Annotated in this window: 46 protein-coding genes, 7 pseudogenes and 1 other annotated feature (2 of these 54 cut by a window edge); of the genes and pseudogenes, 22 read left to right on the top strand and 31 right to left on the bottom strand. The window is 56.8% G+C overall.

Going from position 1 to position 57,671, the window contains the following annotated elements; genetic code table 11:
• The 4 genes and pseudogenes from ACWPW1_RS21585 to glnQ all read right to left on the bottom strand — a co-directional run.
• Positions 1 to 480 (bottom strand): annotated as a pseudogene (locus ACWPW1_RS21585) (PAS domain-containing protein); its annotated part reaches 297 nt to the left of the window's first position; the annotation flags it as partial.
• Positions 481 to 760: 280 nt separating this feature from the next.
• Positions 761 to 1,983 (bottom strand): IS3 family transposase gene (locus tag ACWPW1_RS21590; protein WP_454254000.1). Its coding sequence is split into 2 segments (ribosomal slippage): positions 761 to 1,698 and positions 1,698 to 1,983, totalling 1,224 coding nucleotides; the frame shifts between segments, so codons are not numbered across the junction.
• Positions 1,589 to 1,705, bottom strand: a sequence feature (AL1L pseudoknot). Its footprint overlaps the gene before it by 117 nt.
• 47 nt (positions 1,984 to 2,030) lie before the next feature.
• Positions 2,031 to 3,313: pseudogene (locus ACWPW1_RS21595) on the bottom strand (NAD(P)/FAD-dependent oxidoreductase).
• Positions 3,313 to 3,638: pseudogene (gene glnQ / locus ACWPW1_RS21600) on the bottom strand (glutamine ABC transporter ATP-binding protein GlnQ); the annotation flags it as partial. The pseudogenes glnQ and ACWPW1_RS21595, both read right to left, overlap by 1 nt.
• On the opposite strand from glnQ, the pseudogene ACWPW1_RS21605 reads away from it, so the two are divergent.
• The 6 genes and pseudogenes from ACWPW1_RS21605 to ACWPW1_RS21630 all read left to right on the top strand — a co-directional run.
• Positions 3,634 to 3,849 (top strand): annotated as a pseudogene (locus ACWPW1_RS21605) (IS3 family transposase); the annotation flags it as partial. The pseudogenes glnQ and ACWPW1_RS21605 overlap by 5 nt on opposite strands.
• Positions 3,850 to 3,889: 40 nt before the next feature.
• Entirely contained in the window at positions 3,890 to 5,437 is a 1,548-nt protein-coding gene (locus tag ACWPW1_RS21610; protein ID WP_132833156.1) for a hypothetical protein, read from the top strand.
• Positions 5,438 to 5,845: 408 nt separating this feature from the next.
• On the top strand, positions 5,846 to 6,376 hold the full coding sequence (locus ACWPW1_RS21615) for a hypothetical protein (RefSeq protein WP_017641163.1): 531 nt from the start codon (positions 5,846 to 5,848) through the stop codon (positions 6,374 to 6,376).
• A complete protein-coding gene (traF, locus tag ACWPW1_RS21620; RefSeq protein ID WP_454254001.1) occupies positions 6,373 to 7,434 on the top strand; it encodes a conjugal transfer protein TraF in 1,062 nt (353 codons plus the stop codon). The genes ACWPW1_RS21615 and traF overlap by 4 nt, the downstream gene beginning before the upstream one ends.
• On the top strand, positions 7,418 to 8,848 hold the full coding sequence (locus tag ACWPW1_RS21625; protein WP_074585328.1) for a conjugal transfer protein TraH: 1,431 nt from the start codon (positions 7,418 to 7,420) through the stop codon (positions 8,846 to 8,848). Before traF ends, ACWPW1_RS21625 begins: the two co-directional genes overlap by 17 nt.
• Positions 8,848 to 11,937 (top strand): conjugal transfer protein TraG N-terminal domain-containing protein, encoded by a 3,090-nt coding sequence (locus ACWPW1_RS21630; RefSeq protein ID WP_454254002.1) that lies wholly within the window; start codon positions 8,848 to 8,850, stop codon positions 11,935 to 11,937. The genes ACWPW1_RS21625 and ACWPW1_RS21630 overlap by 1 nt, the downstream gene beginning before the upstream one ends.
• Before the next feature lie 27 nt (positions 11,938 to 11,964).
• On the opposite strand, the gene ACWPW1_RS21635 is transcribed toward ACWPW1_RS21630, so the two are convergent.
• Together ACWPW1_RS21635 and ACWPW1_RS21640 are read right to left on the bottom strand one after the other, a co-directional pair.
• Complete coding sequence (locus ACWPW1_RS21635; protein WP_143075323.1) at positions 11,965 to 12,744, bottom strand: hypothetical protein; 780 nt, start codon at positions 12,742 to 12,744, stop codon at positions 11,965 to 11,967.
• A gap of 114 nt (positions 12,745 to 12,858) precedes the next feature.
• A complete protein-coding gene (locus ACWPW1_RS21640) occupies positions 12,859 to 13,155 on the bottom strand; it encodes a hypothetical protein (RefSeq protein WP_454254003.1) in 297 nt (98 codons plus the stop codon).
• A gap of 319 nt (positions 13,156 to 13,474) precedes the next feature.
• Between ACWPW1_RS21640 and ACWPW1_RS21645 the strand changes: the two genes are divergently transcribed.
• Complete coding sequence (locus ACWPW1_RS21645) at positions 13,475 to 13,777, top strand: hypothetical protein (RefSeq protein ID WP_037064001.1); 303 nt, start codon at positions 13,475 to 13,477, stop codon at positions 13,775 to 13,777.
• 226 nt (positions 13,778 to 14,003) lie between these two features.
• Here ACWPW1_RS21645 and ACWPW1_RS21650 read toward each other — a convergent pair whose 3' ends face one another.
• Positions 14,004 to 14,684, bottom strand: coding sequence for a heavy metal response regulator transcription factor (locus ACWPW1_RS21650; protein WP_181126124.1), 681 nt, complete (start codon positions 14,682 to 14,684; stop codon positions 14,004 to 14,006).
• Between the two features lie 372 nt (positions 14,685 to 15,056).
• Here ACWPW1_RS21650 and ACWPW1_RS21655 point away from each other — a divergent pair, with 372 nt between their 5' ends.
• A complete protein-coding gene (locus ACWPW1_RS21655; protein ID WP_081594590.1) occupies positions 15,057 to 15,266 on the top strand; it encodes a co-regulatory protein PtrA N-terminal domain-containing protein in 210 nt (69 codons plus the stop codon).
• A 260-nt stretch (positions 15,267 to 15,526) separates the two neighbouring features.
• Here the strand turns inward: ACWPW1_RS21655 and ACWPW1_RS21660 are convergent.
• A protein-coding gene (locus ACWPW1_RS21660; RefSeq protein ID WP_454254004.1) for an IS3 family transposase occupies positions 15,527 to 16,677 on the bottom strand; the annotation gives its coding sequence in 2 pieces (ribosomal slippage) (positions 15,527 to 16,440 and positions 16,440 to 16,677; 1,152 coding nt in all).
• Between the two features lie 63 nt (positions 16,678 to 16,740).
• Between ACWPW1_RS21660 and flgB the strand changes: the two are divergent.
• Positions 16,741 to 16,857, top strand: a pseudogene (gene flgB, locus ACWPW1_RS21665) (flagellar basal body rod protein FlgB); the annotation flags it as partial.
• Between the two features lie 62 nt (positions 16,858 to 16,919).
• Here the strand turns inward: flgB and ACWPW1_RS21670 are convergent.
• Positions 16,920 to 18,587, bottom strand: coding sequence for a hypothetical protein (locus ACWPW1_RS21670; RefSeq protein WP_454254005.1), 1,668 nt, complete (start codon positions 18,585 to 18,587; stop codon positions 16,920 to 16,922).
• Between the two features lie 177 nt (positions 18,588 to 18,764).
• On the opposite strand from ACWPW1_RS21670, the gene ACWPW1_RS21675 reads away from it, so the two are divergent.
• Positions 18,765 to 19,745: an IS5-like element IS1384 family transposase gene (locus ACWPW1_RS21675; RefSeq protein ID WP_093256993.1), complete on the top strand. Its 981-nt coding sequence runs from the start codon at positions 18,765 to 18,767 to the stop codon at positions 19,743 to 19,745.
• A 127-nt stretch (positions 19,746 to 19,872) separates the two neighbouring features.
• On the opposite strand, the gene ACWPW1_RS21680 is transcribed toward ACWPW1_RS21675, so the two are convergent.
• From ACWPW1_RS21680 to ACWPW1_RS21715, 8 genes are all read right to left on the bottom strand, one after another.
• Positions 19,873 to 21,258: a heavy metal sensor histidine kinase gene (locus ACWPW1_RS21680; RefSeq protein WP_454254043.1), complete on the bottom strand. Its 1,386-nt coding sequence runs from the start codon at positions 21,256 to 21,258 to the stop codon at positions 19,873 to 19,875.
• 90 nt (positions 21,259 to 21,348) lie between these two features.
• Complete coding sequence (locus tag ACWPW1_RS21685) at positions 21,349 to 21,579, bottom strand: hypothetical protein (protein ID WP_003292646.1); 231 nt, start codon at positions 21,577 to 21,579, stop codon at positions 21,349 to 21,351.
• Positions 21,580 to 21,602: 23 nt separating this feature from the next.
• A complete protein-coding gene (locus tag ACWPW1_RS21690) occupies positions 21,603 to 21,860 on the bottom strand; it encodes a DUF2933 domain-containing protein (protein ID WP_017642860.1) in 258 nt (85 codons plus the stop codon).
• Positions 21,861 to 21,892: 32 nt separating this feature from the next.
• Positions 21,893 to 22,210: a co-regulatory protein PtrA N-terminal domain-containing protein gene (locus ACWPW1_RS21695; protein WP_003292648.1), complete on the bottom strand. Its 318-nt coding sequence runs from the start codon at positions 22,208 to 22,210 to the stop codon at positions 21,893 to 21,895.
• Positions 22,211 to 22,352: 142 nt separating this feature from the next.
• Positions 22,353 to 22,709 carry a copper-binding protein gene (locus ACWPW1_RS21700; RefSeq protein WP_003298789.1) on the bottom strand — a complete coding sequence of 119 codons (357 nt, stop codon included), beginning with the start codon at positions 22,707 to 22,709 and terminating at the stop codon, positions 22,353 to 22,355.
• The gene (locus ACWPW1_RS21705) at positions 22,706 to 25,864 is read right to left on the bottom strand and encodes an efflux RND transporter permease subunit (RefSeq protein ID WP_181126032.1); all 3,159 of its coding nucleotides are present in this window, start codon (positions 25,862 to 25,864) and stop codon (positions 22,706 to 22,708) included. The genes ACWPW1_RS21700 and ACWPW1_RS21705 overlap by 4 nt, the downstream gene beginning before the upstream one ends.
• The gene (locus ACWPW1_RS21710; protein ID WP_093256982.1) at positions 25,861 to 27,312 is read right to left on the bottom strand and encodes an efflux RND transporter periplasmic adaptor subunit; all 1,452 of its coding nucleotides are present in this window, start codon (positions 27,310 to 27,312) and stop codon (positions 25,861 to 25,863) included. Before ACWPW1_RS21710 ends, ACWPW1_RS21705 begins: the two co-directional genes overlap by 4 nt.
• A complete protein-coding gene (locus ACWPW1_RS21715) occupies positions 27,309 to 28,562 on the bottom strand; it encodes a TolC family protein (protein ID WP_454254006.1) in 1,254 nt (417 codons plus the stop codon). The genes ACWPW1_RS21710 and ACWPW1_RS21715 overlap by 4 nt, the downstream gene beginning before the upstream one ends.
• 263 nt (positions 28,563 to 28,825) lie before the next feature.
• Here ACWPW1_RS21715 and ACWPW1_RS21720 point away from each other — a divergent pair, with 263 nt between their 5' ends.
• A complete protein-coding gene (locus tag ACWPW1_RS21720; RefSeq protein WP_454254007.1) occupies positions 28,826 to 28,999 on the top strand; it encodes a hypothetical protein in 174 nt (57 codons plus the stop codon).
• Positions 29,000 to 29,031: 32 nt separating this feature from the next.
• Here ACWPW1_RS21720 and ACWPW1_RS21725 read toward each other — a convergent pair.
• From ACWPW1_RS21725 to ACWPW1_RS21740, 4 genes are all read right to left on the bottom strand, one after another.
• Positions 29,032 to 30,194, bottom strand: a protein-coding gene (locus tag ACWPW1_RS21725; RefSeq protein ID WP_085982656.1) for an IS3 family transposase whose coding sequence is annotated in 2 segments (ribosomal slippage) — positions 29,032 to 29,939 and positions 29,939 to 30,194 — 1,164 coding nt in all. Because the reading frame shifts where the segments join, the coding sequence is not laid out codon by codon here.
• 166 nt (positions 30,195 to 30,360) lie between these two features.
• Positions 30,361 to 32,724 carry a heavy metal translocating P-type ATPase gene (locus tag ACWPW1_RS21730; RefSeq protein WP_181126035.1) on the bottom strand — a complete coding sequence of 788 codons (2,364 nt, stop codon included), beginning with the start codon at positions 32,722 to 32,724 and terminating at the stop codon, positions 30,361 to 30,363.
• A gap of 226 nt (positions 32,725 to 32,950) precedes the next feature.
• The gene (tnpC, locus tag ACWPW1_RS21735; RefSeq protein WP_017638586.1) at positions 32,951 to 33,304 is read right to left on the bottom strand and encodes a Tn3 family transposase post-transcriptional regulator TnpC; all 354 of its coding nucleotides are present in this window, start codon (positions 33,302 to 33,304) and stop codon (positions 32,951 to 32,953) included.
• Positions 33,301 to 36,315 carry a Tn3 family transposase gene (locus ACWPW1_RS21740; RefSeq protein WP_454254008.1) on the bottom strand — a complete coding sequence of 1,005 codons (3,015 nt, stop codon included), beginning with the start codon at positions 36,313 to 36,315 and terminating at the stop codon, positions 33,301 to 33,303. The genes tnpC and ACWPW1_RS21740 overlap by 4 nt, the downstream gene beginning before the upstream one ends.
• Positions 36,316 to 36,700: 385 nt before the next feature.
• On the opposite strand from ACWPW1_RS21740, the gene ACWPW1_RS21745 reads away from it, so the two are divergent.
• The gene (locus ACWPW1_RS21745; RefSeq protein WP_181126037.1) at positions 36,701 to 36,964 is read left to right on the top strand and encodes a hypothetical protein; all 264 of its coding nucleotides are present in this window, start codon (positions 36,701 to 36,703) and stop codon (positions 36,962 to 36,964) included.
• A gap of 142 nt (positions 36,965 to 37,106) precedes the next feature.
• Here the strand turns inward: ACWPW1_RS21745 and ACWPW1_RS21750 are convergent, their stop codons facing one another.
• Both ACWPW1_RS21750 and ACWPW1_RS21755 read right to left on the bottom strand, forming a co-directional pair.
• Entirely contained in the window at positions 37,107 to 37,352 is a 246-nt protein-coding gene (locus ACWPW1_RS21750; RefSeq protein ID WP_231893093.1) for a hypothetical protein, read from the bottom strand.
• 211 nt (positions 37,353 to 37,563) lie between these two features.
• Positions 37,564 to 38,568 carry a GlxA family transcriptional regulator gene (locus ACWPW1_RS21755; protein WP_017638594.1) on the bottom strand — a complete coding sequence of 335 codons (1,005 nt, stop codon included), beginning with the start codon at positions 38,566 to 38,568 and terminating at the stop codon, positions 37,564 to 37,566.
• 119 nt (positions 38,569 to 38,687) lie between these two features.
• On the opposite strand from ACWPW1_RS21755, the gene ACWPW1_RS21760 reads away from it, so the two are divergent.
• Genes ACWPW1_RS21760 through ACWPW1_RS21770 form a run of 3 tightly spaced genes read left to right on the top strand, consistent with a single transcriptional unit; the run spans position 38,688 to position 40,543 of the window.
• On the top strand, positions 38,688 to 39,554 hold the full coding sequence (locus tag ACWPW1_RS21760) for an alpha/beta hydrolase (RefSeq protein ID WP_051226121.1): 867 nt from the start codon (positions 38,688 to 38,690) through the stop codon (positions 39,552 to 39,554).
• Positions 39,555 to 39,564: 10 nt separating this feature from the next.
• Complete coding sequence (locus ACWPW1_RS21765) at positions 39,565 to 40,191, top strand: FMN-dependent NADH-azoreductase (protein WP_017638596.1); 627 nt, start codon at positions 39,565 to 39,567, stop codon at positions 40,189 to 40,191.
• A gap of 28 nt (positions 40,192 to 40,219) precedes the next feature.
• Positions 40,220 to 40,543, top strand: a complete 324-nt coding sequence (locus ACWPW1_RS21770) for a YciI family protein (RefSeq protein ID WP_017638597.1) — start codon at positions 40,220 to 40,222, stop codon at positions 40,541 to 40,543.
• 141 nt (positions 40,544 to 40,684) lie between these two features.
• On the opposite strand, the gene ACWPW1_RS21775 is transcribed toward ACWPW1_RS21770, so the two are convergent.
• Together ACWPW1_RS21775 and ACWPW1_RS21780 are read right to left on the bottom strand one after the other, a co-directional pair.
• Positions 40,685 to 41,653: a DNA replication terminus site-binding protein gene (locus tag ACWPW1_RS21775; protein ID WP_454254009.1), complete on the bottom strand. Its 969-nt coding sequence runs from the start codon at positions 41,651 to 41,653 to the stop codon at positions 40,685 to 40,687.
• 399 nt (positions 41,654 to 42,052) lie between these two features.
• Positions 42,053 to 42,766 (bottom strand): LysR substrate-binding domain-containing protein, encoded by a 714-nt coding sequence (locus tag ACWPW1_RS21780; RefSeq protein WP_074585321.1) that lies wholly within the window; start codon positions 42,764 to 42,766, stop codon positions 42,053 to 42,055.
• A gap of 242 nt (positions 42,767 to 43,008) precedes the next feature.
• On the opposite strand from ACWPW1_RS21780, the pseudogene ACWPW1_RS21785 reads away from it, so the two are divergent.
• Both ACWPW1_RS21785 and ACWPW1_RS21790 read left to right on the top strand, forming a co-directional pair.
• Positions 43,009 to 43,658: pseudogene (locus tag ACWPW1_RS21785) on the top strand (tyrosine-type recombinase/integrase); the annotation flags it as partial.
• 104 nt (positions 43,659 to 43,762) lie between these two features.
• Positions 43,763 to 44,014: a hypothetical protein gene (locus ACWPW1_RS21790; protein WP_017638774.1), complete on the top strand. Its 252-nt coding sequence runs from the start codon at positions 43,763 to 43,765 to the stop codon at positions 44,012 to 44,014.
• A 51-nt stretch (positions 44,015 to 44,065) separates the two neighbouring features.
• On the opposite strand, the gene ACWPW1_RS21795 is transcribed toward ACWPW1_RS21790, so the two are convergent.
• Positions 44,066 to 44,842: a cation diffusion facilitator family transporter gene (locus tag ACWPW1_RS21795; RefSeq protein ID WP_017638775.1), complete on the bottom strand. Its 777-nt coding sequence runs from the start codon at positions 44,840 to 44,842 to the stop codon at positions 44,066 to 44,068.
• Positions 44,843 to 44,910: 68 nt separating this feature from the next.
• On the opposite strand from ACWPW1_RS21795, the gene ACWPW1_RS21800 reads away from it, so the two are divergent.
• From ACWPW1_RS21800 to ACWPW1_RS21810, 3 genes are all read left to right on the top strand, one after another.
• Positions 44,911 to 45,342, top strand: a complete 432-nt coding sequence (locus tag ACWPW1_RS21800) for a MerR family transcriptional regulator (protein WP_017638776.1) — start codon at positions 44,911 to 44,913, stop codon at positions 45,340 to 45,342.
• Between the two features lie 360 nt (positions 45,343 to 45,702).
• The gene (locus ACWPW1_RS21805; RefSeq protein ID WP_143008583.1) at positions 45,703 to 47,109 is read left to right on the top strand and encodes an AAA family ATPase; all 1,407 of its coding nucleotides are present in this window, start codon (positions 45,703 to 45,705) and stop codon (positions 47,107 to 47,109) included.
• On the top strand, positions 47,093 to 47,749 hold the full coding sequence (locus tag ACWPW1_RS21810; RefSeq protein WP_074585320.1) for an HNH endonuclease: 657 nt from the start codon (positions 47,093 to 47,095) through the stop codon (positions 47,747 to 47,749). The genes ACWPW1_RS21805 and ACWPW1_RS21810 overlap by 17 nt, the downstream gene beginning before the upstream one ends.
• A 325-nt stretch (positions 47,750 to 48,074) precedes the next feature.
• Here ACWPW1_RS21810 and ACWPW1_RS21815 read toward each other — a convergent pair whose 3' ends face one another.
• A complete protein-coding gene (locus ACWPW1_RS21815; protein WP_081348011.1) occupies positions 48,075 to 48,263 on the bottom strand; it encodes a LysR family transcriptional regulator in 189 nt (62 codons plus the stop codon).
• A 1,170-nt stretch (positions 48,264 to 49,433) separates the two neighbouring features.
• On the opposite strand from ACWPW1_RS21815, the gene ACWPW1_RS21820 reads away from it, so the two are divergent.
• Positions 49,434 to 50,729: an OprD family porin gene (locus ACWPW1_RS21820; protein WP_231357420.1), complete on the top strand. Its 1,296-nt coding sequence runs from the start codon at positions 49,434 to 49,436 to the stop codon at positions 50,727 to 50,729.
• A gap of 196 nt (positions 50,730 to 50,925) precedes the next feature.
• Positions 50,926 to 52,074, top strand: a pseudogene (locus ACWPW1_RS21825) (IS3 family transposase).
• A gap of 516 nt (positions 52,075 to 52,590) precedes the next feature.
• Here the strand turns inward: ACWPW1_RS21825 and ACWPW1_RS21830 are convergent.
• The 4 genes from ACWPW1_RS21830 to ACWPW1_RS21845 form a co-directional block, all read right to left on the bottom strand.
• On the bottom strand, positions 52,591 to 52,800 hold the full coding sequence (locus ACWPW1_RS21830; RefSeq protein ID WP_017638791.1) for a hypothetical protein: 210 nt from the start codon (positions 52,798 to 52,800) through the stop codon (positions 52,591 to 52,593).
• A 91-nt stretch (positions 52,801 to 52,891) separates the two neighbouring features.
• On the bottom strand, positions 52,892 to 56,029 hold the full coding sequence (locus tag ACWPW1_RS21835) for a CusA/CzcA family heavy metal efflux RND transporter (protein ID WP_017638792.1): 3,138 nt from the start codon (positions 56,027 to 56,029) through the stop codon (positions 52,892 to 52,894).
• A gap of 9 nt (positions 56,030 to 56,038) precedes the next feature.
• Positions 56,039 to 57,313, bottom strand: coding sequence for an efflux RND transporter periplasmic adaptor subunit (locus ACWPW1_RS21840; RefSeq protein WP_017638793.1), 1,275 nt, complete (start codon positions 57,311 to 57,313; stop codon positions 56,039 to 56,041).
• 41 nt (positions 57,314 to 57,354) lie between these two features.
• Positions 57,355 to 57,671 carry the final stretch of a TolC family protein gene (locus tag ACWPW1_RS21845; RefSeq protein WP_231357402.1) on the bottom strand. It continues 931 nt past the right edge of the window, so only the last 317 of its 1,248 coding nucleotides appear in the window; its start codon lies beyond the right edge, outside the window; the stop codon is at positions 57,355 to 57,357.

The raw sequence follows: 57,671 nt of genomic DNA on the forward strand, positions 1-57,671 counted from the left end.
GAGGTTGAACTCGATCACCGCCGTGGAGCGGCGCAGCGCTTTGAGCAGGCTTTCATGCTCACGCGAGGTTTCGATGGTTCTCGTCAGGTTGTTGCAGAACAGTCGGAAGCGCGTCACCTGGCCCTGGCTGTCATGGAAGGGGTGCAGGATGCCGCGCAACCAGGCTTCCTGACCGTCGCCACGCAAGAGATGCAGGGCACCGCTATAGGGCTCGCCGCGACTCAGCGCCTGCTGCAGTCGGCGGCTGTATTCCTGGTTGCGGACGTGCGCCGGAAGGAGGTCCGCCAGGGGGCGTCCCAGCAAATCCGCGGCGCGCACGCTTATCTCCTTTTCGAAGTTGGCGTTCACCGCGGAGATGCAGCCGCGGCCATCCAGTTCCAGGCCCAGCATTTCCACGTCGAGCTCGGCCTTCAGCCGCTTGAAGGAGTCCACCTGCTCGCGGAGGCGCTGCAGTTCTTGTTTTAGGCCTTTGTTGAACATGACGCGCCCCTACCTGGAAGAGTGAATGAGCGATGTATCGGTGAAATCAGGCGAATCTAAATCCGCGAGATAGGAAGATTGACCAAGCGGTCTTATTTTTAAGACAAGCGGTTATGTATGGCCATTATATGACCCATGGCTCGTAGGTCATGCGGGCTTAGCAGGACCAAAGACACAAACGCAATAATCGGTGCTGGGCGATTGGAATTAGGAGCCCTCTCGTGAAGCACAAGCCTAACATTGAATCACCCCGGGTTTCGTGGAGGCCGTTTCGTTTAAGTCAGGCCGCCACGGCCTGATCTGTTTGCTGCTGGTGGAAGTTTGCCTCAGCCTCCGCAGGCGGGATATAGCCGATTGAGCTCAGCAGGCGTTGGTGGTTGTACCAGTGCACCCATTTCAAGGTCGCCATTTCGACGGCTTCGCGGCTCTTCCATGACTGACGGTAAATCAGCTCGGCCTTGTACAGCCCGTTGATGGTTTCGGCCGGGGCGTTATCGTAGCTGTCTCCCTTGCTACCCACCGAGGGCTCTATACCGGCCTCTGCCAATCGCTCAGTGTAGCGAATGGAGACGTACTGACTGCCACGGTCGCTGTGATGGATCAGCCCACCTGTGCAATGCGGCTGACGGGCATACAGGGCTTGCTCCAGGGCATCCAGTACGAAGTCTGTCTTCATGCTAGTACTGACTCGCCAGCCGACGATCCGGCGTGCAAAGACGTCGATCACGAACGCCACGTACAGCCAGCCCTGCCAGGTCGATACATAGGTGAAGTCCGACACCCACAACTGGTTCGGGCGGTCGGCATGGAACTGGCGTTGGACGCGATCCAGCGGGCAAAGAGCCTTGTCGCCAGCCACCGTTGTGCGCACGACCTGGCCACGCCTTATGCCCTGTAATCCAGCACGACGCATCAATCGCTCTACCGTGCACCTGGCAGCTGCGATGCCTTCTCGCCGTAACTGCTTCCAGACCTTCACTGCGCCATAGCACTGCATGTTGGTGTCCCATACGCGCTGGATTTCCATGATCAATGCGTCATCGCGTCGAGCGCGGCAGCAACGTAATTCGGGGTTGCGCTGCTGGGCCGCATGCCTACGGTAACCGGACGGGGCGATCTGTAAGACGCGGCAGATCGACTCGACCCCAAGACGGTCACGGTACTGACCGATAAAAGCCCTCAGGACTTGGTGCGGCGGTCGAGCTCCGCCTGGGCAAAATACGCACTGGCCAGACGCAGAATTTCATTGGCTTTGCGCAGTTCGCGGTTCTCCCGCTCCAACGCCTTGATGCGTTCGCGCTCTTCGGTTGTCGGGCCTGGACGCTGACCTGCGTCGGTCTGATGACGGCGAATCCAGCCATGCAACGCCTGCGCTGCACAGCCAATCTTCGGCGCGATGGCTTCAATGGCGGCCCACTCGGAGGGATAGTCGTTCAAATGCTCCAGAACCATGCGCACGGCACGTTCACGGACTTCAGGGGAGTAGGTCGTAGTCTTTTTCATGGCCTCATCTTCTCAAGAGTTGAGGCCTCCACGAAACCCGGGGTGATTCAGTACCAGGCAACTCCGGCGCCTATGTAAAAACGCTGCAAGCGGTGCAGCGGGATGGGGCTCAAGGGGCTGAGCGGATAGGGGAAGTCCGCTCCGGTGTCCGTCAGGCGGTTCGCCAGATTGGCGTCCGAGGCTGGTGCACAGGGCGATGCCACGGCCATTGCAACCAAGGGCCAGGGTGACCCCCGGCGCCGGTTCGTGCAGGTGCGGCAAGAAATCACGAGTGATGGCGATGCGTCCTGCCCAGCGATGGCCGTAGCGCGGCTTGCCGAGTTGAGGAAAAAGCAATTCCAGGGAACGCTCCAGATGGGCGAAATCACCCGCGCCTTGGGGATCGTCGAAATGGCCACGACCGCCCATCAATAGCCGACCCTCGGCATCGCGGCGCAGGTAGAGCAGCAAGCGTTGAGCGGTGGACGCGGTTTCGCCGCCGGGCAGGATGCTCGCCGCTGCCTCGCCGGTCACGGGTTCGGTGGCGACGATGAAGCTGTTGGCGGCGAGGATGGTCCGCTCCAGGCCCGGCCAGAGCGCGCCAGTGTAGCCTTTGGTGGCGATCACCACCTGCTCGGCGCTGACCGAGGAACCGTCCGCCAGGCTGGCCTGCCAGCGTCCATCCCGAGAATGGAGGCCAGTGACCGGGCTGCGCTCGTGCAGGCGCGCGCCCGCCGCCTCAGCCGCCCAGGCCAGGCCAGGCCACGCAGATAGGACAGCGGCTGGATGCCGCCGGCCCGGCCATCGCGCCAGCCGCCGGCGAAGGCCGTGGTGCCCATGCGGCTTTGCAGCGCCTCGGCGTCCAGGCAATCCGCGGGCACGCCACGGGTCTGCCACTTGCGGGCCCGGGCATGCGGCCCCGGCACGCCCTTGGCGGAGTAGGACACCTGCAGTCAGCCCTGGCGTACCGAGGTGCAGTGCATGCCATGGCGGGCGATGAGGTCGAAGACCAGGTCCGCGGCACCCGAGATGGCCGCGATCAGGGGCTTCGCTCGGGACGGGCCGAACAGCCGTTCCAGTTCATCGGATCGTACTTGAGGGTCGGATTGACCTGGCCACCGTTGCGCCCCGAAGCGCCCCAGCCCAGTTGGTGAGCCTCCAGCAGGCAGACATCGACACCGGCCTCGGCCAGATGCAGGGCTGTGGAAAGACCTGTATAGCCGCCGCCGATCACCAGGACGTCGGTGCGTTGGGTACCCTGGAGCGGCTGCAGGGGTGGGCCAGGGATGGCGGTAGCGGCCCACAACGAGGGCGGCAGCGGTTGTCCTGGGGAGAGACGGGCAGCATCCATCAGCGCGCACCCCCGCTGGGTGTCAGGACCCGGCGCAGGACGTCCTGGGTGCGAGGATGCTCGGGCGCACCGAGCACCTGCTCTGCCGGGCCGCTCTCGACGATGCGACCGCCGTGCAGGAAGCAGACGCGGTCTGCCACCTCGCGGGCGAAGCCCATCCCGTGGGTCACTCGTGGGTCACCACCACCATGGTCATGCCATCGGCGGCCAGGTCGCGCATCACCTGGAGCACCTCGCCCACCAATTCGGGATCGAGCGCCGAGGTGGGTTCGTCGAACAGCATGGCGGCCGGCTTCATGGCCAGGGCGCGGGCGATGGCTAACTGTCACGACAACGCGGTCGCGGAAAGCTTTTTCCAGTTGCTGAAGCGGGAACGCATCCGACGGAAAACCTACGGAACCCGCGAAGAAGCCCGCAGTGATGTGTTCGATTACATCGAGATGTTCTATAACCCAAAGCGCCGGCACAGCAGCGCTATGCAGCTATCGCCAGTGGAGTTTGAAAAACGCTATTTCCAGAACTTGGAGAGTGTCTAGGAAAGCTGGAGCGATTCAGCTCAACGAGTTGTGGACGAAGGTGGCAATCGTCCTGGCCAAGACTAATGATGAGTTTAGGGAGAATTTATTAGGCCTTGCTGACCGCCATTTTGCAGAGTCTGAAGCTGGTTTGACCAAAAAGTCTGGGGGTGATTCAATACGCCCATTCTCTCTCGAAGATATATGGCACGGGCATCTTCGTGAGGCGAGAGTCGATGATTCTAGTTGGCCTTGGGTGGAAATATTAGCTGAGCTGGATTTCGACAAGCTTTTTGGCTGGCTGGATCAGGCGAAAAATCTCTTATTAATAAATCGAGTACTCGATAGTCCAGAGCTTTATCACAACTACGATTTGTGGGAGCGGCTTACTCTTCAAGCTTCTCAAAGCTTTAAAGACGATGGGTCGTGGAGCGGGGCGCTATTGCTACCTAGCTTAGTGAGATACGGAAGCGCAACGATCATTAATATCGCCGATAGTCGTGAGTATCCACCTGAGGTGTTGAAGGCTCATGCACAATCATTGCTTAGCCGTTTCGTAGATGTCCTTTCAAGCAGGGCAGATTTTTTGGGATTGTTCAAGCGTTGGGGCATTTGGCTAACTCGGCAACATCTGAGGTTTCCTGACAAGAGCGTGCATCAAGAGCGAAGGTTGGAGGGTCAAGATATATTTTGGGCATTGGCTGACAAAGTCCGCTCTCCTTACTGTCCCGCTTTCTCCGATCAGTTGGATAGTTCTTGGGAACCGTGGGTTTACCAGTCCATGCAGGCTTTGCTACATTCAAGAGACCCTGAAAAGGTTCCGCCGCCTGATGTCAGTAGCTTTATCGAAGAGTGGAGTTTGACGCCGACCGAGTGGGAATCAGCGAAAGGGGATATGCTGAGGGCGCATATTCGTGAATATAATGAAAGTCTTCCAAACAGCTATGCATGCCGAGTGCTAGGATATTCTGTTGCGTTACGCAGCCAGTTTGCCACTGACTGGATCAATATGTGGGATTCAAGTTCGAGTGTTAGAGAGATTCTCGAGTTTCGCCCAACGTATAGGATTTCCGAGAAGTGGCGGCCTTCAGATGTTTCAGATCTGATGGGTACTCTAGTCGACGTAGGCCTCGGAATTTTAGACTGTAACGCGAATGAGCAGGAGCCGACCGATCCAGTTGCTCTCAAACAGTCCGCTGCGCTCTATAACGCGTTGTGGGAGGCTACTAATGAGATGATGAGTATCGATTTCTACGGAGAGGAGTTCTGGCAGGTTATGCAGCAGCATCTTGTCATTCGTCGTCTCCAATGGGCACTCGAGGCAGAAAGTGAAAATGGTGAAGATTACGCTAAATGGCTAAATGACACCGCTTATCCGACCGCACACGGGGCGCTTGCCCTGTTATCAACTAATTCGTCTTCCTTTATTTCTGTGCTTCCGTTGCTTCTGCAGAATAACATCCCGAAAAAAGACTTAAAGGAACTGATTAGGAAGGCGGGCATCGATTTAAATCCTATTGCCGATAGCGCAGCTAGATTTCGTGATGGCCCTGAGAGGAAGCTCAAGATTAACTCCGGACACGTCCGTTTGATCAACGACCTAGCTTAGTCAGGAATGATCTCAAGTTTTGGGCTTTTTCGAACAGTCCGGCGAGCTTCCGAGGGAAGCTCGCGTTCTTAGTGGCTCTCCTTCCGTGCTGGACCTCGTCGCTCCAAGTGCCCGTGGTTAGCGATGCTGATTTTACAGCGGGTGTCGCATATGGCGCCCACCTGTTCCTGTTGCTCTATTGCCGTGAAGAAGCTCTTTCACGAGGGCTTTTTTGGGCTCGCTGGTCGGGCGTCGCTACCCCGCGGTGATGCATTACCCGGCTTTGGTGGCCGATCGCTATAGGTCACACCGCCTCCATCTTTCACGGCTGAAGCGTTGTTAGCGCCCTAAAAGGGAGTGAATCGAACGCTTTTGGTCCGCGCGAATCCCTAGCCTTGTGTGCATCGAATCAATCCTCCGGATGCGCGCATGATCTTGTCCGTCGCTACGCCCGAAGCTGTCACGAGCTCGTTCACCCCCACATCCAGCCTATCGGGCCTGCTGGACACCTACGGCGACGTGATGACGCCGGAGCAGATAGCGGAGGCGCTGGAATACAGCGTCGGCTATGTCCGCAAGAAGATCGGCTGCGCCAAATTCCAGCACCTCCCTTGGGTAGCAGCGATCGCCCCACACCGGCGCCGGCAAGGGCTCAACTGGGTCTACGGCACGCATGGCGTTGCGTCCTTCCTGGACAGCCAGCGTAGCTCGCTGGAGAGCATTAGCGCCCCTTCGAAACATCTACCTAAGCTCCTGCAGGCGTATGGACCGTCGATGCCGGTCGCCCAGGTGGCTGATGCACTCGGCTACAGCGTTACCTACGTCAGCAAAAAAATCGGCAATGCCGACTATCAGCACCTGCCGTGGGTAAGCGCGATCGGATCGCACCGACGCAAACGAGGCTCGCGCTGGGTGTACGCGACCGTCGCGGTCGCCTTGTACCTGGACGGTAGGAAATGAGGCGCGCGCTTTTGGCTGTAGCCGTCGCTGCAGCACTCTCGCCGGCTGCATTTCCAGGTAACGCGAGCGCGGCGGACAACGCTGCGGATGGCGTGAAAGATTCTTTCGCTGCGCCTGGTAGCGAAAGCTTCTACCGCGGTAAGGCAGAGGGCTGGTTTTGGTACAAGGATCCGCCCGAGGAGGAGCCGGAGCTCGAGGTAAAGGCGCCTACCCCTCCTCCGCCCCCACGTGCGCCCATCCAGAAGGCTGAGCCACCGGCCCCTCCGCCGGCGCCGCCAGGGCCAGAGCTGTTCAGCGTGGCCTGGATCAGGGACAACCTGCCGAAATATCGCGACCGCGCGATCGACAACCCGACCGATGCCAACGTGCAGGCCTACTACTACCTGCAACGCGTGATGATGGACAAATCGTCCAAGTTCTCCGAGCGTTCCAGCCAGGTGATCATGCGTGATCCATTCCTCGACGAGGACAGCCGGCGGCCAGTAGCCACCTATGCAGCCAATGCGCTCAATCGGGAAGTCTCGAACAACCGAGACAAGGTGCTCAAGGGCCTGGCCAACAAGGTCGGCCTGTTCTTCTTCTTCAAGGGCAACTGCGTGCTCTGCGCTGAGCAGGCAGCCGTGCTGCAGTCGCTTACCGCGGCCACCGGCATCCGGATCATCCCGGTCTCGCTGGATGGCGCGCCCCTCGACAATGGGCTGTTCGCGAACTACCGCACTGACGATGGCCAGGCCAAGAAGCTCGAGGTCTATCAGGCCCCTGCTCTTGCCCTGGCGATCCCGCCGGGCCGCACCGAAATCGTCGGCTACGGCGCCATCACCCTGGACGTCCTGTTCAACCGGGTTTTGATCGCTGCGCGCGAAGCCTCGCTCATCGACCAGAAGACCTTCGCCTCGACGCAGCCCTTCTTCGACAACGGCCTGCTGACCCTTCAGGACAACGACGGGCTCAGCCAGGACCAGATCGACCAGGACCCCGCCGCATTCGTTGAGAGCATGCGCCGCAAGCTCGCCCGCAAGACCATAGATGGAGAGGTGCCCCATGAGGCGCAGCAGTAAGCAGTCGTTGTGCGCAGCCGTGCTGGTTGTGGCCCTCGCGCCCCTGGGCGCCTATGCCAACATCGAGAGCCAGCTCGACTCGATGTTTAACTCGATGTCCAACAGCACCGACCCGGGCATGTACCAGACGGCAACCCGAGGGGTTGTAAGTGGCGGCTCGATGCGGATCCGGAATCAGATCGCAACGGCGCCGGTGGTCTCCTTCCGACCGCCCTCCTTCCAGGCCGGCTGCGGCGGCATCGACATGTTCGCCGGCTCCTTCTCGTTCATCAACGCGCAGCAGTTCGTACAGTCGCTGCGCTCCATCGCCTCCAACTCAGTAGGCGTAGCGTCGGGCTATGCGTTCAAGCTGGCGCTCAAGGCCATGGGGCCTACGGTGGAGAACACCATCGCCAACCTGCAGGAGACGATGCAGGACCTCAACGGCCTCATGTCCAATAGCTGCCAGCTCGCCCAGGGCTTGGTGACCGACGCGTTCTCGGCCTTCGAAGGTAAGGAGAACATGCAGACCGCAACCGGTAACACCGTCAAAGGGTTGGCCGACAGCTTCGGATCGCTGTTCTCGGGTAGCAGCAACTCCAAGTCGCCGATCGAGATGAAGACGGATGCCGGCAACGTAGTGAGCTGTGAGGACACGGGCAACGTCGTCTGGTGCGCGATGAAGCAGTACAACAGCCAGCAATTCTTCAAATACGGCTCTCAACAAACTGACGAGCTGATCATGTCCTTCACCGGATCGGTGATCATTCCCGGGCTAGAGCAGGCTGAAGATGGAAAGGGCAAGGTGATCGTCACCAAGCCGCTGATGCCGACTGGCATTTCGCTGCAGGACATTGTTGAGGGCGTCAAGACCGAGTCGGTGCAGGTCTATTCGTGCAAGGAAGATGCAGTCTGCCTGGAGCCACAGCTCTCTAACCTGGCCTTCGACGGCCTGGCCCAGAAGATCATCAAGATCTTCAACGGGTCGGGAAACTCGGTTGGCATCGTCACGAAGTGGGCGACGAATACAGGCACCTTCGGTCCCGATGAGACCGGCCTACTGAACATGATGCAAAAGCCTGGCTTCTCCGCGATGGTGCAACGCCTATCGCAAGGCAGCGAGTCGATGGCGAAGGGGTTTGTTACCGGCCATTCCAAGATGCTGGCGCTCGAGGGCGCCTACTCGCTCGTCAAGTCGTACATCGATACGGCCGAAGCCGTGATCACGAAAGGCAAGATGGTCGACAAGCTCGGCATGCCTGCCGGTGATTTCATCGGTAAGGCGAGGGAACGGCTGATGCAGGAATACCAGGTGCTGCTCACCCGGTATGGCAACGAGAATGACCTGCTGCTCGACTACCAGGCGCGCATGCGATCGCTTCCTCCGCCAGCGGCGTTTATCAACGTCGAGAAGCCTGTGCAGGGGGGTGAGTGATGGAGTTCTCTATCTATTCCATTGGCTCCGCTACCTACCTGGAGAGCATCCTCAACGCAGTGGCCATGATCTCCGGGTCGGGCAGCATCGAGTCCCTCGCCAAGGTGGGGTTGTTGATCGGTACCCTGTTCCTGGGATTCCAGGCGGTCTTCAAAAACCAGGCTATTCCCTTCCAACAGGTTGGCGTGGCGCTGATCCTCTACATGGCGCTCTACGGGCCTACCGGGCGCGCCGTCGTAGAGGACGTCTATGACGGAACCGTTGTGGTGGTCGACAACGTGCCTATCGGCCCCCTCTTCGTGGGCTCCGTGGTCTCCAACATCGGCTACAAGCTCACCAAGGAGATGGAGCAGGCCTTCTCAACGCCGGCGATGACTACCTATGGGTTCGCTGATCCCCTCACCACCCTGATGAAGGTCCGCGGCGCGACGCGCAATGTGTTGGCTATGCCGTCTGTGATGGGCGATAGCAACGCGGGCGGCGACTTCGTCCGCTCGTGGACGAACTACATCAAGGAGTGCACCCTTGTCGGTGTTGGGCGCAACATGACTGCCTATGGCGCCCTCATGCGCAGCAATAGCCCGATCGACGCTATGCGCTTCGATAGCGAGGTTTACGGTACCGAGATTTACGAGGGCAAGACGGGCACTGGCACCTACTACAACTGTTCCCAGGCCCATACCCGGCTCAAGGCTCTCAGCGTCTCGGCACAGCCGGGCGTCATGGATGATGTCTCGAAACTAGCGTTCCAGAAGCCGGGCAAAGTCGTTACAGGTGACGATCTGACCACCCGCGTGGACGATGCGCTGCGCGGCCTGAATCTCCAGGTGGCGGATGCACGTGCCTTTACCATGGCGTCCATTCTGCTGCCGATCTTCGAGCGTGCGCCCGCCCAGAAAGCGCTGGAAGACCAGCAGAGTGCCTACGCGATCATGCTCGCCCAGGCTCAGGCGCAGCAGGCCACGCAGTGGGCCGCCGAAGGCTCGATGTTCACCCGGTACGTTCGCCCGTTCCTGACCTTCTTCGAAGGACTCATCTACGCAATCACCCCGTTGATGGCGTTCCTGCTCGTGATGGGCACGTTCGGCATGAATCTCATCACCAAGTACATCACCATGCTGTGCTGGATGATGCTGTGGCAGCCGATGCTCGCGATCGTCAACCTCTACACGAACTGGTACACCGGCACGGTCATGGAAGGCCTGCTCGCGACGACCAGCACGGTGACAGACGGCAACGCGCTGTCATTCGAGATGCTGAAGCAGATGCTGCCGGCCTTGGATAGCGCGATCGGGGTGGCTGGCCTGATGGCTTCATCGGTGCCAGTGATCAGCATGTTCCTGGTTTCCGGCAGCGCGTTTGCGTTGACGAGCATGGCCCAGCGCCTCGGTGGCACGGATCAGATCAACGAGAAGATAGTGACGCCTGACGTCGTGAAGCCCACCGAAGGTTTGGCGACTACGCCCTATATGACGAACGACTTCGTCAATGGCACTAGAGTTACCGGATCCGAAAACACCCGTGGCAACATCAATATTGGGCAGTCTCTATCTAGCGCAGCCCAGTCGCAGAAGTCTGTTGCTGAAGGAGCATCGGAAACCTTTACAAAAGGGTTGACAAGTGCTTACGGTAAGCAATTTGAACAGGCAAAAAATATCAACGAACAGGCCGCAGTAGGCCGTAGCGTTGCCAATTCATTCGGGCTATCAAATGACGCAAGTTATCAAAACTCCGTTAATGAACTGCGCGCGCGGGGATTCAATCAGAATCAGATAGATGCGGTCACTGGCAGCATTGCTCTCGGGGGATCGGTCAGCGGCGGCCTAGGCCTTGGCAATATGGGAGGTAAAGAAGGGGCGGACGGAAAGGCTAAGGGCGGAATTGATTTTGGGGGTTCAGCACAAATCAATGGCACTACTCAAAGTTCGACTACGCGCAATGATGGTCAGAGCTCGAATGATGTAATGCAGGCAGCTAAAGCTGCAGGCTTAGTCGAGTCGATCTCAAACTCCTTGCGTCATGAAAACTCGTCAAGTCTTGCGACGTCATTCCTAGAATCAGAAAAGTTAGGTCTCAGCCAGTCGGATCAAGAAACATTGTCACGATCTGCCCAGCAAGCTATAAGTACGCAGAAGCAGTACACCGAAACTGCGGGCTATCTTCAGCAGTCTGGTTCCTCACTTTCGATGACACCAGATGCTTGGGCTGGAAAATTAATACGCGAAGGCAAGGCCGATGCTGTAGTTGCTGAAGCCGTCAACAACTATGGCTCGCAGATGAAAGAAGCAGAGCGACTTTTTGACACCGTTGATCCGAGTCGCAGGAGCGTCGCAGCTGCACTGCATACTCTGGCGAAAAACAATGACCTCGGTGTTCTAACGAGTGGCGTTTCCGACAGAGACATGTACACAAACCCAAGGCACAGTGGTGAGCTTGGAGATCAGCCTACCTCCCTTCAACACTCGAGCTTCACCAGCCTTCGCGAGCCGGCCGCGCGCGACCTAGACGCTGAAACATCCCGTGCTGGGCATTCTGTCAACGAAGGAAGTTTTGGAAGTCGATTTGATTCCGGAAACGCAGCCGCTCGCGACGAAAAGCAGGTCGAAGCAATTCATGATGGCCATAATGCCGATGTTAATAAGAAAGCCTACACGTTCGGTAATCGGGCGACCAGTGACGGCTTGTTCGAGGCGACAAGGCGTCTTGAAGAGAAAGGCAAGGGCTTGAGCGACCTTGGTGAGTCCGTTATGAGTGGCATTCCGCAGAAATTTATGAATGCACTAAGTAGCGCCGCGGGTACGCGTGGAAATATAGCTGAGTATCAAAATGAAGGCATGCGCCTTGGATTGGATAAGGATCAGGCGCATGTGTTTGCTGCTGCTCGAACCGGCGAGTTGAATAATAATGACCGGGGGGCATTCATGGAATATGCAAGGCATAGAGGATTCAACGACAACATGGCTTCGGGTATGTTTGATACTCTAGTTCAGGCCGGATTGAACGATAATGGGTCAAGCGCAGTTATCAATGATATTGTCGCGATTAACAACAGCGAAAAGCTAGATAGAGAGTTTGTTCTTGGTAGGTGAAGAAAAGGCTGCGAAAGCAGCCTTTTATCAAAGGTAACGGTCGGGTGCAGGTACTTCTGTCCCATAATTCATATTTCGCTGTACGTCTTCCGAGCTTCTCGCGATGCTTGGTGTGTAGGGGTCAGCAAGTACCGTATGGTCAATAGTGAACCTGTCATCCAGTGCGTCAGGAAAATGATTTATGCTATTGCTACCTGACTTGCATTTAAGGTCCATCACTAATGTTAGCGCGCTGGCTAGCGATAGCAATAAGGCCGACATGCCTGGATGATAGGCAATGGCGATAACGATGCAGCTAGCGAGCAGCGTCGCTGAAAGCAAAATCACATTTCTCCCACTACTCAACTTCGAGTTGGTGGCAGTGCCGAAAGAAGCTACCGCATACAAGGCCATTACTGCAAAGTATAAGTACTGGTCATGGTCCATCTTACTGCTATTGCAGTAGACAACGCCGTAGAGAGTGCCGAGTATAGCGATACCATGCCGCACAAGAGAACGTGCTGCACTCTCTTTTAGATTGCTCTCAAGCTTCTCTATACGATGACGAAAGAAGTTACTCCAGCGTTTGGCAGTCTCTTGCTCCAAAAAGTCAACCGCGTTGATAACATAAGCAAGTTCTTCTTGAGTCGGATATGACTCCATGGCTATCGCCTTGAGCCGACCAACTGTGCGGGATATTGATGGAGGGATATTACTAAATCGATCAATCTCGAATTTTTCCAGACTCACTGCCGACGAAGGTAGCTTGAGATATCCCTCCAAAAGAGCTTCGGCTTTCCGAAATTCACCAGCGATAATCGGATGCATGATGCACCTCCTGATTCGATAGACCTATGGTATCGCAGGTCCCAAAAACGCAAGGGTCGCTAAGCCGCCGTTCGCGCCGCTGATGCGCCCTTCCCTCCGTGTTATGGGCCGCCGCTAAGGCGAGCCAAGCTCTGCGCCAGGCGCCGCTGCTTGATCGCGTGCGAGAAGGTTCGCCTCGAAATGGCCGATAGCCACACGCGCCGCCTCAGCAAAGCTTGCGATTGACAGGGCCACCCACAGGAAATGCGGTTCGGCCTCGTCGTCCAGATGATCGACTGACACCGCATAGGCGCCGCCCCAGCTGGATGAATCCTGGATCTGGACGCGTGTCGGTTTCCCGCAGTGCTGAAGCACGAACTCGGGGTCGCTAGTATCGGTCCCGGCTCGTTTCTTGAAGCTGTAGCTGGTCATGGGGCCATGCCGAGATAAGGGGAAAATTCACTCACATCTCTCCTACCTGATTGATTTATCGGGCCTTTTCCATGATGGGGATTTTTATGGAAGCATGACGAGATAACGGAGAAATTAAGGCATTCAAACCATAAATGTTTGATTTCTAGGCTTTGTGTTGCTCTCACATGCTTGCGCATGTTCGCCCACCCCCAATTAATCTCAAGATATCCTTCTCCCCAGTGATGGTTCGAGGCGGCCTTCGCGACATCTTCCATTTTCGGTCTCGAATGTGGGCTCGATGGCAGCTGTAAACTTTCTCTCCTCGGAGGTGAGGATCATGCGGCACGTTGCAATGCAGCCAACGGAAACGACTTCAGACGTTACCTGTGACGCTTGTTGCCAAAGCACAAGTATTGAGGGCTATGGCCAGCAGTTTGGCGTTCTTCAAGCGTGTTGGAACTATGGTTCCAAGCATGATGGTGAGCGTTATGAGGTTCACCTCTGCGAGCCCTGCTTTTTCCGAACGCTGGCCATGCTACGTCGGGAGCGAATGGTTAACACCATGTTTGATGATGATCTTGACACCAATCAGGATGAGTTCGGTTTGGTGCGCAAGGATGATTTTTGGGCCGAAGGTTGAGTATGCCGGCCAAAGACCGGTTCGTAGCATCTCATTCACGACGATGCGACCCTGACAAATCCAGTCCGTCGGCGGCGTTGCTCAGTTGACGCCCGCCCAAGTTAAGGCGTGTCTGCTTCTGGCCCCGGTAACGGTTCATGGCTATCCGCACCGCCTTTGGCAAGCGGTGAATGCTCAATCAGCTTCAGTTGCAAGCCAGAAATACATGGTCTACTTCAGACCATCCCTAGCGGTCTGGCGCGTCGATCAAATAGCCCATCCCACGCGCGGTTTGTATGAGCTTAGGTTCGAACTCATCATCGATTTTTGCTCTCAGCCGTCGTACCGCCACCTCAATCACATTGGTATCGCTGTCGAAATTCATGTCCCATACTTGGGAGGCGATAAGTGACTTTGAGAGCACTTCCCCGCGACGCCGAAGTAATAGCTCAAGAAGAGCGAATTCCTTTGCAGTTAGGTCTATTCGTTTCCCCGATCGCGTAACCCGACGCCTGAGCAGATCGACCTCAAGGTCGAGGAGTTTGAGTATTGTTTGGTTGGGAGCATTATTGCCGCGGCGAAGCAACGTACGGATCCTTGCTAGCAATTCGGAGAAGGCAAACGGCTTGATGAGATAATCATCAGCGCCCAACTCCAATCCCTTTACTCGATCCTGAACCCCGTCTCGGGCGGTGAGAAAGAGCACGGGAACCTCATTACCGGCAGCGCGGACTTTCTGTAAAACCTGCCACCCATCCAGGCCAGGCATCATCACGTCTAAGATGAGCAAGTCGTATGTGGTATGAAGCGCGTGCTGAGCAGCATCGGTCCCGTTTTCAACTCTATCGACTGTGAAGCCTGCCTCTGAGAGCCCCTGCTGTAGGTAGGTGCCTGTTTTCGGCTCGTTTTCAGCAACAAGAAGCTTCATGAAAGTATTCCCTCCGGCATTTGGAACAGTGTGCCGATTGTCAGGGCGTGCAGCCAGTACCTTACAGAAACGTAATGCTCGCATCATCTGTCTGACAGCTTGTAGCGTTAACGTCTACATCAGCAGTTGCTCCCACACTCTGCTTTTTGGCCTTTCCACGCTCCTTTGGCCTATCGGCGCCTAAATGGCGCCTTTTTTTTGACCGCTGGAAGCAAGGCCGCTTGCGCTCACTGCTTGTCTGCATTGCTGACGAAACCGTAATGTCCAAATCAGCATTTTGACAGGTACGCTCGGTTAGCTTAGACACAAGCCCAAGCCTCTGTTTATGGAGCTGCGCTGGGTCTCCCGTGTCTTCGAACGAGGTAACAAGTAATGAAATTTTTCAGATCCCTTTCTGTACTACTCGCCATCGCAGCAAGCTCTTCCTATGCAATGGCAGAAGGTGGTGGTGATCGTACCTTTGCTCGTATGGAGCAGGCTCGCCAAGTAGCGATCGCTAATTATCAGGCTGACCAGAAGGACCAAGCCCAAGAGGTAGCCTCAGAGGCAGCCTCAGCGAAGCACGCTCACGCTAATTGCTGAGGCGAAACCTTCGGCAAATGTGATCACGCAGATTCTGAACTATGGCAGCTACTACGAATGTTGAAGCTGCCACGGTGTTGGCACTGCAACATCAGTTGTTAGAACCGACGAAGTCGGTATTAGCTACGCTGAACCTTGTCTCGTTAAAAACGTTACCTAGCACCCCCGCACCAAGCGGGTGAACCGTATATTGGCTAGTTAAAAATCAATCTTCTTTAACGGCTAAGTTGATAATTGTTGAATGAATCGCCCCAGCTTTCCTAGACATTCTCCAAGCTCTGGAAATAGCGCTTTTCAAACTCCACTGGCGATAGCTGCATAGCGCTGCTGTGCCGTCGCTTGGGGTTATAGAACATCTCGATGTAATCGAACACATCACTGCGGGCTTCTTCGCGGGTTCCGTAGGTTTTCCGTCGGATGCGTTCCCGCTTCAGCAACTGGAAAAAGCTTTCCGCGACCGCGTTGTCGTGACAGTTACCGCGTCGACTCATGCTGCTGATCAGATTGTTGGCCTTGAGGAAACTCTGCCAGTCCGAGCTGCTGAACTGGCTGCCCTGGTCGGAATGGATCATCACTTCCTGCTTGGGCTTGCGCCGCCACACTGCCATCAGCAACGCATCGATGGCCAGATCGCTGCACATCCGAGGCTTCATCGACCAGCCGATCACTTGGCGAGAAAACAGATCCAGCACCACCGCCAAGTACAACCAGCCCTCATACGTGCGGATGTAAGTGATGTCGGTGACCCAGACCTTGTTCGGTTCACTGACATTGAACTGCCGCTCCAGACGGTTGGGCGAGGCCACTGGCGGCTTGCCACCGTAGTACCCGGGGCGCCGGCGATAACCGGTCTGAGAGCGCAGCCCCTCTCTCCTCATCAGGCGAGCCACACGGTGCCGGCCACAGGACTCGCCCAGCTCACGCAGGTCGTCGTGGATCTTGCGGTAGCCGTAGACCCCGCCGCTTTCCAACCAGGCATGCTTGATCAATCCGAGCAGACGCTGATCTTCCTTGGCACGCGCGGATTTCGGCTCGGCCAGCCAGGCGTAGTAACCGCTGGGATGCACCTGGAGGGTCTGGCAGAGACGCCGTACCGGGTACTCCACCGACAGTTTGCTGATAACGGCGTACTTCAGCCGGACTCCTTGGCAAAGTACGCAGCGGCCTTTTTTAGGATGTCTCGCTCTTCGGTCACCCGCTTGAGTTCCGCGCGCAAGCGACGCAGCTCAGCCTGCTGATCATCTACCTGCTGCCGCTGTATTTGGGGTTTGCTGTAGCGCTTTACCCAGGCGTACAGGCTGTGCGTGGACACGCCTAAACGCTCTGCTACATCAGCAACGCGCAAGCCGCGTTCAGTGATGTGCTTGACCGCTTCAATCTTGAATTCTTCGGGGTAACGCTGGTTGCTCATGGCACCTCCTGCTGGGTCTCATTATGAGGCTTGGAGGTGTCTACGAAACTAGGGACGATTCAAGTCGACGTTCAGGTTGAACAATCAAAATATGCGGAAAATTCGATTCGTTTCCAGGCTGCATTTACTCGGCTGAACGGCGCATTCAAGAGGTTAATGATGGCCCTGAAAGGTGAGTGAAAAAGCAATCTTCCTTTGGCTCTGCGCCCGTAAGGAACCTCTGGGCTGTGCGAGACAGGCTCTCACTCGCTTTTAAACAACAGTCCCTCAATTTGATCGTGTTCTTCCCGTGTCGGTAGAGCGGTTGAATCTACATTGTCATCACTATCCGACTCGTCGTTTTTCGGCGAACCACGTTCAGGGTGGTAACCGCCATCTGCGTCGAACGCTACCCACCCGTACCACTCTCGGATGACCTTAGACGGTTGGCCGTCTTCCATTGCCACATACCAGTCCGCCAATCGAAAACGCTTACCGGCAAGCTTCGAAGTAGCCCTTTCGGCTCGAACCAACGCGAGATAGAGCGGGTGCGGCAGCTTTTCTATGGCTCCGGTTTCGTCGAGCAAGAAAGTGAACGAGGCGTGCGATAGTTGCCTTGTGGAACCGGCCAGCTCCTCTTCCTCGCCTAAGGTAAACACAGGAGCAAAGCCGCCCCCCTCCGTTCGAAAGTTGGTCGTTTGGCCTTGGTAGACCCTGGCAGCGTTCCACTGCACCTCGCCAGCATAAGCGTACGCGCGCAGGTCAAACTTCATTGGTCGTACCTGAGGGTCGGCGACGGTTCTACGCTCGCCAGGAGCTATAAGGGACTGGGCCAAGTAGTTTCCGCCAATGATTTCTTCCCAAACCCGCTTGGTGAGCTTGTCTCCTCGGTACGCACCGCGACTACCAAACCCGCTGACAGGCTTGAAAAAGAGGCTACGGCGGTTTTGCCAGAGGTGCTCCGCATTGCGATGCTCGACAGGAACGGTAAGCGGGACGTATTGGGCCAATACGGTTCGGATTTGCTGATCAACGCCAATCTCTTCCAAAAAACGTGCGTTGGTTAGGTCAACCAACCGGCGTTTGTCGGCATAAAGGGCATAGGCCTGAGGGTGTGGCGTTACCGTCACGACATCAGCCAAATAAGCGCTGCGCAGCGCGCTGCAATTGTCGCCTTCCAGATAGAAATCGGTGAGTCGGTTATAGACGAGATCCACAGGCTTTCCGTCGACCAAGAGGCACTCGTTGTGAAAGGCCAGATCGGCTGGGTCTGCGATTAGGCAGTCGATTCCTGCTGACTGGAATAACCGCTGAAAAAGAAGGAACTCCGGATACAGGTATTGGGCTTGTGGGCTTTCATCCAAGATCACCACGCGCGTGAGCGGACGTTGCTCGCCGCTCGCAGACCATTCCTGGGCGAACATATCCAGAATCAACTGCTCGAATCCTCCGGACCCGCCCCGCCCCGGCGATAGCCCGACTACGCCGCTGCAACAACTGCGCTGAGCGCGGGCGAGCAATACGTTTAGCATCGCTCCGCCGGCATTTGTGTTTATTTCGATAAGCCCAAGCTTGTCCTCAGCCAGATGAAAGTCGTAGCCAAAGAAGACGCCGCGCGCACCCCGAGGATCATGTCGTGCAATAGGAGGTGCAGAATCCAGAGCATGCTCACGCCAACCGGGCGAACTCACGGTCTGCTCGATGGCCTGAATAACCGCATTAACCTGGCGCAGCCGCAAGGATGAAACAAAGACCGGTCGTGCAGCAAACACATGGGCGCAACGTGACTTCAATAGCTCCGACAGCTCTGAATCCCCAAGCTGTTCGGTCAATGCGTTTACGAGCGCAGCTTGATCTAGGCTTACGCAGAAGCACGCTTCGTTGAGCGCTGCGGCTGTCGAACCGCATTTTCTTGATGAGGACGCTTGCACGTGAAACCTCCAGAACCAAATATACAGCTTCGAAAGTCTCGGCCTCTTTCGGTTCAGCCTGGCGTTTCTATGAGCGTAGGTCAGGGTCGTTGCTGGCACTCTGCCATTAACTAGGGAAACTCTGAAAAAGACTTCTGATTTGGCAAAATACCGCGACCCCACCCACCGAGTTTCCCGATGAAGCAGATGACCTTCGCCGACGCCGAGTACGCTGGCAAGCGCAAGCAAACCCGCAAGGAGTTGTTCCTGATCGAGATGGATCGGGTGGTGCGGTGGAAGGGCTTGATTGCTTTGATCGAGCCACATTATCCGAAGGGTGAAGGTGGCCGTCCGGCCTACCCGTTGATGGCGATGCTGCGTGTGCATCTGCTGCAGAACTGGTTCGGCTACAGCGATCCAGCGATGGAGGAAGCGCTGTACGAAACCACGATCCTGCGCCAGTTTGCCGGGCTGAACCTGGAGCGCATCCCCGACGAAACCACCATTCTCAACTTCCGCCGCTTGCTGGAGAAACACGAGCTGGCGGCCGGCATCCTCGCTGTCATCAATGGCTATCTGGGCGACCGCGGCCTGTCGCTGCGCCAGGGCACCATCGTCGATGCAACGCTGATCAATGCGCCCAGTTCGACCAAGAACAAGGACGGCAAGCGCGACCCGGAAATGCACCAGACCAAGAAGGGAAACCAGTATTATTTCGGCATGAAGGCCCACATCGGCGCCGATGACGAATCGGGTCTGGTGCACAGCGTAGTGGGCACGGCGGCCAATGTGGCGGATGTCACCCAGCTGGACAAATTGCTGCATGGCGACGAAAACGTGGTCTGCGCCGATGCAGGCTACACCGGTGTCGAAAAGCGGCCCGAGCATGAAGGACGTGAAGTTATCTGGCAGGTGGCGGCACGCCGCAGCACCTACAAAAAACTCGATAAGCGCAGCGTGCTGTACAAAGCCAAGCGCAAGATTGAAAAGGCCAAGGCTCAGGTGCGCGCCAAGGTCGAGCATCCGTTCCGGGTAATCAAGCGCCAGTTCGGTTACACCAAGGTGCGCTTTCGCGGCTTGGCCAAAAACACGGCGCAACTGGTGACACTGTTCGCTCTGTCGAACCTGTGGATGGCGCGCCGACATTTACTGACGAATGCAGGAGAGGTGCGCCTGTAATGCGGGAAATGGCCACCGGAGTGGGGTCCGGGTGGCGAAAACGTAAGAAATACTCGTCGAATTGATTGTTTTTTGATCATTTGGCGAGTTTAAGTTGCGCTAGGTGGTATGCCGGGGAAATACATGGCTACTTCAGACCATCCCTAGACATAAGCTTTGGAAGCGTCATTGTGAAAGTCGTATGCCCCTCAGCTGATTCGCAAGCGATGCGCCCTTTGTGCGCTTCGACTATCGAACGAGTGATAGCCATGCCGAGGCCCGCATTCATGGTGGTTCCTTCGCGCCTTGCGGTGTCGACCCTATAGAATCGATCAAACACTCGGGCCTGAAGCTCGGCTGGAATCGTTGTGCCTCGGTTGGATATGGCTGTGCAAACCGAGCCACCGCTCTCGCTTATTTCAACGCTGATGGTGCTGCCTTCCTCTGCATATCGAACTGCGTTAGAGACTATGTTTGAGACGGCCCGTCTCAGCATCGATTTATCGCCATGTACCGATCCATCGCCTGAAAGCGCGATTTCTACCTTTTTGTCCTCGGCTGCAAGCTCGTAATATGCGATAACGCTCGCGGTAATCTCAGCCATGCTGGCATCTTCGGCATTGGGCGTAATCTTCCCGTTGTCCGCCTTGGCGAGGAATAGCATGTCATCGACCATCTTTGACATGCGCCTAAGTTCTTCGAGGGCGGAATACAAAATGTCTTTGTAGTCGGTATTCTCGCGGTCGCGCAAGAGCGCGACCTCCATTTGGGTAAGCATGCTGTTCAGCGGCGTTCTTAGCTCATGCGCGATATCCGCTGAGAAACCTGACAATCTGAGAAAAGAGTCGTCCAAGCGCGAAAGCATTTCGTTGAAGTTGTCTACGAGTTCATGCAGCTCGCCTGGCACCGACTCGGTTGGAATTCTGGTATCTAAACAGTGGGCGGTTACCGTAGAAGAAGTCTTGGACAGTTCGTCTATTGGTTTTAAGCCTTTCCTGATCAGAACAACACCTAACGCGCCACTCAGAAGTGCACTAACGACAAGCGTATAAGCAAGCCACTGCTGAATCATATCGAAGAAGTGGATTCGGTGCGTTACATCCAAAGCCAAATAGATAACAGTGTCCTGCCCTTCTACCCACCGATTTACTTTTCTGGTAATTCCGCTGTACTGGTGGCCACCGAAACTTACCGTCCAGCGTTCCTCTTGGATGTCTGTGACAAGAGGTAGCAAGCTCTCAGACAGATTGTGATGGGAGTAAACCGTCTTACCGTCTACTACAACCGCAGTCGCGAAGCCAAAGGAGTGCTCAATAACGGCATCGATCCTTGAAGCGGTCTCAGGCCCGAATGCTGAGCTGTTGAGTAGCGTACGCTCTACTGCAGCGGCCTTTTCATTAAGCACTTGTGCATCTTTGCGTTCGAAATGGAGCTGACAAAAATAATTAAAGCTGATTGCGGCCGCCAGCAGCACAACCGTAACCACGAGCATGAGAGCTATCGCCATTCTGCTCGTCAGTGACACTTTTCCCATCAGTACGGTCCTGGTTAGGCCATCAAGCACAAAAAAGCAGGTGGGGCACCCCCCACCTGCTTCGATCATTGTTACTCACACCCTCATATCCTATGCTGCGTCTGGATTTTCGCCATTTTGCGAGTGGTCGGCTTTGGCGGCCCCCATCATCTCACGACACTCTTTCATCATTCCACGCATGTCACCCATCATTTCCATATGCTTGTCGCCGCTCATCATGCCGGTTTCTGAATGGCTTTGGTCCGCTTTATCTGCCGCTGCGAAACTCAGTCCGCTCGCCAAGGTGATTGCGATTGCTGTAACGGTGATGGCCTTTCGCATGTTAAATCTCCAAGTTCAGTGGGTTATTCGCTTTTGATTAACAAGGTGTTTTCGCCAACGTTGGGCTCCTTGGGCTTGTCGCACTTACCGCTAGACATATGCTTCATGCATACGACCATCATCAACAAGCAGGGCAAGAGAAAGAGCAGGCTTGGCAGCGTTGTTGCCAACGCCGCAGTGCTTTGGTTCAGTAGCATGTAGCCAACCACAGCTGCGGTTAACCCCGTTACGACCGGATTGCGCTGCAGTACGCTTTTAATCTTGGATATTATGCTGCTCATCTAACTATCCCTCGGATATTAAGCTTGGCAGATTAGCCATTGTTCACGCCAACTGGGGTGCTCAGGAACTCTACCGTATGGATCTTCCCGTCGGGGGTCTTGACCTTCATCTCATACGTCTGGACTTGGGCACTAGTTCTATAGTTTTGAATCATTCGAGTCGTGCCGGTCGCCCCTGCAGGTGCGATGCTCAGCACTTGACCCTCTTTGACAAGCTCCTTAAGGGTGGGCTTTGCTCCTGCCGAGTCATTTAAGCGATTCAGCGTACGTTCGCTTCCGCCTTCGGCCATTGCAAGCGAGGAAGCAACGGTCAGAATAAAAGGAACGATTACTTTGGTTATGCGGTTCATGGTTTGCACCTCTTGGTTAGTTGATGCCTGTAGATTAAAGGCTTGCTACTTACAAGAAGGTGTTGCCAAGGTTACAAAGCGGTAATCGCTTCATTCTCGTGTTGGTACGACCGCCGCGCCTGCGGCGGTCGCTTTCTGCTCTTTACTGCTTTTCGATGCGCGTAATGGTGGAATCCATACCTTTCGAGGAGAACTCGAATTCGACCTGGTCCCCTTCTTTCAGCGTTTGGAGCTGATCAGGCTTTGCTTTGAAGCCCATCGTCATCGACGGCCAGCCCAACGCTTCGACCGGGCCGTGGGCAATGGTGACGGTTCCGCTCTCGGTGTTTACTTTCTTGACCGTACCTGTGGCTGTAGCGGTCTGTCCCGCCGACTTCTGGTCCATTGGCATGTTCATGCCTTTGTGATCCATCGGCATGCCGTCCATTGGCTCCTTGTCGGCGGCATAGGCGACTGGTACTAGGAAGAGTGAGGCAAGGGTGATGTGCTTGATGTTCATAGATGTTCTCCAGGGGAGTTGGTTGCGTGCTGGGCCTGCAATTGCCGGCGGCGCATCAGCAGGTAGGCTGCCGGCAGAACGAACAGGGAGAGCAACGGCGCGGTGATCATCCCGCCCACCATGGGCGCGGCAATACGGCTCATGATTTCGCTGCCGGTCCCGCCGCCCCAAAGGATGGGCAGCAGGCCAGCGATGATCACGGCGACGGTCATGGCCTTGGGGCGCACTCGCTGGACAGCACCTTCACGAATGGCGTCGAGCAGGACGCCTTCGCCATGGGCTCCAGCGTTAACCCGATCCGTCCAGGCGTTCTTCAAATACAGCAGCATAATGACGCCGAACTCAGCAGAAACGCCTGCCAGTGCGATGAATCCGATTCCTGTCGCTACGGATAGGTTGTACCCGAGCAGATATAGGAACCAGACGCCCCCGGTCAGAGCGAATGGCAGCGTAGCCATGATGAGCAGCGCCTCGCCAAAGCGGGCAAACGTTAGGTAGAGCAATACAAAAATGATCAGCAAGGTAGCCGGAACGACGAGCTTCAGCTTCGCGTTAGCGCGCTCCATGAATTCGAATTGGCCGGAATAGCTGATGCTCATGCCGGATTCGAGCTGGACCCCTTTGCTGATCTTTTCCCTCAGATCGCCCACCACAGCCGCCATGTCGCGGCCACGAACATCGACGTAAACCCAGCCCGACAGCCTTGCGTTTTCGCTTTTAAGCATGGGCGGTCCGTCTGTCACCTGTACTTTGGCCACGGTCCCCAACGTGATCTGGCTGCCTTGCGGCGTGTAGATCGGTAGGTTGCGCAGATCGGATATCGAGTCGCGCCACTCGCGGCCATAGCGGAGGTTGATCGGATACCTGGCGAGCCCTTCCACGGTTTCACCAATGGTTTGACCACCGATGGCACCGGCCACGATCGATTGCACGTCCGCGATATTCAGGCCGTAGCGTGCGGCGGCGACACGAACGATATCCACATCGATATACCTGCCGCCGGTCAGTCTCTCAGCAAGCGCCGAACTGACCCCAGGCACCGTTTTGGCGATTTTTTCCACTGCCTCGGTGGCTTTGTCGATCTGTGCCAAGTCAGTGCCATACACTTTCACCCCGATCGGGCTCTTGATACCCGTCGCCAGCATATCGATACGGTTTCGAATCGGCGGGATCCACAGATTGGCTAATCCAGGTACCTGTACGGTGCGATCCAACTCCTCAACCAGCTTGTCAGGCGTCATCCCAGGGCGCCATTGATCCTTCGGCTTGAACTGAATGGTCGTCTCGAACATTTCCAGCGGGGCGGGATCTGTAGCGGTGTCGGCTCGACCAGCCTTACCGAACACGTGTGCAACTTCTGGAACCGTTTTTATGAGCCGGTCCGTCTGCTGCAGTAGCTCAGAAGCCTTCTGAGCGGAGAGGCCTGGAAGCGCAGTGGGCATATAAAGGAGGTCACCTTCATCCAGCGGGGGCAAGAACTCCCCACCAAGGCGAGAGGCCGGCCACAAGCCTGTCAGGAAGACCAGAACAGCCACCAGCAGAGTCATCTTGGGCCAGCGCAGTACCGCGTCCAGGGCCGGCTTGTAGATCCAGATGAGGCCACGGTTGAGTGGATTACGGTGTTCGTCAGGGATTTTGCCCCTGATCCAATACCCCATGAGCACAGGAACCAGCGTGACAGACAGGCCCGCGGCGGCTGCCATTGCATAGGTTTTGGTGAACGCCAGTGGACCGAACAGCCGGCCTTCCTGCGCCTCCAGGGTGAACACTGGAATGAACGACAGCGTGATGATCAGCAGGCTGAAGAACAATGCCGGCCCCACTTCAACAGCCGCGTCAGTAATGACCTTCCAGTGCTCCTGGCCCTTCAAGGTGGAGTCAGGATGCCGCTTGTGCCAGGCCTCAATGTGCTTGTGGGCGTTTTCAATCATGACGATTGCTGCATCGACCATCGCTCCGATGGCGATCGCGATGCCACCCAACGACATGATGTTGGCGTTGATGCCTTGCCGCTGCATGATCACAAAAGCAATCAGGATGCCGATCGGCAACGACACGATGGCGACCAACGACGAGCGCAGATGCCACAGAAAAATCGCGCAAACTAACGCAACGACAATGAACTCCTCGATGAGCTTGTGCGTGAGGTTTTCAACGGCACTGTCGATCACCTTGCTACGGTCGTACGTCGTGACGATTTCGACGCCTTGGGGCAGGCTCGCTTTCAGCTCATCCAGTTTGGTCTGAACGGCAGCGATGGTTTCCCGAGCGTTCTTGCCGCTCCGCAGGATCACCACGCCGCCGACTACCTCACCTTCACCGTCAAGCTCGCTGATGCCCCGGCGCATTTCCGGGCCGAGCTGGATATGCGCAACGTCCCCTAGCGTCACTGGCACGCCGCCGTCGAGACGCAAAGGAATGGCTCGAAAGTCGTTGAGTGTCTTCAGATACCCGGTCGCACGGACCATGAACTCGGTTTCTGCTAGCTCTAGAACACTCCCGCCGGTTTCACGATTGGCCTCGTCGATAGCTTGAGCGATCTGCTGTTGCGTCACGCCCCGGCTGGCCATCCGTATAGGATCCATTACGACCTGGTACTGCTTGACCATCCCGCCTATGGGTGCGACTTCCGCCACGTTGGGTAGTGTCTTTAGTTCATAGCGCAGAAACCAATCTTGCAATGAGCGCAGCTGTGAGAGGTCATGCTTGCCCGTTCGGTCTACCAAGGCATATTGGTAAATCCAACCGACACCTGTGGCGTCAGGCCCCAAGGCGGGTTTGGCGGCGGCAGGGAGCCGGCTCTGAACCTGACTCAGGTACTCCAGCACACGTGAACGGGCCCAATAAAGGTCTGTGCCGTCTTCGAACAGGACGTACACGTAGCTGTCCCCAAAGAAGGAGTAGCCGCGAACCGTTTTGGCACCGGGAACAGACAGCATGGTCGTCGTAAGCGGGTAGGTGACCTGATTCTCGACAATCTGCGGCGCCTGCCCTGGGTATGGCGTGCGAATGATGACCTGAACGTCGGAAAGGTCTGGCAACGCATCGACAGCAGTGTTCTTGACCGACCAGATACCCCAGGCCACCGCGAACAAAGTGGCCAGCAGGATCAGAAAGCGGTTGGCTACTGACCATCGGATTATGGCTGCAATCATTTCTGGCCCCCGAGCTTCTCGATGCGCTCGATGACCAGGCCTTCGTCGCTTTCACGCACGCCCACACGGACGCGGTCGTCGACTTGCAAGCCTGACAGCAGGGATTGATCCGCAACCGGAAAGGACATGGTCATCCCAGGCATGTTCAGCGTCTTGAACGGCCCATGCGACAGGCCAACCATGCCATCTTCCAGGCTGACGATCGTACCTTCAGCCTCGTGCAGCGCAGTTTCTGTAGAAGTTGCAGGCTCCTCCAAACCCTGAGCGGTCAGCCCGCGTAGGCTCGCCTCTGAATCCAGGAGAAACTGACCGGACGCCACGACCTTCTGACCGGCTTCCAGCCCTTCAAGCACCTCTGTCTGGTCATCGAATTCCCGGCCTGTGCGAACCTCAATCGGGCGGTAACGGCCTTGATCCTCGGCCAGCATCACCAATGCGCGCCGACCGGTGCGAATGACCGCCTCGGACGGGATGACCAAGACATCTTCGACGTTGCGACTCAACGTCACCTCGGCCGTCATGCCGGGACGAAGCCGTTGTTGCGGGTTAGGTAGCTCGACCCGGACACGCACAGTGCGGCTATCCAGGTTGGCCTGCGATAGTACCGTCTGGATCGTTCCTTCCAGCGTTTCACCCGCAAAAGCGGGCAGGCGCGTTGTTACTGATTGCCCTGGCGCTAAATTTGCGCTCCGCGCCTCTGGTACTGCAACTTCTAGCCAAACCGTGTCCAGCCCGTTGACGCGCGCAAGAGTAGCGCCGGCGGGTACGGTCATGCCCTCGCGAACGTCGAGGCTGTTCAGCACGCCGCCTATTGGACTCGTCACTGTCCAAACGGGGCGCGCTTTACCAGTTCGTTCTAGCTGCACTATGACTTCTGGCGGCATGCCAGCAAGGCGCAACCGCTGGCGAGCCGCTGCGAGCAGCTGGGGTTGGCCGACCCCTTTGAGCGCCAGGTACTCTTCCTGTGCGGCAGCCCATTCGGGAACCAAAAGATCGGCTAACGGCGCGCCTTTTTCGATGACATCCTCCGGTGCTCGGTCGTAAACGCGCTCGACAAAGCCACCGGCACGCGCCTGCACAACCGCCACGTCTCGCTCGTCAAACATCAACGCGCCTGTCGCTTCGAGCGACTGGCTGATCGATTCACGCGTTACGGTTGCCAAGCGCACGCCGAGATTCTGCGTCACGCTCGGGTCGATACTGATCGATGCCCCGTCGCTTCCCTCATCTGCATAGCGTGGAATCAATTCCATATCCATGAATGGCGACTTGCCCGGCTTATCGAACTTTTGCTGGGGGACCATAGGGTCATACCAATAGAGCACTTCCTTGTCTTCTTCTGCAGGCGATTGTCCGAAGGCTGCGGTAGGCAGACCGATTAGCGCTGCAGCGCTAATCATCAGAGGCAGACTGAAGGCGAGTACCAGCCGCTTGTGTTGGAATGTCATGGTCGGGTATCTCCAAAGGCGAAATGCAGGCGGGCATTGCTCAACGATCGATCGCGGGCGACGTCAATACGCCGTAGCCGGGTCTCCACAAGCTGTCGTCGCGCTTCGATCACAGCGGTCAGCTCACCGCTTCCGGAGCGGTAATCGGCCATGGCAAGGCGGACCTTCTCTTCAGCGAGGGGTAGTAAGGTTTTGTCGAGGCGGATGAGTGCGCGGTCCAGACGCTGATACTCAGCGAGGTCAGTACTCAGCTCTTGGTTGTACAGGCGCAAGGTCGCTTGGCGCTGAGCCTCGATCTGGGCAAGGCGAGCTCGTTCGGCCGCGATCTTCGGATCCTGCCGAGAGCTGGTAAACAGCGGCAGGTCGAAGCTGACGCTGAGGTTCACCATGTCGCCGTACTCACGGCCACGTCGCAGGTAGTCGATCCCCCAACTCCAATCCGGTGTTTTCTCTGCGATGGCCTGGTGAACCTTTGCCTCCGCTTCACGAGTCATCGGGTCGAAGGCGAGTAACGCCGGGTGCCGGTTCAGGTTGTGCTGAAAGTTATCAACGGCGGCAAGCCATTGCGGCCAGTCACCTGTAAGCGGCTGGCCTGCTAGCTCGCCTATCCAGCGCCGGAGGCCGGCCCGCGCAACAGCCTGGTTACGCAGCAGCTCATCCTCTTGTTCAGCCAGCAATGCTGCCTCTTGCCTCGGAAGTACGCTGTCTGCGGTTTGTCCGCTGCCGCCAGCAATGCGGGCCTGAACAGCCCGCGAAAGGAGCTGATTCTCGCTGTAAAGCTGCTTGAAAAGGCTTAGCTTCTGCTCGACCGCGAAGCTAGCGATCCATGCCTCGGCGGTTGCTTGGCGCACACCGAGACGTTCAACCGTTTGCTGGGCGTTTGCGAGCGCAACACTAGCCTGCGCGGCCTCGACTCGAGCGCGCCTTTTCGCTCGGTTTGGCACATCTTGCATGACCCCAACCATTTGCATGGTCATGGCCTCTTGCTCCAACTGCCAGCGAGCGTCACCTTCGATGGGCACGCTTTGCAGTCCAAGCTTAAGTTTAGGGTCAGGAAGCTCGCCGGCAGGGATTGCAGCGCTGCGTGCGGCCACCAGGTTGGCGGCTTGCGCATGCAGCGAAGGCGCGTCTTGCTCGGCCACGCTCAGAGCTTGTTCTAAGGTCAAAGCGGACGCTAACCCTGGAAACGAGAGCGCGCCCATGATCAAGGCGGCCACGTACGGCGGCGCCCAATAAATACGGGGTTTCATTTGCGAAGGATTCCTGATCTTTCATGCGAGCCAAAGGCGCGCAGTAGCCGGCCCGAATGCTCACTCGGGCGGTTCCTATAATTTGATCGGAATTAGACGCGGGGTGGACGCCAGACGGCGTCTAAAAGGCTAGAGGAGATCAGGCCGTTATAGGGAGTGGTCACGGGTTCAGCAGCAGGCATCAGCTGGGCTTTTATTGAGACAAGCTGAAGGATACTTGCAGTTTTGCATTCTTGGCCCGTCTTGCAGACGGTCTTCGTTCCATGCTCATTCGCTTCACAGCACTCGTGTTCAGCACCGTCATCGGCGCCAACCATCGAAGCGTGGTCGGTCGTCATGGCGCCCACGCCTTCCATATCGGACATCACGTGATGCCCGGACGATCCAACCGGCATGAGCATTTCCGCTATCCCATTGATCGGAAGCGCAAGCACTAGCAGCAGGATAAGGAAGGAGCGCATTGTAGTGGTCAACCCATCCCGGACAGTGGGTTAAGTTTTTCTTCGGCCACCGCAGGCGGTAGCCCATCGTTGAATTGATGCGGCCTGATCCAGTTGTAGCGGTGCATCAGGTAATGACTGATGTCCCGTTGGGCCTCCTGAGCTGTCAGGTAACCGGTCTGTGGAATCCACTCCGATTTCAAACTGCGGAACAATCGCTCCATCGGCGAGTTATCCCAGCAGTTGCCCCGGCGGCTCATGCTCTGTTCCATCCGATATCGCCACAACCGTTGCCGAAACAGGCGGCTAGCGTATTGGCTGCCCTGATCGGAATGAAACAGTACCTGCTGCGGTTTGCCACGCTGTTCGTAGGCCATGTCCAGCGCCTTGATCACCAACTCAGCATCCGGCTTGGCAGAAATCGCCCAGCCGACTACTCGTCTTGTATGCAGATCCAACACCGCCGCTAAGTAATGCCAGCGACCTTGTGCCCAGATGTAGGTGATGTCGCCGCACCACACCTGATTGGGGCGCTCAGTGGTGAACTCGCGGTTCAGCCGGTTCGGGATATCTGGTCGCTCAACCGTAGCCTGCTTGTATGCGTGCGAGCCTGGCTGCTTGCTGACCAAGCCCAACTCACGCATCAACCGACGCACACGAAAACGGCCAATGCTGACGCCATCCTCACGCAGCATACCCAGAATGCTGCGACTGCCAGCCGAGCCTCGACTCTGGTTGAACAGCTGGTTAACCTGACTGCGCAGTGCAACGCGGCATGCATCAACACGGCAGCGTCGAAGCCGATGGGCGTAGTAGCAAGACCGCACCACGCCGAAGGCTGAACAGACCACTTCCACCGACTCCCGCTCACTTAACTGGTCTATCAGCGCGTACGATTGAACTCGTCCGACATCAAGAGAGCGGTAGCCTTTTTTAGGATCGCTTTCTCCCGTTCCAGTCGGTCGATCCTGGCTTCCAGCTCCTGGATTTTCTGCTGTTCGGGCGTCAGTGCTTTGCTCTTCGGGGTAACGCCCACGCGCTCCTCTTGAAGCTGTTTTACCCAACGGCGCAGGGCCGACTCAACCACTCCCAGTGAACGAGCTGCTTCGATATGGCTGTAGCCCTGATCGAGCACCAGGCAGGCGGCCTCTCGTTTGAACTCGGGCGTAAAGGAACGACGTTGCTTGGTCATCAGACACCTCTCTATGGCGAGCATTCTCGCCCTAAATGGGTGTCCGGAATCAGTAGACCACTACACATGTAGGACTTCATATTTCCAGCTTACGGGACAATTCATGAGCAATCAATGAGGCAATCGGTCGCTTCGCAACCGAAGCCTAAGCCTAAGCCGACAGGCTTCAAACTACACGCGTTTGACGGAGCCGGAGTGCGTTGAACACAACCGATGCTGAGCTGAGGCTCATGGCCAGGGCAGCAATCATCGGAGACAGCAACAGTCCGAAGAACGGATAGAGCAGACCTGCGGCAATCGGGATGCTCAACCCGTTGTACATAAAGGCAAACAGAAGGTTCTGACGCATATTGCGAACCGTCGCCACCGAAAGCGTGCGCGCGCGCAGTATCCCCATCAGGTCACCTTTAACGAGCGCAACTTGGGCGCTGTTCATGGCGACGTCAGTGCCCGTGCCCATCGCTATGCCGACATCAGCCCTGGCGAGCGCCGGCGCATCATTTATTCCGTCGCCTGCCATGGCGACTACTTTACCTAGGGCTTGTAGCTTAACCACCAGCGCCTCCTTGTCTTGCGGCTTCACTTCGCCATGCACCTCATCGATCGATAGCTCACGAGCCACCGCGCGGGCAGTGGTAAGCCCGTCGCCGGTGGCCATGATGACTTGCACGCCCTCCGCTTGGAGCCGCGCTACAGCTTCCTTGGACGTCGGTTTGATTGGGTCCGATACGGCCAGCAAGCCGGCAAGTGCCCCATCAACAGCCAGGTAAACAATGCTGGTACCGCTCTCGCGCATTTTTTCTGCCTGATATTTCAACGGCTCGACGCTCACACCCGCATCTTCCATAAGCGCGGTGTTGCCTAGCTGTAGCTGCTTGCCTTCCACCAGACCACGGACTCCGATCCCTGACCCTGACTCGAAGGTCTCTGGCTTCGCCAGCTGGATACCTTCGCTTCTGGCATGGTCTACGATCGCGTGGGCTAGGGGATGCTCACTACCTTGATCCAAGCTGGCAGACAAACGGATGACTTCCTGCGAGTCAAACGGCGTGACGCCTATAGCCCGATCGAAGACAGGTCGGCCCTCGGTCAAGGTTCCTGTTTTATCGACAATCAGCGTGTCTACCTTACGGACATTTTCGATGGCGCCTGCGTCTCTGAAAAGCACTCCACTTCCAGCCGCTTTGCCTGTGGCAACCATGATCGACATAGGCGTTGCCAGGCCAAGTGCGCAAGGGCAAGCAATGATCAAAACCGCAACTGCATTGATCAGGCCGAATACCCAGCCCTGGTCAGGCCCGAACAGGCCCCATGCAAAGAATGTCAGCAAGGCGATACCGATGACCGTCAGCACGAAATAACCTGCAACCGTGTCTGCCATTCGCTGCATGGGTGCTTTGGAGCGTTGTGCATTCGCAACCATCTGGACGATTTGTGAAAGCATGGTCCCGGAGCCAACCTTAGTGGCTCGCATGACAAGCGAGCCGCTCGTGTTCATCGTCGCGCCGATAAGCGAATCGCCTGTCCGCTTCGTCACCGGAACCGGCTCGCCCGTTAGCATGGATTCATCGACGGCGCTCTCGCCCTCCAATACCTCTCCATCAACGGGTACCTTTTCACCAGGACGAACGCGCAGATGGTCGCCCTCATGAACATGTGTGAGCGGGATGTCCTCCTCTGAACCATCTTTGGCGATACGGCGAGCGGTTTTAGGTGATAAGCCAAGCAGGGACTTAATTGCCGAGGACGTCTGCGAGCGGGCCTTCAATTCCAGCAACTGGCCCAGCAGAGTCAATGAAATGATCACCGCGGCGGCTTCGTAATAAACGCCTATCCGGCCGCCTACTGTGAATGACTCTGGAAACATGCTCGGTAAGAGGGTTGCTACGACGCTGTAAATATAGGCAGCCCCCGTGCCAAGCCCGATCAAGGTCCACATGTTTGGGCTGCGATGTTTGACCGAGGCGAGACCGCGCGCGAAAAATGGCCAGCCTGCCCACAAGACAACCGGGGTCGTGAGGGCCAGTTCAACCCAGTTCTGGCTAGCCCCGTGAAACAGCGGTATCGCATGTCCCGCCATGGCCAATAGTGTCACTGCTACGGTCAGGGGCAGCGACCACCAGAATCGTTTCGAAAAGTCCTTGAGTTCAGGATTTTCCTCCTCGTCGAGTTCAGGAATCAGCGGTTCCAATGACATCCCGCAAATAGGGCAATCACCTGGCCCCATTTGGCGGATTTCAGGGTGCATTGGGCAGGTGTACTCTGTCGTTGCATCACCGGCGGGTGGTTTCTGTGCGGGTGGGGTAGATGCCCGAGAGGAGGTCCCATGAGCCTGCGGTGCAGCGAGATATCGAGCAGGGTCGGAACGAAACTTGGTCTGGCAACCCTGGCTGCAGAAGCGGTAAGTGCTTCCCTGATAATGCTCTTGATGCTCGCTATCCTCTTCCACCTTCATCCCGCAGACGGGGTCGGTGAGTGCTGCAGTACCTTTCGTTTGGTCGGGCTGGTGATGGCACTGCTGAGAGGACATACGGGGCACCTTATGGATTGGTTAGCGACGAACTTGGCCTATTGCAGGGACATTTGCGGTTTTTCAATGCTTGCAGCGTCTGACAGCCAATATATGCAAAGCGTCCTGACCAAAGGCTGAAGTAACCATTACATTTCTGTCAGGTTCTCTGGTATGTCAGGTCGTATGTATGTTGAAGCGAGCTGCTGAAAAAGTAGCTCGCGCAGATACCGCCTGCTGGCCTAGCCTATGCCTCCATTGTTCGATGCTCGGCCGCTTCATTTTGATGAATACCGAACCGTGCAAAAGCCAGCGCCTCAAGATCCGTCTGTAGAGATTCGGCCTCTGCCCAGATACAGGCACTCTCGGCAGGCACCGTAAGAGCGATGCCCTCAACTATCGTCAGAACCATCGCATGCAATCTCAGCAGCTCATCGCGAATGGCGGTGGTTCCGCCCATTTCTAGCGAGCAGGCGTCCAATCGATCAACCAGCCGGAGCAGTTGAGAGGTGTCGAAGCCGTCGCGCAAGTTTTCCAACGCCACTGCATCGACTTCGCCGTACGGTGTAACGCGAAAGGATGCGGGAGGAACATTGATCATGTGGTTTTCTCGGTATCTAGCTGGCGAGGGGTGATCACCCGCAGCGAGCCGGCAGCTTGTTGGAACACCAAGTCCTTGATCCAAGGCTCCGGTGGCCGGTTGAGCTTGAGGTTGAATTCGCCGAAGCGCTTGACGTTGCTGGTCAGGTAAGGGCTGAGGAAAGACACGTCCTCGTCGGTGAACTGCCAACCCTCTCGGGCCAATTTCTTCAAGATGCGCATCATATCCACGGTGTTCTGCAGGATCACCGATGAGGCCACCATGTCGTTGTAGCGCAGACGTTTTTGCTGTTCGTCCGGATCGTTTTCGGCAATCACGTCGCCACCGAACGAAAGCCACTTCGAGAAACCGTTGTAGGACTCGATCTTGTTGGTGTTCGCGGTGACTTCCTGGCGCAACTCGCGGCTGCCGATCCAGTTGAGCAGGAAGATCGTGCGGATCACGCTGCCCAGCGCCTGTGCCGCATGGTAGAGCTTGTTTCGCCGGCTGTAGGAGCCGAGTTTTCGCAGCAGCATAGGCGAGGAGATTTTGCCGACTTGGATGGACAGCGCGACCTGCATCAGATCTTGCCAGTGGGTTTCGATCAAGTGCCAGTCGGCAGTGTCGGTGAACAGGCGGTTGATATGCTTGTACGACGCGCCGCGATCCGGCCGGCACATCACCAGGTCACGCCAGTTGCGGATACGCGGCATCAGGTTGATGCCCAGCAGATGGGTGAAGGCAAAAACTGTCGCCGATTGCCCCTGCGTATCTGAATACACAGTGTCTGCCTCAACACTGAGATCAGCCTTTAGCAGCCCCTCAATTACGTAAATCGCCTCCCAGATGCCAGGTGGGATGAAGTGCTGGAACACAGCGATGTAGTTGTTGGCCACGTGCCGATAGGCCACGGCACCCATCTTGCGGTAGCGGAAGTGGTAGCCGGCCAGCAGGTTGTCATCATAGAAGTCGAACTGCGTGCCGTCCGCTGCCACCGCCTTGCCATCGCCCCAGAGCTTAGGCAGATCAAGTTGCAGATAGAGTTCCACCAGCTCGCGGTTAGCCTTGTCCAGCTTCTCCAACGATAGGTGGCGGCGATTCGTATAGGACAGCATGTGTGGCGTGACATTACCGGCCAGATGCCGCGCGGCCTGGTTGGGGCCGAGATTGCAGCCCATTGCGAAGATGGTCATCAGATAGCGCTCGGCAGGCTCTTTGAGCTTCGGCTCGTTACCGGACATGGGACCGAAATGCCGCGTGAACTGAATCCAGTGCTCGATGCTGGCCATGATGTCGAGCACGTGCCTGGCCGGCATGCGCTGCATAAGCGCCGTCTGTAGTGAGATGGCCGAAGGTGGGATGTCCGGCGCCGTTACTCGGCGCAACACCGGTTCTCCGGCTTCGTTAATTGATACGTCCCCTCGGCAAGATGGGAATTTGTCGTCCAGTTGTTGCGCGGTTTCCTCCAGCTGGGTCTTGAGGGAGCCAACAAACTCCTTCGCCGTGCCTGGCAGCCCGACCTTTTCGCAGTAGGCCGGTAGTCGCTGCAGGCATTCTTCCCAGGGCAGCAACTGCTTGCGGTAGTCGGCGAAGGATTCCGACCCCTGTACACACATGTCACCCGATCGCAGCTCGCTGGCCAGGTAGGAGAATACGCAAACTTCCAAATAGCGCCGGTTGGTCGGTGGCCCCTCACTGGCAGGACGACGAACGACCTTGACCCAGCGCTCCGACGCAAACGACAAGTCGATGTGCTCGTCGATCCATTCGCGGCGTAGATTCTCGCTGTCCTGGATCAGTTGAAGATTCTGAACCAGCGATCGATCCTGAGTCGTGGGCTCCAGTTGGAGAAGGTGGCTGAGACGGAACAATAACGAGCGATGGGACTTGAAGTGCTTCCAGATCAGCGGCAGATAGTTATTACCGCCGGTAGCCTGTACTTCGGCGCAAGTCTCACGCAACCGATCCAAATTGCCACCGGGGGAGAGGTATTCCCGAATCAGGCTGCCAGCCTCCTGGTCATCCGGTTCTTGAACCAGAATCTGCACCACGCCATCCAGGGTCGCCGCCAACTGCTCCAGCTTCTGGCGTTGCCGCGCCTGGATTCGCTCCAACTCCTCCTTGGCGCGTTTATGGATCGTCGAAATCCGTCGGATGAACATCTCGGCCAGGTGATCCCGGGTCCGCACGCGCATGCGGTAGATCAAGGCCAGCATCAGCGTGTAGCGTTTCGGCAGTGAGCAGTCCTTCAGCTCGGCTACATCCGACGCCGCGGCTTGGGCAGCGAAGTGGCGGATCTTGGTGTCGACTATTCCTCCAAAAATGGCATCCAGATCCCCGAGGCTCTCGAGCCAAGCCAGATGATCGATCAGCACCTCCAAGTGCTTGCGAGATGGCTTCTTGGGCGCCTGCTTCAGCGCATTGAAGTCGCTCTGGCGTCGGCCGAAATCAGTGTCGAGCAGATCCTTTAACTTGTGGATCACCTCGACTGGCGTTCTGGTTACTACGAGGTTGAATATTGCCTCTTGGGATTCGGCATGAATTCGCTCAGCGAGATCATTCAGGGTCGAGTACGCAGGGAGCTCATAATCCTGGCTGATCAGTTCTTCGATTACGGAGTTGATGATGTCGGCGCGTTGGTCAAGCACAAACGACATTGCTTTGGCATGCCGCTCGGCGAGCTCCATGGCATCAGAGCCGTAGAATGCCGTCACACCGAGGCGAGCTCGGATCGCGTTCATGTGGCGATATTGTTGGAACCACTTGTATTCCGCGAGTTTCACCTTGCTACGCTGACCCAACTCTCCGCGAATGAAGTCCACCAGTTGAATAGGTACGTCGGTGATATCAGGAAAATATCGGAGCACCTGAAAGGTTTTTAGGAGAACGGCGAGATTGAGGTGAAAGGGGGCCTTGGACTTGCTTCGTACCCACTTAATCTCATCATCTGAGAACGAAAAATCACGCTGCAGCTCAGCTTTTGAATACGCCTTTGGCAGAGTGGGATACGCCGTACGCTCTAATGAAGCCATAGGAACTCCTTTTCTGAGGAGTCAGAAAAGATAGTCCACGATCAGAGGCTGTGCGGTCGACTTGGTAAATTCTCTTGGCATCAACACGTTACGTGCGAAGTGAGTGAATTTTCCTTATATCTCGGCATGACCCCATGACGGTGTCGGCGGCATAGCCATCAGACACACATAGCCAGGCGTACCGCTGCTTCAGCTGCTTTGTTCGATCGTCGGCTGGACGGTGTGGTCGATGGGCAGCCAGGTCCTCAGGGAGGATACGCTTCGCTAGCGGAGCGCTCGAGGGTCATGCGGCGCCTCCGGAAACGTTCGGATCTTCGATGGAAGCCTGTCTGCAGCAGAGCTATTCGCTGTCGCTGGTGTGTGGAAGCCGCATAAGGATGCTGGTGTGCTGACAGATCAAGAGATCAAATGGGCCGCGCTGCTCGTAGTGGTCGTGAGCGTTGCGAGGGCGCAGTTGCGAAAGCGGTGGCCTGAACAGGTGCGACGATGGGAGCACCTGGTCGATCTGTCGATCTTGGTGACGGTGATCTTTCTGATGATGGCAGCCCTTACTAATCTCGGCAGGGAGCCGGGCCGACCGATGCCCGCAGGGCCGACCAGGATTGCCTCCGTGGCGCTGACAGATATCTCGCTCCAGCGCCACAGCTGAGCGCAGGCGCTAGGCCGGTGACTCGTAGGTGATGCCGCCGAGCCGATACGTCAAAGGCGTCTTGAGCGGTACCCGATTACCCTCCGCCACTTCCATCCGCTGGCCACCGGTGGGCAGGTAGAGGTTGCGTTCTGCCTAGACGTCAGCGCGCTTTCACATCGCCGCGCCGCCGGCCGCGGGCCGCACGATCGAAGTCGCGCAGCGCCGAGACCTTCGGCTCGGCCTCGCCGGCGAGCACGAACACCGGCAGGTTGGCTTTGATTATGGCGTCCCACTTCTCGCCGCGCTCACCAAACCAGAGCGTGCAGCGCGGATGGGCGCCACGACCTTGTGCTTGATCAGCACCTAGTCGTCCGCGAGGTTCGCGATCGTGCGCAGATCTTGGCACTCGGGGGTTTGCTTGAGCGGTATCCCTTCCTGCCTCTCCCTATTCTCGGCCTCCGCTCGCACCTGCTCGCGCACAGTCGCCACCGGTATCCGCTGATTGCTGGTGGTGTGGCCAGCCCAGCCTAGGTGAAGGAGATCCGGCGTGACGCACCGTCGCAGCCTTGGACAGTGCAATACATCCCTTCGGTATGACATCGGTGCCGGACCACGCCCTACCCAATTCTTCCCTTCGCCCAACGGCGATACTCTGCTGGGTTCATTCCGGTAATTTGCGTGAATGCGCGGCGGAAAGATGTGTCCTCGTTATAGCCACATTCAAGTGCCACCTGCTTGATACTCGCGCTCGGTGCCTGGAGCAGCACACAGGCGGTTTCTATCCTTACCCGCGTGATCAATTCTTTAGGTGACTCATTCGTCAAATGCTTGAGGCGTCTGTGCAACGTACGGTCGCTGACGTGCAGCGCCTTAGCCAGTTCCAAGGCAGTTAGCCCGCCGGGGCTGCGGCGGATAAGCTGCTCTGCTTCGAGCAGGAATGGATCGCTTCCATTGATGAACCCTCTGGGGGCGTAGATCGATTGGGGCAAGGGCAGGCTGTCCGCCACGGATATATCTGCGGCCAGCCTTGCTATCTCAACGCCAGCGGAATTCCTGATTATTTGTAGCGCCAAGTCGATCCAGGAAAGCGGGCCTCCTGTCGTAATCACCTGGTCGTGCGATTCCATCGCGGACCCCCACACAGGTAAAGCCCTAGGAAACCGCCGTTTGAAAACGTGGTGGAGCCACCATGTTGTGGTGCATCGGCGTCTATCAAGGAGGCCAGCTTCGCCGAGTACGAACGTACCGGCACAGGCCCCACCAACCCACGCCCCCTTTTGGTGACAGGCGCTAATCCAATCCGAGGCTTGCATGACCGACTTAGTCAATGGCGGCGCGCGATCGGCGGCCAATGCCATGCCCGTGACGAGTACGGCATCGCATACCTCCACGTCGCGGAACGAAGCATCGACCGAGATCAAGCGGCCCTGGGGATCACGCAACGAGTTGCCGTCAGCACTAACAACGACCGTTTCAAACTCCGGCCGAGCAGCGTGCCCCGGGCTCTGGGGTAACTCCAAAGGCGGCGATCGCAAAGTCTGATTGGTCATCCAGAACAGATCTGACAATCCGGCGATAGCGGACAGGAGGCTGCCTTCAAGGGCAACGATAGCAATACGCACAGTCTCAGTCCTTCTCTTTGGAAATGGCGAATTTTCCATGAACTATGGCTGGTTTGGCATCTCACGTCTTGTTTTACGGCAACCTAGACTAGCTCCACAACTCACCTGAGTAGCCAAACATGAAGCTGTCTCCTGACCTTTTGCTCCTAGGCCAAGCACCTCGTCTTGCCTGGGCCTGGCTGATACGGATAGGAGCCTTGCTTGGCCTATCCACTGGATTGGCCAGCTCGCCCGCATCGGCTGATGCGCCTGCCCAGAGAATCGAGAATATCGTTTTGGTGCATGGCGCCTTCGTTGATGGGTCGAGCTGGTCTCCCGTGCTGGAGCAGCTGATCGAGATGGGCTACCACGTCACCGCCGTTCAGAATCCGCTTACCTCACTGAGCGATGATGTGTCGGCCACCGAGCGAGTGTTGCAAAGACAAAAAGGGGATGTCCTGCTGGTAGGTCACTCATGGGCAGGAACGGTGATCACTCAAGCAGGTAATGCTACGAACGTTAAAGGTCTCGTCTATGTGTCCGCGCTCGCCCCTGATAGCGGCGAGTCAACAATTGATCTCCTCAATCATCTGAATGCGCCCGCAATGGCGCTCGCTCCCGACCGTGAAGGTCTGCTGTGGTTAGACAGTCCGACCCTTTTCCACTCCGTCATGGCGGCCGACTTGCCCATCGCTGCAGCCCGTTCCTTGGCGGCTCGCCAACAACCCATAGCGGCGAACAGCTTTAGCACCCCTATTGAGCACGCTGCCTGGCGCGACAAACCAAGTTGGTACCTGCAGACGCTCAACGACCAGGCGCTAGCTCCATGGGTACAGCAGGCCATTGCGCAACGCCTAGGCGCCACCCTCCATTCGGTACCTTCCAGCCACTTGTCGCTGCTATCTCAACCGGAGGTCGTCGCTCGCCTGATCGATGAGGCCGCTAGGGGAGTGCCCCATGACAAAGATCATCGCCCCGCTAAGACCATGCCTATCCCCCAACCCTGAGGATATCAACATGAAATTGCTTCACATCGACTCCAGCATCATGGGCAACGCTTCTGTTACACGTGAACTCAGCGCAGCCGTTGTGGCGGCTATCCAAGCTGATCGACCAGATGTCCGAGTAACGTACCGAGATCTGGCGACGGAAGAGATAAGCCATCTGAGCGGTCCTATTGCTGCAGGATTTCGCCAGCCTTCGCAGGCTGATGTTGCGCCGGAAGCCTTAGCGCAACATCAGCTATCCGAAGCACTGGTAACGGAGTTTCTGGCCAGCGACGTGCTGGTCATAGGCGCCCCTATGTATAACTTCAGCGTGCCGACCCAACTGAAAGCCTGGCTAGATAGGATTGCGCAGGTAAATCGTACTTTTAAATATACCGATAGAGGTCCGATTGGACTCACTCGTGACAAGTATATCGTCGTGGTATCTGCACGAGGAGGCTTCTATGCCGACGGCTCGTTCCAGGACATGGACTTTCAAGAGCGTTACCTTCGAGCATTCTTCGCCTTTCTAGGCGTAAAGGACGTCGAGTTTGTCCGTGCTGAAGGTACATCGCGAGGAGACGCAGTCCGTCAAGCCGGGATCGAATCGGCGTCTTCATCAATCCGCGCCATCGTGGCCAGTCTTCCGGCCAATTGAACGCAGATATCGTAGCGAGGATTCAACCATGATTTACGCTATCAACTTGACCTACACTAGCACCTCGGAAGCTATTAACGCCTGCCTTGACGCACACAAGGAGTGGTTGATTCACCATCTGAGCGCCGAGCGGATACTCTTCGCAGGTCCTCTTGAGGACAAGGCCGGCGGTTTCATCCTCGCTTTTGGGTCTTCGTTGTCAGAGATCGAGCAGATGCTCGCGGCTGACCCCTTCGTTGCTCATGGACTTGTTAGGACTGATATCCTCGCGACCCAACCTGCCCTTCGTGCCGCGAACTTTTCAGGTGTGTGGGCAGCCGCTGCAAAGCCTATCTCGCCTGGCTCGGCATAAGCCCCGGCTGTTTTTTCCTACATATCACTGGGCGACTGATGCGTTGTGATTGCTAACCTAGCGCGTCGAGTTGCCTCTATCTCGTCCGAGATATCGAGGCTGGTAGGGTGCCGCTATTCCGCCACGAGGACTCAACTTACGTTACGTCGGTGATTCGTAGGTAATACCACCTAGTCGATACGTCGAGGGCGTAAGGAGCGGATTTCGGTCGCCCTGCTGCGACCGCTGGTTACCCGTAGGCAGGTAGAGGTTGCGCTCTGCCCAGACCTCAGCGCGCGCCTTCACATCGCCGCGCTGGCGGCCTCGGGCTGCACGATCGAAGTCGCGCAGCGCCGAGACCTTCGGCTCGGCCTCGCCGGCGAGCACGAACACCGGCAGATTGGCCTTGATGATGGCGTCCCACTTCTCGCCGCGCTCGCCGAACCAGAGCGTGCAGCGCGGGTGCGGGGCGACGACCTTGTGCTTGATCAGCACCTGGTCGTCAGCGAGGTTCGCGATCGTGCGCAGATCCTGGTGCTCGGGCGTTTGCTCGAGCGGTATCCCCTGCTGCTGCGCCCTACTCTCGGCCTCCGCCTGTAGCTGCTCGCGCACGGTGGCCACCGGTATCCGCTGGTTGCTGGTGGTGTGGCCAGCCCAGGTGAACGAGATCCTCCGCGGCGCGCCATCGAAGGCGTGGATGGTGCGCTGCAGCTGCTTGGTGGTGACGCCGGCGCCTAGGGCGCGCCGCAAGAGCCGCGGCCGCATCTCGGGGGTATAGCCCAGGGCGACCCGAAGCGCCTCGATCTCGTCGGTGACCACCTGCTTGCTGGCATTGATGGCCAACACCTGCGGCAGCACGCTCGCCTGCAGGCGAAAATAGCCCGGCAGGCGCATGACGGTGCCGGCGGCTTGGCCAACGTCGCGCTGGTGGTTGGCCAAGGCCGCGGTGGCCAGCGCGATCGCCGCCTGGCCGTCGACCTCCTGGACCTCGAGGACGTCAGGCGTCTTCTGCTCGTTCAGCAGCGGCACCTGCCACACACGGCCGTCGACCACCAACCCTGGCCAGGTCGAATTGAAGCTGGCCAGCTGCTCGACGAGCACCTGGTGCGCACGCTGGATCCCTTCGTACATGGCGGTGCCCTCCTCTCGGGCGACGTTCCCAACTACAAAACTATACCACCCCTGGACAACACAAACCCTTATTCAACCTCTCCCCCTTCCACCCCAAGCCACCCCCGCCCCTTTCCTTCCTTCTCTCCTTCTCTTTTTTCCTTCCTTCCCTTCTATCGCGCGCGTGGCGCGGGCCGATAATGGGGGGAGCCCGGGTGGAGGGGGTGCAGGGGGGCATTGGGGTGAGGGGTATGTGCAGGGGTGGTATATTTTCGGAAGCGAATCCGGTGCTTAGCTGTAGCTGCGCTGGTTACCTTAGAGAGGTACTGCCAACGAATAACGGGCGCGCTTCCTGTAGATTCACAAGAAAGGACTATCAGCTGTTACCGCTCCTATCACCCTCTTCATCCAGTGAGATATCTATAGATATCGCTTCACGAGCTTCAGGTCCCTCGCCAACTGGACCCGCATGAAAGCCAGCAGCTTTTTAGCCGACTCCGCGAGTGGTTTCCCTGGACGAAATAGGAGAAGGCTTCGCGTTCGAATATCGAGATCGAACGCCTTGACCACTACCCCGCGATCAATAAAATCCACCGCAGCCAAAGGTTTGATGAAGGCGATACCAATACCCTGCGAAACCGTACTGCAGATCGTGTGTGCATCGGCCGTCTCGACACGGACGTTGAGCGAAACGTTTTCCAGGTCGAGTGCCACTTCTAAGCAACGCCGGCCACTGTCCTCCGGATTGAGGGCGATAAAGTCGTAGCCACTCAGGTCCTTGGCACAAATCGAAGACTTGTCAATCAGCGGGTGCCCCTTAGGCAAAGCGATCACACCAGGTTCATTGATGAGTTCGGAATGTTCGAGCCTAACCACAGGCATTTCATCCGCCATCACCCCGAAGTCGCAAAGACCGGCGGATACCTCTTGATGTACCTCTCGCGAGCTTTGCACACGTAAGGACACGCGAATATCCCGCTCCGCTAGATCAAATTCCGCCAGCGCCCGAGGCGTGAAGGTATTGCCGACCACGGGATGCACCGCAATGGCCAGCCTTCCAGTACCGGATTGCTTCAGGCTCTTGATCCGGTGCTCGATGGCATCCATGCCCACGAACAGCTTATCGTCCACCATCAGGGCGTGCGCTTCCTCGGTTGCGACCAGCCGGCCACCCGTTCGGTGAAAGAGCTGGATTCAGTCGCTCCGACCATTCCCTTGTTTCTGGTTGCCCCAAGTGGTACTAAAAACAGCCTCAAAAGCCCGCCCAGTGCGGGCTTTGTTGTTTCTGGTGGTTCCATGTAGTCTCTGGTCATTCCACCGCACCGTGTATGCCGATGTGTATGCCGCGGGAAAATTCGAACCAAAGGCATACAAGGATGAAGCGCCAGGACATCAAGCGTCGCTCCCTCTCCGATACCACCCTCTCCAGCCTCGAGCCTGAAGCCGCTGTCTACCGCGAGCAGGATGGCAACGGCCTGTACTTCCGCGTCAAACCCAACGGCCAGAAAAGCTGGGAGCTTCGCTACAACAAGCCCGACGGCAAATGGTCTTGGCTTGGCCTGGGCGCCTACCCTGCCGTGACCGGTGCCGCCGCCGCACCAAGGCTGCGGAGCTGAAAGCCGAGGCCGCCAGCGGCAAGAGCCCTATGGTGACCAAACGTGAGCGCAAGGCCGCCGAGGCGCTGGCCGCAACCAACACCTTCGAGAAGCTGGCTCGCGAGTGGTATGACGCTCGCAAGCCGCGCTGGGAGGAAGGCTCCGCCCGACGAATCATCGGCGCCCTCGAGCTGCATGTCTTCCCGGCCTACGGGCCGCGTCCCTTCACCGACATCATGCCCATCGAGTGGATGGAGTTTTTAAGGGGCATGGAGCGCAAAGGCATCATCGACCAGATGGGCAACGTGCGCCGCTTCTGCAAGGAGATCTACGACCTTGCCAGGGTCACCGGGCGGGCCACGCACAACCCGCTTGAAGGGCTGCACCGGTTCTTGCAGACCAAGCCGGCCAAGAACTACGCCCACGTCTCGCCGCCGCGTCCGCTGCGATGTTCGCAAGCGACGAGGGCCGCGCCTGGCTACAGCTGGCAGGACGTCAGCAGGCACGGCACCTCCGCGCAGTCCTAGGCGAAGGGATGGTCGCTAGCAGCGATTGCGAGCAAGCGGCCCGAGGACGCTTCGAACGTTTGCTGGCAAAGCTGGTGGACGCGGCTGGGATCGGGCTCGAGCCGGCCGACACAGATCCGCACGAACAGGCGCTGCAGGTGCTTCCCGCCGTAGCCTACGAACTCACGGGCCAGGAAGCATCGAGTCCCACAATGCTCGCCCGGAAGCGGGCCAACCTACTTGTGCTGCTCGAGGAGAAAGGCCAGCAGCGCACCGCCTAGCTCTTCCTGGCCAGCGACAGGCCGCCTACGGGCGGCCTTTCTCATTCGACGTCATTCGCCACACCTGCCATTGGAGGAGCAGCAAGCAGCTACCGAAGCGCGATGTTCAGGCTCAGCGATGACAGCTAGCGCCTTACTTCCGCAGCATGAAGGCGCAGGGTTATCTTGCATTGAAGCGGGTCGTGCCTCCTGTGGCCGTGCAACCTGCCCTTCCGCACCACGGCGCCATGCGCCGTAGGCTTCACGACTAACCTGCCAAGCCGAGTGCAGGAACAGCGCGGCGATGGCAAGGCCGACCAGGACGTCTGGCCAGAGGCTGCCAGTGACAGCCACCAGGACGGCGGCCAGCACCACGCTGGTATTGGCGACCAGATCGTTCCGTGAGCAGATCCAGGTGGACCTCATGTTGAGATCGTCCGCCCGATGGCTGTACAGCAGATAGAAGCAGTAGGTGTTGGCCAAGAGTGCAACAAGTCCGACAGTGCCCATCCAGTCAGCCTGGGGCACCTCCTGCAAGATCACCTTGCGCACCGCGTCCGCAATCACCAGCACGCCGAACAGCAGCATGAAGCCACCTTTCACCAGGGCAGCACCAGCGCGTGCTCTATCGCTCCGATGCAACACGAACAGCGTCAGGGCATAGACCGAGGCATCGCCGAACATGTCCAGGGAATCCGCTAGCAGCGCCGTCGAGCCGGCCAGCCAACCGGCAGTGAACTCCACCCCGAACATGACAGCATTGACCGTCAGCACGATGTAGAGGACTCGACTCTGCCGACTCCGCAGCTGAGCCAGCTCACCAGCCTTGTTTTCGCAGCAACTGTCCATGGCAACCTCTCTGCAACACTCAGGATTTGGCTTAGGCTGAGGGTTATAGTCACTATAAGGTCAATGCCATGAACGCTTCTGCCTACACCATCGGTCAGCTAGCGAAGGCCACGGATACCAAGACCGTCACCATCCGCTACTACGAAAAAGAAGGCTTGCTGCCGACCTCGATGCGCTCAGCATCTGGCTACCGGCTGTACGGCCCGGCCGAACGGGATCGGCTGCTCTTCGTCAGACGTGCCCGCACCCTGGGCTTCAGCCTTGAAGAAGTCCGTGAGCTACTCGGCCTGGCGGATCGGCAGCAGGCGCCTTGCGATGCCGTGGATAGTCTGGTTGCAGAACACCTACGACAGGTGCGGCAGCGCCTTGCCGACCTGCAAGCCCTAGAGGGCGAATTGCAACGTCTATTGGCGTGCTGCCACGGCGGGACCATATCGGAATGCCGGATCATCGAATCCTTGGCTGGCGTCTCGAAAGCAGAGGGTTTGGCGGTGCCCTGACGGCGGCCGACAAGCGTTGCGTTCCCAGGTGAACGCCACCGGCCACCACAGCCTTATCACCTGGCGCGCGCTGTTGTCCTCCCGCCACACCTGCGGGCTAAATGTGTCGGTTTTTCTGCACCCCTGCAGGACGAACGTTTCCACATGGGACGTGGCTTAGACTATTGTTTGATAGGCAACGAAAAACCTGCAAAACCCTGCACCACCATGGGATTTTCCGTCGCCGCTCACCAAAGCGGATTCAATCTGCACGATGATGAGCGCCTCGATGAAGCAACCGTATAGGCAGCTATCTAGGATAGACCTAACAGTTATCGAGAGGTACCAACGGCCCTAATATTGGCATAGCAAGGAATCAGAATGGGACGCATCATCGAATTCCCCTTTGAAGATAGGTTTATACCGCTAGCAGAGAAGAGCCTATTTGAAGATGAAAACTGCTTTTCAATTATTATTGGAAGAAATGGTACAGGAAAAAGCAGACTCTTAAGCGAAATCGTCTCTAATTACTCAAAAATGATTGACGAGAAAAGCACTTATTTTTTTCGTGCCAATGACTTTATTCCATCAAAGATTTTGGCCGTATCAACTAGCCCTTTTGATAAATTCCCCAGCGTACCCAGGAGCAAAACTACTAGCTTCCGCTCAATATATTCTTATATTGGCATGCGCAGCTCCGGCATGTATGCGACGAATGCCATGGCCTTGATGTCATCAGCCACCAAAGGACTAATAAACAAGTATCTAGAGTCTGAGAGACACGAAAATTTAAACGAAATATTCAGACTATTGAAAATTGAGGCAAAACTAAGCTTTGTTTTCAAATTAAACATAAACAGAAAAATTGCTATAAAGGATCCCGAAAACCCGGATCAAAGATACTTTGTCGACTACGAAGATGTAGGGATATTGCTTACGGACACCCGTGGCAACGCAATAGACGATAGTTTTGAAGAAATACTTGAAGATCGCATATTTGAAAACTTTAGATCTTTACCGCAAGAGATAAAAAACGACATAGCACATGCTCTGAATTACACAATGGAAAGGCTGGACACCAAGAGAGACAGCCTATTCAAACTAGACTTTGACTATATAAGCAGATACCGAGAAGGATTTATTGACAAGCATTTCGCTATGGCTGTGCTAACTTTGCTAAATCACAACATAGTAAAACTTTTTGATTTAAAAATCTGGAAAGAACACGAGCCCGGTGACACTCGAGAATTGTCCCTAAGAAGGGCCAGCTCCGGCGAACAATGCATGCTCGTAATGACACTAGGCATTGCCGGACAGATCGAACATCGATCCTTGATATTAATAGATGAGCCGGAGATCAGCTTACATCCAGCTTGGCAGGAACAGTTCATAAAAACTCTAACGACTGTTTTCTCTCAATACAAAGAGTGCCATTTCATAATAGCAACGCATTCACCCCAGATTGTTTCTCGACTTTCTGCCGAAAACTGCTTCATAACAGTGATTGACGAAAACAAACTCCATCGATCAAATGATTACCTAGAAAAATCCGCAGATTATCAGCTGGCAGAGCTTTTTGACGCACCTGGGATAATGAACGAGTACATCACCAGATTAGCGTTTTCATTGCTCACAAAAATCAGATCGGAAAAAACCATATCCGACCAGATAAAAGCCGAGATGAGAAAGCTACAGACAATGCAGCGCAAACTGGAAGCAGCGGATCCAAATTTTGAGCTGATCAACACTGTTGTGGATGTGTGCCAATACTATGCCACTGATAAATAACCATTATATTTTAGACGATGAGGATAAACAGATAATTAGCGATTTAGTCGCACAAGAGGGACACAACCATAAAGACTGGTCTAAAGATGAGCTAATGAAGTTACGCAGTAAAGTCCGTGAATTTTACCGTCTTGAGCAGAAAGGAGTATGTCCTTACTGCAAGGGAACTTTGTCCGTAACTGCCGCAGGAAACGCGACTGTGGAGCACATATTGCCAAAATCGAAGCATGTAGCGTTTCTATTTGAACCCAAAAATCTATGTGTTATCTGCGCAGACTGCAATCTTGCAAAAAATGATAAAGCCATTCTAAACGAGGAAGAAACGGAAACTCTTAACGGGGATGCTACAAATTATCCAAAATCCTCTGAGCGTTTCAAAATTGTTCATCCGTCGATAGACGAATACGACGAGCATATAAAGGTACATCGAAACAAGCTTTACTCCGACAAAACTGACAAGGGCTGGTTTACAATCGGCATCTGTAAGCTTAACAGATACACCAGAAAATTCGGGTTTGAGCCTGAAGCATTATCAGACTACGCACTATTCGAGCAACTACAAAAGTTCAAGGATGGAAGTGAGGCGGAACGCGATGAAGTAATGAGAAAGCTCAGAGCATTAATCCCCACAAACACGTAAGCCCTGTAAAATTGAATGACCATAACAGACAATGAGGATTGTGATATTTAGCAAATTCTTATTAATCAGCAATCATACTGCGGAGTTACTCCCGACGCTCATTTCAAATTAAGCCACCAAAGAGTCACACAGAAATTCTCTAGCTTATAATAAACTTAATTAATTATTAAAATTTGTCTTTAGTCGTTGTGGACCACAGAAGCAATGGCTGTCACTCGAATAGACCGCAAGCAGCCACGTTCTAACAAAGATTCGGTTCCTTCCACGAAAAGAAAAGACCTTGGAACCATCAGATCCAGCTCAGCTTATCAGCAACCGTGTATGCCTACTTGTATGCCTCGCCACCCGACGCCCAGCCAAGAGCAGTCATTAAGCGGCCTTCAAGGTTAAGTGTTGACGTAGTCGCTGTTTCTAACTTGCGAATCGCCTGGCTGACAGCGGGCTGGCTTACGCTCAATACCCGTGCCGCCTTGCTGGTGCTGCCAGCGTTCTCGATTAACTTTATTACACCTATCTAAACCTCTTATATTAAAGCCATAGTGTCAGTATAACTTAATCTCAAGCGACACTCGTATCACATAGTCACCAGCTATTCGATGCTACTTCATAGCTTTCTGAATACATGCCACAGCTATCTATACAACTTTAAGAGACCGTACTGAGCATGTGATACTTATAGAAAATGCCGACATTAGTCCGATGACCGTACCCATAGTATGATCGAGACGATGGATCAGTATCAGCTAATAGGCAATCTTTAGACACCCTATTTCATCTGCCTCCGAAGAATCAAAAGATGTGCAGATTGATAACCGAAGCCACTCAATTATCAGTTTTTTTGTCAAGCTTTGTATTCTCTTTTTCTGTTAATGCTCGATGATAAGCACGATCTCTATCAACCCTACCTTGGTCCGCGCGGAATTGCTCGTTTCGTTGTATCGACCGCTCTGCGCCATCAGCAGCGTACAGCAAGCTAGATACGGAAAAAAGGAGCGTTACAAAAGCCATTTTTGCTAAAATCATAATTTAAGCCCTTAGGTTTTAACTCTGAAAACCAAACCACTTCAACTGACTCTAGGTTAAGTTGAGGGAGAATTTACAAGATTATCAGCCTTCGACAGGCTAATTAATAACCAGAGGCACAGCCAGCAAAACTGGCTGTAGCCGTCAACGAATCAATGACCTCAACTTTTTAAATATCTAATTCGTATTATCCTGAAACCGCGCATCAACAACATGAAACCTTTCAGACTTGAATGGCACCCGAACCCTCCCATCGGCCCCACTACTAAGTAAACGATTTACACGCTCGGCATCAGCGGGAATGCTTGGATAGCGACTACTAGCAACGTTAGCCGCCGAGACAAAAGAAGAAAAAATAAGCAAAGAACCTAAGACCGCCTGTTTATATCTCACAACGGCACCTCTATCATTTGAGTTAGTCGAAATCCAAAACCTTGACCTTACTTTACCTAGAACGCATATCGAGAGAATGACGTTGCAATTACAAAACTGTTATGAATGAGAACTCGATATTAAGATTACAAAATTGTAATTTAGCAGCAATCGTCCTGAAAGGATTACTCTTTGAAAATCACAGGACTAACAAAAAATACATCAGTATCGACCTGCCTCACCCCAAAGGAGCACCGTCTTGCAAACCAACGTTATAAAGACCTTAATAATTCCATTTATTTTTATACCGCAGGTAGTGAGTGCGAATTCAGCTTCAGAAAACTCTGGAGGCTTCTTAGAAGATAGCTCACTTTCAATTATGAATCGGAACTATTACTTCAATAGGGATTTTAGAAAGGGCCAAGCAAACTCTGCAGGCAACGGCTACTCTGAAACTTGGGCGCATGGTCTATTAGCCTTTTATAGATCAGGATATACACAAGGTACCGTAGGCGTTGGGGTAGACGCAGTTGGGCTTCTTGGCCTACGTTTAGACAGCGGAAGGGGCCGAACGGGCCAGGGCGGTAGCGTTAACTTGCTTCCCGCAGACGCGAACGGTGATCCCACGACCGAGTACTCCAAATTACTTGGCGCCGTAAAGTTGAAATTCTTAGATACTGAGGTAAAGCTTGGCGACGTATTCCCTACTACACCTGTTGTGCATTTTGGCGACTCACGCCTACTTCCACAAAGCTTTAAAGGCATTACCGCAACGAACAACAGCTTCGACGCCATAACTATTAATGGCGGGCGTTTACACGCCATGAGCCAGCCGCAGCAAAGCGAGACGGGAAGTGATTTTGTAACCTTCTATGCTGGTCAAGTGAAGTCGTCTTACCTTTCTTACCTCGGCGGTGAGTACAAGATAAATGAGTACCTCACAAGCAGCCTCTATACAAGCAAGTTAGATAATTCCTGGCGCCAATACTATTTTGGATCCATCGCCAGCTATCCTATTAACGATAATCTAGCTCTAACAGCGGGGTTAAACTTCTATAGATCGGTCGACGACGGTAGAAAGTTTCTTGGGGAGTTTTCCACAAATATCTGGAGTGTTAGCAGTGGCATTGTAGCGGGTGCGCACTCTATAACCATGAGCTACCAGCAAAACAACGGGGACAACGATTTCGACTACCTGAGACAATCTGACTCAATTTACCTTAACAACTCCATTCAGTATAGTGACTTCAACTCCCCGAAAGAGCAGTCAGTTCTTTTACGCTATGATATAAACCTTGCGCAGTATGGGATTCCTGGGCTAACTCTGATGGCCCGATATGGGAAGGGCTGGAATGCGGACTACTCGAACGCAAACTCCGTATATATGCGGCGTGACGAGAATGGTCTACCATTACAAAACCAACATCGCTGGGAGCGTGATATAGAGGCGCGCTATGTAGTGCAGAGCGGACCTGCGAAAGATCTATCATTCCGGTTGAGACAAGCTACCACGCGCGCAAGCAAGTTTGAGTCAGACCTAGATGAAATCAGGATCATTACCGAATACCCCCTCTCCCTGCTTTAATTGAAATTTATTTACGTACATCTTTGTTCTCCTTTGGTTAGGGTGTACGTCTTAGGGTGCCAATTGGCACCCTTTTTTTGGGTCTAATTTCTGGGAATAGCCGCGCAGCTATGATAGTTAACCTATCGCCCAACTGAATCGCCTCTAGTTTCGTAGACACCTCCAAGCTTCATAATGACGCCCATTAGGAGGTGCTATGAGCGACCAACGTTACCCCGAAGAATTCAAAATCGAAGCGGTCAAGCTAGTGACCGAGCGTGGCCTCCCCGTTACTGAGGTAGCGGCGCGGTTGGGCATGTCGGTGCATAGCCTGTATGCCTGGATCATGCGCTACGGCAAGCCCTAAGAACAGCGGCAGCAAAAAGACGATCAGCATGCCGAATTGCGTCGTTTGCGCGCCGAACTCAAGCGGGTGACCGAAGAGCGAGACATTTTTAAAAGGCCGCCGCGTACTTTGCCAAGGAGTCCGGCTGGAGTAGGCCTTCATCAGCTAGCTGTCGGTGGAGTACCCGGTGCGACGTCTCTGCCAGACGCTCCAGGTGCATCCCAGCGGTTACTACGCCAGGCTGGCCGAGCCGAAATCCGTACGCGCCAAGGAAGATCAGCTCCTGCGCGGATTGATCAAGCATGCCTGGTTGGAAAACGGTGGAGTTTACGGCTACCGCAGGGTCCACAACGATCTGCGTGAGCTGGGGGAGTCCTGTTGCCGGCACTGTGTGGCTCGCCTGATACGGGAAGAAGGGCTGCGCTCGCAGACCGGCTATCGTCAGCGCCCCGGCTACTACGGCGGCAGGCCGACGGTGGCCTCGCCCAATCGCCTGGAGCGGCAGTTCGACGTCGGTGAACCGAACAAAGTCTGGGTCACCGACATCATCTACATCCGTACCTATGAGGGTTGGTTGTACTTGGCGGTGGTGCTGGATCTGCTTTCACGCCAGGTAATTGGCTGGTCGATGAAACCACAGATGTGCAGCGACTTGGCCATTGATGCGTTGCTAATGGCGGTGTGGCGGCGCAAGCCCAAGCAGGAAGTGATGATTCACTCTGACCTTGGCAGCCAGTTCAGCAGTTCGGACTGGCAGATTTTCCTCAAGGCCAACAGCCTGATCAGCAGCATGAGTCGACGCGGCAACTGCCACGACAACGCGGTGGAGGAAAGCTTTTTCCAGTTGCTGAAGCGCCAACGCATCCGACGAGAAACCTACGGCACCCGCGAAGAAGCCCGTAGTAATGTGTACGATTACATCGAGATGTCTTATAACCCTAAACGATGGCACGGCAGCGCTAGGCAGCTATCGCCATAGAGTTTGAGAAACGCTATTTCCAGAGCTTGGAGAGTGTCTAGGAAAGCGGGGCCGATTCACATCGGCGCCATCGATGCAGCCGGTGCCTAACTGCCGCTACTCATGTCGATTAAAATTTTTGGTTCGCCAAGCCTGTACAATCGAATTTTTATGCGCATCGCCCCCCTTGTGATGATGGAGATCTGCTTCGTGTCTTCACGCGGCTCAAGCCGCGGCAGATATCAAAAATCTGACGCTACACTTCGATGGGTGCTTCTATGTCCTAATTAATACGACGCGAGCGCGGCACTAGCAGGTCAGTACGTTGGGGCCTATTGACCAACCAGACGGACGGAACGAAGTGAGATCGGAGATGCTTCCTTGCCGTTTAGCATTCTTGATCAGCTGCAACACTGTGCCTCTCATGCTCGTATGTCCCTAGCGCTATCTAGTTGGCCACCCTGCCTGTCCTTGAGCCTAGGCATTCGAGTACGGTACTTCTGCTTAAAAACTTACCATACCCTCAGTCAGAGCCTAAAAAGCCACAAGCGACAAAATGCCAATTTTGGCTGTTAAAATTAGTCGGTCTTTTTAATTGTATCTTGCTTACCTGACTGATTGACCTCCTCCGCCACCATCTCATGCGTCTCTCGATGCTGCTGGAGCGCCGCTTGGCGCTCTCGAAAATTTTCGTTGTGCGAGATCGAGCGCTCGCTGCCGTCTGCGGCATAGCTGAGGTTCGCAACAACGAGGGTGGCGGCAAACAGGGCAGTTTTAAGGAACGTCATGGTGTTTCTCCTTCTAGGGTGCAGTGTGGGTATGAGAGCCACTCTAGAGGGGCGCGGCTAACGCCAGGATGAGCCGCGCATTACAATCCTGTCATCCTTCCCCGGGCTGTTCGCGACGGCGCAGGACACTGTGGTAGAGCGCGGGCAGGACCAGCAACGTCAGGGCGGTGGAAGACAGGATGCCGCCGATCACCACGGTCGCCAGCGGCCGTTGTACCTCTGCGCCGGTGCCCGTCGCCAGGGCCATGGGAATGAAGCCCAGCGAGGCCACCAGCGCAGTCATCAGCACCGGCCGCAGGCGGACCAGCGCCCCCTCGCGCACGGCGATGTCCAGCGGCTTGCCCTCCTCCAGCAGGCCACGGATGAAGGAGATCATCACCAGGCCATTGAGCACCGCGACGCCCGACAGCGCGATGAAACCCACGCCTGCCGAGATCGACAGGGGAATGTCCCGCAACCACAACGCCAGCACTCCGCCCGTCAAGGCGAAGGGAATACCGGTAAAGACCACGAGGCCGTCGCGCAGATTGCCGAACATCATGAACAGCAGCACGAACACCAGCAGCAAGGCCACCGGCACCACGAGTTGCAGGCGGGCGGCGGCAGCCTGCAACTGCTCGAATTGGCCACCCCAACTGGTCCAGTAGCCTGCGGGAATCCGTACCTGGTCCGTAATGGCGGCGGTGGCATCCGCCACGAAGCTACCCAGGTCCCGATCGCGAACATTGGCACTGACGATCACCAGGCGCTTGCCGTCTTCACGGCTGATCTGATTCGGCCCCAGCACCGTTTCCAGGCGCGCCACATCGGCCAGGGGAATGAACTCGACGCGGCCTTCCACCGCTGGCAATGGAATGGGCAGGCGCGCCAGCACCGCCGGATCGCTGCGCAGCGTTTCCGGGAGGCGGATCATCAGATCGAAGCGGCGATCACCCTCGAAAAGCGTGCCGGCCTTGCGTCCGCCGAGCGCCGTGGCAATCACATCCTGGATGTCACCGACATTGAGGCCATAACGCGCGGCTCGCTCACGATCGATCTGCACGCTCAGCAGCGGCAACCCCCCGGTCTGCTCCACCTTCACCTCGGCGGCGCCGGTGACCTTCTGCAACACCCTGGCAATCTCCGCAGCGGTCTTGTTCAGCACCGCCATGTCGTCGCCGAAGACCTTGACCGCCACATCGCTGCGCACGCCGGAAATCAGCTCGTTGAATCTCAGCTGGATCGGTTGCGACAACTCGTAATTGCTACCGGGTACACGCGCCGCCGCTGCTTCCAGCTCGGCCATCAGCTGCTCGCGGGACTTGCCTGGATCAGGCCACTGTGCCTGCGGCTTGAGCATCACGTAGCTGTCGGAGATGTTCGGCGGCATCGGATCTGCGGCGATCTCCGCGGTCCCGGTCCTCGCGAATACCCGCTCCACCTCGGGTACCTGATCCAGGATGGAGCGCTCCAGGCGTTGCTGCATGTCCACCGATTGCCCCAGGCCGGTACCGGGCACCCTGAGCGCCTGCAGCGCGAAATCACCCTCGCTCAAGCTAGGTACGAATTCACTGCCCAGGCGCAGCGCCAGCAGCACCGTCAGCACCACGCTCAGGCCAGCGCCGGCGAACACCAGTGGCCGCCGACGCATGGCTGCATCCAACGCGACGGCATAGCCGCGCCGCGCCGCGCTCATCAGTCGATTGTCCTTTTCCTGCACGCGACCCGTGACGAACAGCGCCACGGCCGCCGGGACGAAGGTGATGGACAGCAGCATGGCACCCAGCAAGGCGATCACCACGGTAAAGGCCATGGGATGGAACATCTTGCCTTCCACACCCGTCAGGGCGAACACCGGCAGATAGACCACCATGATGATCAGCTGCCCGAAGATCAGCGGTCTGCGCGCCTCGCGGGCGGCGGCGAACACTTCCTGGAAGCGCTCCCTTCGATCGAGTACCCGACCGTGCCGTTCCTGGGCATGAGCCAGCCGGCGAATGGCATTCTCCACGATCACCACGGCGCCATCGACGATGATGCCGAAGTCGAGCGCACCCAGACTCATCAGGTTGGCGCTGACCCGATTCGCGGCCATGCCGCTGAAGGTGAAGAGCATCGACAGCGGGATCACCAGCGCGGTGATCAGCGCCGCGCGCAGATTGCCGAGGAAGACGAAGAGCACGGCGATGACCAGCAGCGCACCCTCCACCAGATTCTTGCGTACCGTGGCGATCGCCTTGTCCACCAGCGTGGTGCGGTCGTACACGGCGACCGCCTGCACGCCTTCCGGCAGGTTGCGGTTGATCTGCGCCAGGCGCCCAGCCACCGCCAGGGCCACCTCGCGGCTGTTCTCGCCCACCCGCATGAAGACGGTGCCGAGCACCGCCTCTTCGCCATTCTCGGTAGCCGCCCCGGACCGCAACTCCTGCCCTACCCCGACCGTGGCCACATCCCGGACCCGTACCGGGGTACCGTCCACCGTCGCCAGCACGATGGTGGCGATGTCCTCGACGGAGGCGAGCTGCCCCGGTACCCGAATCACCAGCTGCTCCCCGGCGCGCTCGATGAAACCGGCGCCGACATTGGCGTTGTTCCGCTCCAGCGCCACCGCCAGTTGTTCCAGGGTGATGCGATAGCCGGCCAGGCGCTTGGGATCGGGCGCGATCTGATACTCCTTGGCGTAGCCGCCAATGGTGTTGACTTCCGCCACCCCGGGTACGGTACGCAACTGGGGTTTGACGATCCAGTCCTGGATCTCGCGCAGATCGGTGAGCGTATAGGCTTCGCCGTCAGCCCGGCGCGCCTGAGGCGCGGCCTTCACTGTCCAGAGGAAGATTTCCCCGAGCCCGGTGGACAGCGGCCCCAGATTGACCTCCACGCCCTCCGGCAGGGCTTCGCGCGCCCCCTGGAGGCGCTCGCTCACCTGCTGGCGAGCGAAGAACAGATCCGTCCCATCGGCGAAAATGACGCTGATCTGAGCAAAGCCCGAGCGCGACAACGACCGGGTCCGCTCCAGCCCGGGCAGGCCGGCCATGGCCGTTTCCAGCGGATAGGTAACCCGCTGTTCGACCTCCAGCGGCGAAGCGCCCGGTACTTCCGCGTTGATCTGTACCTGGACGTTGGTGATGTCCGGCACCGCATCGATGGGCAGGTGGCGATAGCTGTAGATCCCCAGGGCGGCGATGCCGAGCGTGGCGAGCAGCACCAGCCAGCGCTGCTCGATGGCGAAGCGAAGAATACGTTCGAACATGATGCGCCCTTAGTGGGAGTGCTCGGCCGAGCCCTTGCCCAGTTCCGACTTGAGAATGAAGCTGCCGCGGTCGGCCACTACCTGGCCGGCGCTCAAGCCCTGACGAATCTCGGTGCGCTCACCGTCCCGCACCCCGGTGACCACGGGGGTCGCCTGAAATCCGTCCGCCGTCCGGACGAACACCACGGGGCGATCCTCCACGACATGCACGGCGCCACTGGGCACGCCGAGTACCTTGGCCTTGCGCTCGTCAGCGAGCCGTACCGTGACGAACAGACCCGGGCGCCAGGCGCCGGCCGGATTGGCCAGGGTGACGCGGGCGGTCGCCGCCCGGGTCTGCTCGCCCAGCAGATTGCCGACATGCGCCACGGTGCCCTCGGTGCGACTGTCCAGCTCTCCTGCAACCACCTCCACCTGTCGGCCAACGGTCACTCGATCGAGGTCACGCGCCGGAACGGCGAACGTCGCCCACACGCGGGACAGGTCGGTGAGCGTGAACAGGTTGCTGGCTTCGTCCACTCGCTCGCCGAGGACCAGGTGCTTCTCCACCACCACGCCGTCGAAGGGTGCGCGCAACTCATAGCGACTACCGCCCTGAGCGGAGGCCGCGCCACCCAGAGCCTGAGCTTTCTGGCGGGCGTTGCGGACGGCGATCTCGGCTTCCTGCAGCGTCTGCCGCGCCTGCAGCAGATCCTGCTCAGCACTGATCCGCTCCTGCCAGAGGCTCTGCTCGCGGGCATAGAGGGTGCGCGCCAGCTGCAAACGCTGCTGTGCGGTCGCCAACTCGCTGCGCACCTCGGACAGCTGCTCGCTGGCGATGACCGCCAGCACCTGTCCCTTGCGCACCCGGTCCCCGAGATTGGCCTTCACCTCCTCGACGATGCCGGGGGTGCGAGACACCACGTGAGCGGTACGATCCTCATCGAAGCGAATTTCTCCGGGGAGACTCAAGGACGCGCCCACGCTGACCGGTGTGACCACCTGGGTCTCGATACCGGCCGCGCGAATCTGCTCCGCGCTCAGCTCGATCTCGCCTTCGGCATGCGTCTCTTCGCCCTCGCCATGGGCGCCCTCGTCTGCTGCCTGGCCGTCCTTTTCTGCGGCCAGAGCCGCGTGCGACGGGGCCGTTACCGCCTTGGCAGCGGCCGCCTTCGCCGGGGGTGCAGCGGATTCGGGATGGTCGTGGCCGGCACCCGCCTGCAGCGTACCGAACGGCAGCCCACTGCCGATTACCGCGATCAGCAGCGGCCGCAGCAGTCTCGGCCTGAATGAAATCATGGTCATGCAAGAACTCCGCACCCGGTTCGTTACCGGGATCTGTAGCGTCATGGGGAGGTGAAGAGCGGGCCATGGAGGCGTTCGAGGCGAGCCCAGGCAGCGATCTGCGCCCGCTGGGCGAGCAGGTACTGCCCCCGCGCCGCAATGAGGGCGCGCTGGGCTTCCAGCACATCCAACTGGGCGAAACGTCCCAGCGAGAAGCCGCGCGTGAGGTCATCGACCGTGCGCTGGCCCGCCGGCATCACCCGGTTGCGCAAGTCGTCGACGTCCGCTGCCGCGCTACGCCAGTCGCGCAGCGCCTGAAGGGTCTCGGCCTGAATCTGCAGCTCGGTCGCTCGCTGTAGATCCCGGGCCTGGTCGGCGC

Source organism: Pseudomonas sp. Marseille-Q7302, from assembly GCF_965111925.1.

Bases quoted from the DNA above. Each gene is read 5' to 3' on its own strand.
- ACWPW1_RS21675 (WP_093256993.1), top strand. From the start codon at position 18,765: ATGAAGCAGATGACCTTCGCCGACGCCGAGTACGCTGGCAAGCGCAAG.
- ACWPW1_RS21685 (WP_003292646.1), bottom strand. From the start codon at position 21,579: ATGCGAAAGGCCATCACCGTTACAGCAATCGCAATCACCTTGGCGAGC.
- ACWPW1_RS21680 (WP_454254043.1), bottom strand. From the start codon at position 21,258: ATGGGAAAAGTGTCACTGACGAGCAGAATGGCGATAGCTCTCATGCTC.
- ACWPW1_RS21720 (WP_454254007.1), top strand. From the start codon at position 28,826: ATGCTCATTCGCTTCACAGCACTCGTGTTCAGCACCGTCATCGGCGCC.
- ACWPW1_RS21690 (WP_017642860.1), bottom strand. From the start codon at position 21,860: ATGAGCAGCATAATATCCAAGATTAAAAGCGTACTGCAGCGCAATCCG.
- ACWPW1_RS21705 (WP_181126032.1), bottom strand. From the start codon at position 25,864: ATGATTGCAGCCATAATCCGATGGTCAGTAGCCAACCGCTTTCTGATC.
- ACWPW1_RS21770 (WP_017638597.1), top strand. From the start codon at position 40,220: ATGATTTACGCTATCAACTTGACCTACACTAGCACCTCGGAAGCTATT.
- ACWPW1_RS21790 (WP_017638774.1), top strand. From the start codon at position 43,763: ATGGTCGCTAGCAGCGATTGCGAGCAAGCGGCCCGAGGACGCTTCGAA.
- ACWPW1_RS21760 (WP_051226121.1), top strand. From the start codon at position 38,688: ATGAAGCTGTCTCCTGACCTTTTGCTCCTAGGCCAAGCACCTCGTCTT.
- ACWPW1_RS21730 (WP_181126035.1), bottom strand. From the start codon at position 32,724: ATGTCCTCTCAGCAGTGCCATCACCAGCCCGACCAAACGAAAGGTACT.
- ACWPW1_RS21625 (WP_074585328.1), top strand. From the start codon at position 7,418: ATGAGGCGCAGCAGTAAGCAGTCGTTGTGCGCAGCCGTGCTGGTTGTG.
- ACWPW1_RS21740 (WP_454254008.1), bottom strand. From the start codon at position 36,315: ATGGCTTCATTAGAGCGTACGGCGTATCCCACTCTGCCAAAGGCGTAT.
- ACWPW1_RS21765 (WP_017638596.1), top strand. From the start codon at position 39,565: ATGAAATTGCTTCACATCGACTCCAGCATCATGGGCAACGCTTCTGTT.
- tnpC (WP_017638586.1), bottom strand. From the start codon at position 33,304: ATGATCAATGTTCCTCCCGCATCCTTTCGCGTTACACCGTACGGCGAA.
- ACWPW1_RS21655 (WP_081594590.1), top strand. From the start codon at position 15,057: ATGAAATTTTTCAGATCCCTTTCTGTACTACTCGCCATCGCAGCAAGC.
- ACWPW1_RS21805 (WP_143008583.1), top strand. From the start codon at position 45,703: ATGGGACGCATCATCGAATTCCCCTTTGAAGATAGGTTTATACCGCTA.
- ACWPW1_RS21840 (WP_017638793.1), bottom strand. From the start codon at position 57,313: ATGACCATGATTTCATTCAGGCCGAGACTGCTGCGGCCGCTGCTGATC.
- ACWPW1_RS21645 (WP_037064001.1), top strand. From the start codon at position 13,475: ATGCGGCACGTTGCAATGCAGCCAACGGAAACGACTTCAGACGTTACC.
- ACWPW1_RS21775 (WP_454254009.1), bottom strand. From the start codon at position 41,653: ATGTACGAAGGGATCCAGCGTGCGCACCAGGTGCTCGTCGAGCAGCTG.
- ACWPW1_RS21710 (WP_093256982.1), bottom strand. From the start codon at position 27,312: ATGACATTCCAACACAAGCGGCTGGTACTCGCCTTCAGTCTGCCTCTG.
- ACWPW1_RS21635 (WP_143075323.1), bottom strand. From the start codon at position 12,744: ATGCATCCGATTATCGCTGGTGAATTTCGGAAAGCCGAAGCTCTTTTG.
- ACWPW1_RS21640 (WP_454254003.1), bottom strand. From the start codon at position 13,155: ATGACCAGCTACAGCTTCAAGAAACGAGCCGGGACCGATACTAGCGAC.
- traF (WP_454254001.1), top strand. From the start codon at position 6,373: ATGAGGCGCGCGCTTTTGGCTGTAGCCGTCGCTGCAGCACTCTCGCCG.
- ACWPW1_RS21780 (WP_074585321.1), bottom strand. From the start codon at position 42,766: ATGGTGGACGATAAGCTGTTCGTGGGCATGGATGCCATCGAGCACCGG.
- ACWPW1_RS21650 (WP_181126124.1), bottom strand. From the start codon at position 14,684: ATGAAGCTTCTTGTTGCTGAAAACGAGCCGAAAACAGGCACCTACCTA.
- ACWPW1_RS21810 (WP_074585320.1), top strand. From the start codon at position 47,093: ATGCCACTGATAAATAACCATTATATTTTAGACGATGAGGATAAACAG.
- ACWPW1_RS21695 (WP_003292648.1), bottom strand. From the start codon at position 22,210: ATGAACCGCATAACCAAAGTAATCGTTCCTTTTATTCTGACCGTTGCT.
- ACWPW1_RS21615 (WP_017641163.1), top strand. From the start codon at position 5,846: ATGATCTTGTCCGTCGCTACGCCCGAAGCTGTCACGAGCTCGTTCACC.
- ACWPW1_RS21800 (WP_017638776.1), top strand. From the start codon at position 44,911: ATGAACGCTTCTGCCTACACCATCGGTCAGCTAGCGAAGGCCACGGAT.
- ACWPW1_RS21715 (WP_454254006.1), bottom strand. From the start codon at position 28,562: ATGAAACCCCGTATTTATTGGGCGCCGCCGTACGTGGCCGCCTTGATC.
- ACWPW1_RS21630 (WP_454254002.1), top strand. From the start codon at position 8,848: ATGGAGTTCTCTATCTATTCCATTGGCTCCGCTACCTACCTGGAGAGC.
- ACWPW1_RS21700 (WP_003298789.1), bottom strand. From the start codon at position 22,709: ATGAACATCAAGCACATCACCCTTGCCTCACTCTTCCTAGTACCAGTC.
- ACWPW1_RS21835 (WP_017638792.1), bottom strand. From the start codon at position 56,029: ATGTTCGAACGTATTCTTCGCTTCGCCATCGAGCAGCGCTGGCTGGTG.
- ACWPW1_RS21795 (WP_017638775.1), bottom strand. From the start codon at position 44,842: ATGGACAGTTGCTGCGAAAACAAGGCTGGTGAGCTGGCTCAGCTGCGG.
- ACWPW1_RS21830 (WP_017638791.1), bottom strand. From the start codon at position 52,800: ATGACGTTCCTTAAAACTGCCCTGTTTGCCGCCACCCTCGTTGTTGCG.